Origin of the sequence: Pseudarthrobacter sp. NPDC092202, assembly GCF_044755505.1 — a bacterium.
Lineage (GTDB): Bacteria > Actinomycetota > Actinomycetes > Actinomycetales > Micrococcaceae > Arthrobacter.
The window spans coordinates 1-57,671 of the sequence record NZ_JBIVRG010000006.1; the positions used below are offsets into that span (position 1 = coordinate 1).

At 64.9% G+C, this 57,671-nt stretch carries 44 protein-coding genes and 2 pseudogenes (1 of these 46 running past the window's edge); 24 read left to right on the forward strand and 22 right to left on the reverse strand.

From position 1 onward, the window contains the following. Positions 1-128 precede the first annotated feature (128 nt). From ACIQF4_RS11075 to ACIQF4_RS11130, 12 genes and pseudogenes are all read right to left on the reverse strand, one after another. Positions 129-893: pseudogene (locus ACIQF4_RS11075) on the reverse strand (DNA-processing protein DprA); the annotation flags it as partial. Further along, positions 890-1,759: pseudogene (locus tag ACIQF4_RS11080) on the reverse strand (YifB family Mg chelatase-like AAA ATPase); the annotation flags it as partial. The pseudogenes ACIQF4_RS11080 and ACIQF4_RS11075, both read right to left, overlap by 4 nt. 80 nt (positions 1,760-1,839) lie before the next feature. Then, entirely contained in the window at positions 1,840-2,010 is a 171-nt protein-coding gene (locus ACIQF4_RS11085) for a hypothetical protein (RefSeq protein WP_400514637.1), read from the reverse strand. A 10-nt stretch (positions 2,011-2,020) separates the two neighbouring features. After that, complete coding sequence (locus tag ACIQF4_RS11090; protein ID WP_400514639.1) at positions 2,021-2,872, reverse strand: hypothetical protein; 852 nt, start codon at positions 2,870-2,872, stop codon at positions 2,021-2,023. A gap of 227 nt (positions 2,873-3,099) precedes the next feature. Continuing rightward, the gene (gene brxL / locus ACIQF4_RS11095) at positions 3,100-5,244 is read right to left on the reverse strand and encodes a BREX system Lon protease-like protein BrxL (protein WP_400514641.1); all 2,145 of its coding nucleotides are present in this window, start codon (positions 5,242-5,244) and stop codon (positions 3,100-3,102) included. A gap of 13 nt (positions 5,245-5,257) precedes the next feature. Further along, positions 5,258-7,750, reverse strand: a complete 2,493-nt coding sequence (gene pglZ, locus ACIQF4_RS11100; protein ID WP_400514643.1) for a BREX-1 system phosphatase PglZ type A — start codon at positions 7,748-7,750, stop codon at positions 5,258-5,260. Continuing rightward, complete coding sequence (locus tag ACIQF4_RS11105; RefSeq protein ID WP_400514644.1) at positions 7,747-9,024, reverse strand: Shedu immune nuclease family protein; 1,278 nt, start codon at positions 9,022-9,024, stop codon at positions 7,747-7,749. The genes pglZ and ACIQF4_RS11105 overlap by 4 nt, the downstream gene beginning before the upstream one ends. Beyond that, a complete protein-coding gene (pglX, locus tag ACIQF4_RS11110) occupies positions 9,021-12,422 on the reverse strand; it encodes a BREX-1 system adenine-specific DNA-methyltransferase PglX (RefSeq protein WP_400514646.1) in 3,402 nt (1,133 codons plus the stop codon). Before pglX ends, ACIQF4_RS11105 begins: the two co-directional genes overlap by 4 nt. Then, positions 12,422-15,907 carry a BREX system P-loop protein BrxC gene (gene brxC / locus ACIQF4_RS11115; RefSeq protein ID WP_400514648.1) on the reverse strand — a complete coding sequence of 1,162 codons (3,486 nt, stop codon included), beginning with the start codon at positions 15,905-15,907 and terminating at the stop codon, positions 12,422-12,424. The genes pglX and brxC overlap by 1 nt, the downstream gene beginning before the upstream one ends. A gap of 4 nt (positions 15,908-15,911) precedes the next feature. Then, a complete protein-coding gene (locus ACIQF4_RS11120) occupies positions 15,912-16,511 on the reverse strand; it encodes a DUF1788 domain-containing protein (protein ID WP_366177326.1) in 600 nt (199 codons plus the stop codon). Further along, positions 16,508-17,140, reverse strand: a complete 633-nt coding sequence (locus ACIQF4_RS11125) for a DUF1819 family protein (RefSeq protein ID WP_400514650.1) — start codon at positions 17,138-17,140, stop codon at positions 16,508-16,510. The genes ACIQF4_RS11120 and ACIQF4_RS11125 overlap by 4 nt, the downstream gene beginning before the upstream one ends. Positions 17,141-17,213: 73 nt before the next feature. Beyond that, complete coding sequence (locus ACIQF4_RS11130) at positions 17,214-17,414, reverse strand: helix-turn-helix domain-containing protein (RefSeq protein WP_347783594.1); 201 nt, start codon at positions 17,412-17,414, stop codon at positions 17,214-17,216. A 162-nt stretch (positions 17,415-17,576) separates the two neighbouring features. On the opposite strand from ACIQF4_RS11130, the gene ACIQF4_RS11135 reads away from it, so the two are divergent. Beyond that, positions 17,577-18,893, forward strand: a complete 1,317-nt coding sequence (locus ACIQF4_RS11135) for a hypothetical protein (RefSeq protein ID WP_400514651.1) — start codon at positions 17,577-17,579, stop codon at positions 18,891-18,893. Positions 18,894-19,099: 206 nt separating this feature from the next. Here the strand turns inward: ACIQF4_RS11135 and ACIQF4_RS11140 are convergent, their stop codons facing one another. Continuing rightward, entirely contained in the window at positions 19,100-19,936 is an 837-nt protein-coding gene (locus ACIQF4_RS11140; RefSeq protein ID WP_400514652.1) for a hypothetical protein, read from the reverse strand. Between the two features lie 259 nt (positions 19,937-20,195). Between ACIQF4_RS11140 and ACIQF4_RS11145 the strand changes: the two genes are divergently transcribed. Continuing rightward, on the forward strand, positions 20,196-21,368 hold the full coding sequence (locus tag ACIQF4_RS11145; RefSeq protein WP_257371054.1) for a hypothetical protein: 1,173 nt from the start codon (positions 20,196-20,198) through the stop codon (positions 21,366-21,368). Here ACIQF4_RS11145 and ACIQF4_RS11150 read toward each other — a convergent pair. Continuing rightward, positions 21,349-21,840, reverse strand: a complete 492-nt coding sequence (locus tag ACIQF4_RS11150; protein ID WP_142938930.1) for a helix-turn-helix domain-containing protein — start codon at positions 21,838-21,840, stop codon at positions 21,349-21,351. The genes ACIQF4_RS11145 and ACIQF4_RS11150 overlap by 20 nt on opposite strands. Positions 21,841-22,282: 442 nt before the next feature. Here ACIQF4_RS11150 and ACIQF4_RS11155 point away from each other — a divergent pair, with 442 nt between their 5' ends. From ACIQF4_RS11155 to ACIQF4_RS11250, 20 genes are all read left to right on the forward strand, one after another. After that, the gene (locus ACIQF4_RS11155) at positions 22,283-22,666 is read left to right on the forward strand and encodes a hypothetical protein (protein ID WP_071416501.1); all 384 of its coding nucleotides are present in this window, start codon (positions 22,283-22,285) and stop codon (positions 22,664-22,666) included. A gap of 172 nt (positions 22,667-22,838) precedes the next feature. Further along, positions 22,839-24,140, forward strand: a complete 1,302-nt coding sequence (locus ACIQF4_RS11160; protein ID WP_400514653.1) for a hypothetical protein — start codon at positions 22,839-22,841, stop codon at positions 24,138-24,140. A 58-nt stretch (positions 24,141-24,198) separates the two neighbouring features. Continuing rightward, positions 24,199-26,490, forward strand: a complete 2,292-nt coding sequence (locus ACIQF4_RS11165; protein WP_400514654.1) for a phage tail tip lysozyme — start codon at positions 24,199-24,201, stop codon at positions 26,488-26,490. 164 nt (positions 26,491-26,654) lie between these two features. Beyond that, positions 26,655-27,599, forward strand: coding sequence for a hypothetical protein (locus ACIQF4_RS11170; RefSeq protein WP_400514655.1), 945 nt, complete (start codon positions 26,655-26,657; stop codon positions 27,597-27,599). Then, complete coding sequence (locus ACIQF4_RS11175) at positions 27,599-28,321, forward strand: hypothetical protein (RefSeq protein ID WP_142938926.1); 723 nt, start codon at positions 27,599-27,601, stop codon at positions 28,319-28,321. The genes ACIQF4_RS11170 and ACIQF4_RS11175 overlap by 1 nt, the downstream gene beginning before the upstream one ends. 73 nt (positions 28,322-28,394) lie before the next feature. Continuing rightward, positions 28,395-29,201, forward strand: a complete 807-nt coding sequence (locus ACIQF4_RS11180; RefSeq protein WP_400514657.1) for a hypothetical protein — start codon at positions 28,395-28,397, stop codon at positions 29,199-29,201. Then, entirely contained in the window at positions 29,198-29,929 is a 732-nt protein-coding gene (locus ACIQF4_RS11185) for a hypothetical protein (RefSeq protein WP_400514659.1), read from the forward strand. The genes ACIQF4_RS11180 and ACIQF4_RS11185 overlap by 4 nt, the downstream gene beginning before the upstream one ends. A 56-nt stretch (positions 29,930-29,985) precedes the next feature. Beyond that, on the forward strand, positions 29,986-30,522 hold the full coding sequence (locus ACIQF4_RS11190) for a hypothetical protein (RefSeq protein WP_400514660.1): 537 nt from the start codon (positions 29,986-29,988) through the stop codon (positions 30,520-30,522). Then, on the forward strand, positions 30,522-31,538 hold the full coding sequence (locus ACIQF4_RS11195) for a hypothetical protein (protein WP_316963777.1): 1,017 nt from the start codon (positions 30,522-30,524) through the stop codon (positions 31,536-31,538). Before ACIQF4_RS11190 ends, ACIQF4_RS11195 begins: the two co-directional genes overlap by 1 nt. Before the next feature lie 94 nt (positions 31,539-31,632). Further along, positions 31,633-33,909: a relaxase MobL gene (gene mobL, locus ACIQF4_RS11200; protein WP_400514663.1), complete on the forward strand. Its 2,277-nt coding sequence runs from the start codon at positions 31,633-31,635 to the stop codon at positions 33,907-33,909. Between the two features lie 160 nt (positions 33,910-34,069). Further along, positions 34,070-34,609 (forward strand): hypothetical protein, encoded by a 540-nt coding sequence (locus ACIQF4_RS11205; RefSeq protein WP_400514666.1) that lies wholly within the window; start codon positions 34,070-34,072, stop codon positions 34,607-34,609. An 87-nt stretch (positions 34,610-34,696) separates the two neighbouring features. Continuing rightward, positions 34,697-35,491 (forward strand): hypothetical protein, encoded by a 795-nt coding sequence (locus ACIQF4_RS11210; protein ID WP_400514668.1) that lies wholly within the window; start codon positions 34,697-34,699, stop codon positions 35,489-35,491. A 25-nt stretch (positions 35,492-35,516) separates the two neighbouring features. Beyond that, positions 35,517-35,789 (forward strand): hypothetical protein, encoded by a 273-nt coding sequence (locus ACIQF4_RS11215; RefSeq protein ID WP_071416490.1) that lies wholly within the window; start codon positions 35,517-35,519, stop codon positions 35,787-35,789. 276 nt (positions 35,790-36,065) lie between these two features. Further along, positions 36,066-37,709, forward strand: a complete 1,644-nt coding sequence (locus ACIQF4_RS11220; RefSeq protein ID WP_400514670.1) for an AAA family ATPase — start codon at positions 36,066-36,068, stop codon at positions 37,707-37,709. Positions 37,710-37,841: 132 nt separating this feature from the next. After that, positions 37,842-39,911 carry a hypothetical protein gene (locus ACIQF4_RS11225; RefSeq protein WP_142133567.1) on the forward strand — a complete coding sequence of 690 codons (2,070 nt, stop codon included), beginning with the start codon at positions 37,842-37,844 and terminating at the stop codon, positions 39,909-39,911. A gap of 125 nt (positions 39,912-40,036) precedes the next feature. Further along, positions 40,037-44,131 carry a type IV secretory system conjugative DNA transfer family protein gene (locus ACIQF4_RS11230; protein WP_400514672.1) on the forward strand — a complete coding sequence of 1,365 codons (4,095 nt, stop codon included), beginning with the start codon at positions 40,037-40,039 and terminating at the stop codon, positions 44,129-44,131. A 166-nt stretch (positions 44,132-44,297) separates the two neighbouring features. Next, entirely contained in the window at positions 44,298-49,859 is a 5,562-nt protein-coding gene (locus ACIQF4_RS11235; protein ID WP_400514674.1) for a hypothetical protein, read from the forward strand. Continuing rightward, entirely contained in the window at positions 49,831-51,615 is a 1,785-nt protein-coding gene (locus ACIQF4_RS11240; protein WP_400514676.1) for a hypothetical protein, read from the forward strand. Before ACIQF4_RS11235 ends, ACIQF4_RS11240 begins: the two co-directional genes overlap by 29 nt. Positions 51,616-51,645: 30 nt before the next feature. Further along, positions 51,646-52,011: a hypothetical protein gene (locus tag ACIQF4_RS11245; protein WP_166185560.1), complete on the forward strand. Its 366-nt coding sequence runs from the start codon at positions 51,646-51,648 to the stop codon at positions 52,009-52,011. Positions 52,012-52,120: 109 nt separating this feature from the next. After that, a complete protein-coding gene (locus tag ACIQF4_RS11250; RefSeq protein WP_400514679.1) occupies positions 52,121-52,492 on the forward strand; it encodes an HU family DNA-binding protein in 372 nt (123 codons plus the stop codon). Positions 52,493-52,723: 231 nt separating this feature from the next. On the opposite strand, the gene ACIQF4_RS11255 is transcribed toward ACIQF4_RS11250, so the two are convergent. Next, on the reverse strand, positions 52,724-53,098 hold the full coding sequence (locus ACIQF4_RS11255; protein WP_256248819.1) for a hypothetical protein: 375 nt from the start codon (positions 53,096-53,098) through the stop codon (positions 52,724-52,726). A 153-nt stretch (positions 53,099-53,251) separates the two neighbouring features. Between ACIQF4_RS11255 and ACIQF4_RS11260 the strand changes: the two genes are divergently transcribed. Then, positions 53,252-54,271 (forward strand): ATP-dependent DNA ligase, encoded by a 1,020-nt coding sequence (locus ACIQF4_RS11260; RefSeq protein WP_400579974.1) that lies wholly within the window; start codon positions 53,252-53,254, stop codon positions 54,269-54,271. Positions 54,272-54,299: 28 nt separating this feature from the next. Beyond that, positions 54,300-55,079, forward strand: a complete 780-nt coding sequence (locus ACIQF4_RS11265; RefSeq protein WP_056387420.1) for a hypothetical protein — start codon at positions 54,300-54,302, stop codon at positions 55,077-55,079. Positions 55,080-55,149: 70 nt separating this feature from the next. Here ACIQF4_RS11265 and ACIQF4_RS11270 read toward each other — a convergent pair whose 3' ends face one another. The 7 genes from ACIQF4_RS11270 to ACIQF4_RS11300 all read right to left on the reverse strand — a co-directional run. After that, positions 55,150-55,392 (reverse strand): hypothetical protein, encoded by a 243-nt coding sequence (locus ACIQF4_RS11270; RefSeq protein ID WP_142938892.1) that lies wholly within the window; start codon positions 55,390-55,392, stop codon positions 55,150-55,152. An 11-nt stretch (positions 55,393-55,403) separates the two neighbouring features. Continuing rightward, positions 55,404-55,718, reverse strand: a complete 315-nt coding sequence (locus ACIQF4_RS11275) for a hypothetical protein (protein WP_142938891.1) — start codon at positions 55,716-55,718, stop codon at positions 55,404-55,406. A gap of 81 nt (positions 55,719-55,799) precedes the next feature. Continuing rightward, positions 55,800-56,306 carry a hypothetical protein gene (locus ACIQF4_RS11280; protein WP_400514684.1) on the reverse strand — a complete coding sequence of 169 codons (507 nt, stop codon included), beginning with the start codon at positions 56,304-56,306 and terminating at the stop codon, positions 55,800-55,802. After that, positions 56,299-56,670, reverse strand: coding sequence for a hypothetical protein (locus ACIQF4_RS11285; protein ID WP_056387433.1), 372 nt, complete (start codon positions 56,668-56,670; stop codon positions 56,299-56,301). Before ACIQF4_RS11285 ends, ACIQF4_RS11280 begins: the two co-directional genes overlap by 8 nt. A gap of 157 nt (positions 56,671-56,827) precedes the next feature. Continuing rightward, a complete protein-coding gene (locus tag ACIQF4_RS11290) occupies positions 56,828-57,322 on the reverse strand; it encodes a hypothetical protein (protein WP_142938889.1) in 495 nt (164 codons plus the stop codon). Between the two features lie 28 nt (positions 57,323-57,350). After that, positions 57,351-57,635 (reverse strand): hypothetical protein, encoded by a 285-nt coding sequence (locus tag ACIQF4_RS11295; protein WP_400514687.1) that lies wholly within the window; start codon positions 57,633-57,635, stop codon positions 57,351-57,353. Next, positions 57,632-57,671: the 3' end of a hypothetical protein gene (locus ACIQF4_RS11300; protein WP_142938888.1), read on the reverse strand. It continues 224 nt past the right edge of the window; 40 of the gene's 264 nt are visible here — the last part of the coding sequence; its start codon lies off the right edge, out of view; the stop codon is at positions 57,632-57,634. The genes ACIQF4_RS11295 and ACIQF4_RS11300 overlap by 4 nt, the downstream gene beginning before the upstream one ends.

Genomic DNA, 57,671 nt, shown 5'->3' on the forward strand with positions numbered 1-57,671 from the left:
GACGCCCGGAACACACCCCTGCCCGCGGCGCATCATCTCGCACCGGTCACGCCAGGACGGCCAGCCGAAGGCTCATCGGTGGATCGAGGCTTAGGGAGCAGAGGTAGACGATCCCTCGGCGCTGGCCGCGCCAACGCATACATTTGCACTTTCCGGTGCAGGAACCGGTAACGGGTAGGCGCCGACCCCGGCGGAACTTCGGCCAGGACAGCGCCCTGGTTGCACACGGCCCGCAGGAGGTCCTCATTTCCTGAGGGATAGAACCGGTCCACTCCCCCTGCCATGACAGCAATGGTGGGGACCGGACCGGTTGCCCCCGCAAGGGCCGCACGGTGGGCATGCGCGTCGATCCCGTACGCACCACCCGAGACTATGGTGAAGCCGCGCTGGGCCAGCGAGTAGGCGAGATCGCCGGTAACGGCGGCGCCGTAGCTGGTGCTGTCCCGTGAGCCCACAAGGGCTATGGATGTTGCCGCTCCGGGCAGCTGCTGTTCCTGTCCGCGCCACCAGAGGCAGATCGGCTCCTGGATTCCGAGGTCAGCAAGCTGGCTTGGCCACAGTTCATCCGACGGTATGATCAGCCGCCCGCCAAGGCGCGCCATGGTGGCAAGATCCCGCTCGGGAGCGAGGTCCGGTATGCGTGGCTGCCAACGCTTGAGGGAGGCGGCCATTCCGGCCCAGCTCGTGGTGGAACCATCGGCCGAAAGCAGCGCAGTGATCTCCTGCTCCAGCTCCGGACCAGCCGGGAGCTGTCCCGTGGCGATCCGCAGGGCGTCCACGGCCCCGGCTACCTGGACGAGGGCAAGGCCTGCAGCGTCCTGCGGTTCCATGAGGCGTGAGAGGGCGGCGCGTGAACGCCGCTCGGTGTCCAGACGCATGGCTGTCTCCTTCATGCTGCGGCCGCCGCTGCCTGCCGAAGCCCCAGCGCCTGTCCGATGTCGTTCGTGTCCGGCTGTGCCCGATACCCCAAATCGGCGAGGGTCCACGCAAGCCGGAGTACGCGGTCATAGCCGCGTGCCGTCAGGACGCCGCGCTCCAGGGAAAGGTCCAGGATGCGGGTTACTGCCGGTGCGAGCCGAAGCTCGCTCCGGAGGATGCGGCCGGGGACCTGTGCATTGGTTTCCAGCCCGTAAGGCGTCAACCGCTCCAGCTGACGGGCCCGTGCACCGAGCACCCGCCGCGCGACGGTTGCAGTGTCTTCCTCCGCCCCTGCCTGTCCGAAGTCGGCCAGGGAAACCCTTTCCACCTGCAGTTGGATGTCCACCCTGTCGAGGAGCGGACCGGACATCCTGGCCATATACCGCCGCCGCATCATGGGCGTGCAGGTGCAGTCGAGCCCTTTCCCGGAGGCCTTGCCGCAGGGACAGGGATTCGCCGCGAGGACCAGTTGGAACCGTGCGGGATAGGCAGCGGTTCCGGCTGACCGGTGAATCACCAGTTCACCGCTTTCCAGGGGCTGGCGGAGGGCATCCAGCACCCGGCGCTCGTACTCGGGCGCCTCGTCGAGGAACAGGACGCCGCGGTGGGCGCGGGAGGCGGCGCCGGGCCGGGGAAGGCCCGAGCCGCCCCCGATGATGGCCGCGGCCGTCGCGGAATGGTGCGGACTTTCAAACGGTGGCCGCCGGAGCAGCTGCACCGATGACGATGGCAGTCCGCACAGCGAATGGATGGCCGTGACCTCCATTGACTCATGGTCCCCGAGATCCGGCAGGAGCCCGGGCAGTCGTTCGGCCAGCATGGTCTTGCCGGCACCGGGAGGTGTGCACACCTAAGTATGCATGCGCGCTGACCTGATGTTATGTCCTAAAACGGACATCCCGGCGTGGGATTTTTGGAGGCTCAGCTCTCGTCGAACGGCAGGCTGACGACCTCATCGCCCGGGTCTTCCGGACTTGCTGGCGGAGCCGCGCTCGGGTGGTCCTGGTACAGCGCGTCCGAGGCGCTCTTGTCGTAGGTGTCGGAGAGGCCTGCACCCTTGGTCCCGAGGACCTGCTCCCAGTTGAATCCCATACAGACGACTTTATCGGCCGGTATCGAACTCGCGAAGGATTGCCTCGACGCGCGCGGTGAGTTCGTCGGCGCGCTTGAGGATCTGCTCTTCCTCCTCATGTGACATCTGCCGCCGGAGGCTGGCCTGCATCGGAGCTGCGGCAGGCACCGGAGCAGGCGCTGGCTCCGGACCGTCGAGCAGCAGGGTCATGGCACTGATAACCGCCGACAGCGACGAGGGGTGCATGGAGCGGTAGCTGTCGATCCATCCCCAGCGGTCGACGGCGGGCAGCATGCCGATGGAGAGGTGCCAGTCCGGATTGGGATCCGGCCGCAGGTGCCGGTGCGCGGAGCCAACTTCGTCGCGGCGGTGTCCCAGTACCCGGACGGAACCGTGCGACCACCCGCTGTTGGTGCCGATCACATCAAGCCACGACCAGGTGGCGCACGCCGGGCAGGTCTCCGGTTCCGGGGCGACGCCGATCTGCCCGCGCACCCGGTGCATTCCGTCCGGCCGCAGTCCCAGCGCACCTGACCTGTCCAGTCCGAGGCCTCCCTGGGAGCGAGGTGCCAGCAGCACCGCCGCGAACAGCATACGTCGCAGCCGCAGCCGGAAGACCCAGTGGGTGTCCGGGTGCTGGATGATCGCCGTTGCGCGCCGGATCAACCGCTGCAGGGAATCAGGGTCGTCCCGGTGCCCGCGCGGCCAGGCCGGGGCGACGGGATCTTTGGGAGCCAGCCGCCGGCGCAGCGCCGCGAGCACAGCCTGGGACGGCTGTACCTGCTGCACAAAGCGAGAGACTGTGGCCTCGTCGATTCTTCCGGCAGGCACGCCCGTGACCGAGCACCAGTCGGTCCAGAGGTCGGGAAGCGCCGTCGTCATCCTCACGATTCTCCCACCGCGGTCTGGTTCGACACGAGCGTCACCTCAGGTCAGGGTCAGGCCTGCTATTCGCGACCGCTCGCCCTTCGTGCATCTGCTCGGCATGGCAGATCAGTTGACGGAGACGCTTATTGACATCCTGGATCGCGTTACACAATTGGGAACCGCGCAAAACTCAGCCACCGGGCCTGAGTAAGTCTGCCGGACACATTAGTAACGAGATGCGCTCACGCGTCGTCACGGATGTAAGTTATGCCAAAAGCCTTGACTTGGCGGTATTCCTGAAGCTTGGTGGCAAGTTCGAAGGCGTCGCCCGTAATGTACTGAAAGATGTCCAACCCGCGGCCGAGCAGGATCCTCCATCCGGTGTCGGTGAGTATGGACCGATCATGGATAGCTCCGTCGAAGACGATGTCGACGTTGATGCCGGCGACAGAGGCTCCCTGCTTGACCTTCAGCAATAGTTCGTACTGCTTGCGGAGCTTGTCTTGTCCCTCGGTGTTCTCAGAGGTAACGAGCCGGACATTCACTTCGTCGGCCGCGTCTTTGGTGGCCGCGATGCCCTCGATGAGTTCCATGAGATTACGGGCCTGGTGGAACTGCCGGATGTAAGGGTCAGTTATGGTGATCTGCGTGGCTCCGCGCAGGTACGGGACCAAGAGAGTCTCGAAGGAGACTCCACGCTGGTTCTCCTGGAACTCCTGGTGGCCCTCAAACAGCGGTTTTACGGTGACAGGCTCGGGCGCAATTGGTTGACCGTCTTCCGCAGAAGTAGTGGCGTGCCCGGTTGGATCGCCTGTTGCGTCGTCCGCGTCAGTGCTTACGCGGCGCTCACGGTAGTAGTACGTCGGGTACTCGTCCTCTTCAAGAGTAGAGACTGAATGCCATGTACCGGCCTTGTCGAGGTAGCCGAACCTTACGTTTGCCATCGTTGAGTCGATGCGGAGGATCTGGTCCTTGACGCGCTTGCGGCCCTCGATGGCGAACTGCAGGATCTCTTCGATCTCTTCGGGTGTGGCTTCCCCGTGTGGGTAAAGGATTTTCATCAACCCGGAGAAGGTCTTGTGGATGCCGTCGCGATCTCGTGTCGAGATGTCCGATGACAGTGTGAAGTGCTGCTGGTAGCGGTCGGAGTAGTCCGCCGAACGCATCGACTTGAGCACCTCGGCGATGTAGTCGACGACGAACCCGTACCCGTTGGAGAACATCTCACCTCGGATGGTGTCGACTTCCCACCCTGGGATGTAGTGGTGCAGGCGGTCGAGGTACGCCGAGTCATGGTAGCTTTCGGGAAGCTCGTCGAACAGGTCGGAGTGTTTGAGCATGTAGGGCACGGTGTGCGAGGTGTTGCCGACGAACACCATTGAGGCCTCCGCGCCGAGCGTCTCGACGCCGCGGGAAAACGACTTGTTCGCCATGAAGTTCTTCATGATGTCGACGAGCGCCTTGTCGGTGCGCTTCTTCTTCCCCGCGAACTCGTCGAACGCGACCACATCCCAGTAGCCGACCAGCCCGATGCGGCCGTTGGAGTTGTTGACGAACAGCTTGGGGACGGTGACCTCGCCCCCGGAGATGAGCATGCCGTGGGGCGAGAACTCCGAGAAGATGTGCGACTTACCGGTCCCTTTGGGTCCGAGTTCAACAAGGTTGTAGTTTCGCTCGACGAAAGGGATGAGCCGCACGAGCTGGATGAGCTTGGCGCGGCGTCCGAACAGTTCGGGATTGAACCCGATCGACTGCACGAGCAGGTCAGTCCACTCGCCGGTTGTGAACTCGCTCCGCGCCGCGAGATAGCCCTCGAAGTCGAACTTCGACAACTGGATGGGCTTGATCGACCCCAGTATCCACGGCACCATTCGGGCGTCGTCGCTGTGGAAATACTCGATGTCGCAAATGCACCAAACACCACCGACAAGCAGTTTTGGGTGGGCCTTGATCGTCGCGGATTCGACGAGCACGCCCTTGATGCCGAGGTTGGCGAACTCTGCCTGGTAGACATCATCCTTCTCGTTGAGCGTGACGGTCACTTTGTCAATGATGCGGTGACGCCCACGCTCCTTGATCGTGGATTTCACGAGTTCGGACTGGTTCCGGTTTACGTAGTGTTCGGCGAGGATCTTGCGCACAGTATCGATGCCCGCCTGGATGGTGGCCTCGTCGTCGGATGCAGCATATTGGCCGAGCAGGTACTCCAGCACATAGGAGGGCACAATCGCGTTGCCCTTGACGGCCTTTACCAGGTCCTTGCGGACTACAACGCCGGGGAAGAGCTGGTTGATCTTACGGTCCAGTTCGCTCTGCACCGGAGTGGCGTCTGCCGGCAAGTTGGCCCTATCGGGTGTCTCTTGACTGACCTCGCTTACTTCGCTCATGGCTGCACTCTCCTTAGAAGTCGAAGTCCGAGGCGAACGATCGCTTGAGCGTGTAGATCGCCTTGGCGTAGACGCGCCACTGGTTGGTGCCCGGGATGAGTTCTTCAAGCCGGAACTCGACCGGGCGATTGTTGTAGTCGTTTGCGTCTTGGCTAAGTAGCATGTGCGCGTTCTGATAGCGGTCACGCTGGTCTGTCGAGTCCTGGTCAAAGGTGAGCGAGAGGTGATTTGATATGAGGATCTCGCCGACATACAGCCCCGCGCGAAGCACAAGGGGGCGAATCTTCTCGCTCACCGGCTCAGCCTGAAACAACTTGATGACCAGCTGGCCTGTCGTGATCTTGTCCGACTCGGGCATGATCTTGACGTTGACCGTTCGGACGTCGCTCTTGCGCTTCTTGTTGATCGCCAGCACTGGGACGACGATCTCCTGCAAGGCCGCACCGCCGTGGACGAATCGCGAGCCTGCGCCTGGAAGCCGCAGCCGATGAATCGACTTTGGTATCTGCACATCCAGGTCTCCATCGAGGCCGAGTTGGGCTGACGTGAAAGTCTTGAACGCGGGGACTTCCTTCAAGCCGTGACCGAGGACGTAACGGCGGTTGATCACCTTGATATCGTCGCCTTGCGGCAGTGTCGATAGATAGAAGGCGTCATCGAGTGCCGTGTCCTGGAAAAGGAAGCCGTGGTCCGCCGTGATGAGGATGTTCGTCGCGTTCGCGTTAGTCAATCGCTTGACAAGATCGACCAGTTCGCGAAGCGTGTCCTCGGCGGCCTCAAAGACCTGACGTTCCGTGCCGGCCTTGTCACCCGTCGCGTCGATGCGGTTGTGATAGACGTACAGCACCTGATGTTGCTGGTACAGCTCCCGCAGCTCGTCCCGGGTCAGGGAGAAGACGTTCTCGGCCTGAATCGCTTTCCCGTCAACGGCGTCGAGGAGCTTGCTGCGGTTCACGGTGCCGTCTGTGCGCTGACCATCGGCCAGAACGGGATCCCCGTCCTTGGAGTGTCCGATTGTGCTGTGTGGTAGCAGTGCCGCCATGCCCAGTTGGGTGTAGCTGGGCAGCACGCCGAGCATGGCTTTCAGGTCAGCGTCGTAGCGGTCTTCCTGGCGGATGCGCGAACCAAGTTCGTCAGCGATCTCATAGCGCAGAGCGTCCGAGATGATGACGACGGCCTTGCGCCGGCCGTCTCTCGTGATGGGTGCAACGTGGTCGGTGAAGAACGAGTTTTGGGGCCGGAGCAATGTGGAACGCCACTGTTCGATGCCATCGACCTGCTGTTGCCAGGCGTTACCGAGCTCGTAGAGAAACTTGTTGGCGTAGAACTTCTCCACTTGGATGCGCAGGGTCTCCAGCGGGCCGGGAAACTCTGCTGTGCGGGCGGCATATGTGAACTGTCGGTAGAGCTGATCGATGCGGAACCAGTCACCCCGGTATCGCTCCAATCCCTCATCGAGCGACTGCATTGACAGGTTAAGGGTGCCAAGCGCGGTCAGGAGTTCCGAGGCGCAGCCGATCGCTGTGTATAGCTTCCGGTACCCGTCGACCCAGATGCTGCTCTGACGGCTGCGGATCACCTCTGTAACCTCGCGGCCTGTGACCGTTCGCTCAGCGACCGCGCGTGCCAGATCGCTGATTATCTTGCGGTCAGTCTCCTCGAAAAGGTCGTTGCCCAACAGATCGCGGAAGCTTGCGTCCTCGATGGTGCCGGCATAGTCCAGATCTCGCGCTGCGCGCTTTGCGAGCGTCGTCAATGCGTCCTGGCTGCGGCGGTCGTACCGAAGGCTCCCGAAGTCGAGCTGGATGTTGCGCAAGCCGCCGGGTCGTTCGGACTTGAATCCGGCGTTGGCCTGCCGGAATACCCACAGAACGAAATCGGCGATGCTCTGGCTCGGCGACATGTAGCCGTAGATCGACGCCACGCCCTGCCAGTAGAACTCGTCGAGGCCGTGCTCGGCAAGGGCACCGTACTTGGCGTCCGCACCGCCGGCGTTCTCGATCAGCAGAGTGCGTGTGATCTCCAGAAGGCTGTGCTCGCTTTGACCGAGCAGAATCGCTGACATCTTGGCTTGCAGCAGCAATGCGTCATCGTCAGCGTCCAGCAGCTTCTTCAGGTCTTGGATGCGCTTGGCCGCGCGAAAGAAGCTCTCATGCGCCAGCACGACTTCGCCAATATCGTCGGCGGTGAGCCCGAGTTCCTGCTGCACTAGGGAGGTCCGGTCTGCTGTGAACACTCCGTAGGCCAGCTCCAGGTCCAGCAGCCAATTGCCGATCCCTGTCGGCACAGCACCCGAACGATAGACGAGGAACTTCGACTTGGGCTCCTGGTGGAGCAGCCGGTTCTTTACCGCATATTCGTCGTTATTGACGCGCAAAATCTGCACGTCCTCCAGGCCGAGCGTGTCGAGGTCAGCGGCGTATTCGCCCTCGGGGTCGTGCCAGAACACCACACGCTGAGTCTCAAAGCGACGATCCAGGTGGGGCCTGATGGCGGCGACACTCATGCTGATACTCCGATCTCGTCGACTGGCCCAAGATTATCCTCAGTGACAACGCGCTTCGTGAGAGTAGCGATGACGTTCTCCAAGCGGCGCAGCAAGTCGTCGTAGGAGATGATGTCGACAACATTCGAGTACTTCCGTCGGACGAATTCGAAGTCGAACCTCTCCTCTGTAGAGAGGTTGCTGTCTCGTCCGGTCAGAATAATCGCCTTTGGGTTGGCGATCTTGATCTCAAGGCCAGGGGGAAGATTCACTGCGTGCTTCTCGGTGATGACTTTCTCGCCGTCCCTGCCTAACTTGCTCAGGTAGAAGAGGTACTTCTCCGCCTGCATGATCGAGCCCGACAGCTCGCGCATAGGGACATGGTTATCGCGATACTGAGTCTTCGACATCAGACCGCGCTCGAACGGCTTCTTGAGCTCGATGATGTCCACACATCCATTGGACCCGACGAGCATGAGGTCGATGTAGCGGTCTGTCGACTTGGATTCGTTTGAGTACCGTTCCTTGACGTGGACATGGTGCAGAACCGCGATGTATTGGGGGAATACCAGCAGAAACAGGTCAGCCACTGCCCTCTGCCATTCAGCCTCGGAGTAGCCCTCCGCGTCCTTCAACATCTCAACCAGGCGCTCACGAACGTAAGTGAACTTCTCGAGCTCCAACTCGTTCGCCACCATAATCCGACCATGGGCTTCTACACCCTCTTCGGTCTCGGCACGTTCGCGGCGCTTGATATAGTTTTCCAGCCGCAGCTCGGCGTCGGACATGGTTTCCAGATATTCTCGCAGGATGCGGGTGACCCGGGTTGCTGCGTAGTAGTTGACCTCGGTCGAGGTCGGGAATCTTCGAAGCAGCCGGGCGAACTCTTCCACGGGGATTGCGCCTGCCCGATTTCCTCCGACGACGATCTGCTCCGTGAGTAAGTCGTCGATTCTTCCGAAGATGGAGATGTTGCGTTCTGCGATGAACGTTGATCTCGTCAGCAGCATCGTTGTTACGATCAGCAAGTCGTGCTTGAGGCCAAGGACGTCTGATCGTATGGTTCGATACTCACCTTCGTGGCTACCGATCACAAAGCGACGGATGTCCTCGTTACCCTCATCATCTTCGCCGTCAGCGTCTTGGCTTAGTAGATCCGTCTTCTGGACTGTGAAGACTTGCGAGAGGGTGGCATGGCCATCGGAGTCGAGCTTGTCATCCAACCATTTCACCGGCCCATAAGCCGGGAAATATACTAGGACAACCTTCGATCCGTGATCCTCGAAAGTGATCACGAGTCGGCCTCCAGCCCCGGGATCTTTTTGAGGGCGGCAGCGAACTTCGGGTAGTTGACCTTCACGCCGTCGTCGAGATCGATCTGCAGCTGCTGGGACGCCAGTGGGTATAGTACGTCGTGCTCATACTCGTCGAGTTCCAGTATTACCTTACGCAGGCGATCGACCTCTTTCTGGGCGGCGGCCTGCTCCCGCAGTGCACCTGTGCCTGCAGCGAGGCGCTCATGATGCTGGCGGCTGGCGTCCAGCTTGGCTTTGAACTCGCGCAGGTATTCGTTCAGTACGGTCGAAACGGTCGACGGCGTGTAGCGGTGCATGTAGACAAGAGCGTTGAACGACCCCTTCGAGCTGGAGAACAACCAGTAGATCGGACGCTTCTTGTACCGCTGCACATGATCCCTGTAGAACGATTTCACGAAGTAGTCGCGCAAGTCCTTCACACCAAGTGCCTCAGTGACGAACCGTAGGTTCTCCTCGAAGTGCTCCTCCCCAAACGCAACCCGTAGGAACTGGCGGAACCGCGCAAGGATGTCGTCCTCGAACCAGTCCCCATCGACGACAGGGATCACGTTGTCCTTATCCGGCATGAATGTCGGGTTCGGAACCGTGGCGAGGTAATCCTGGAGCGTGCCTCCCTGGCCCGCGAGAATCAGGCCAGGCTCATCAACGCTGTAGCGCCCGAACATGCAGCCAACGGCGTAGGAAATCAGTTCAGACACCAACTCTGTCACCGGCCGGAGCTCGAACGCCAGTTCCCTGTTCGAAGCATTCCCGAGCCCTGTGTGCAGAAGTTGGCTCACGCGGTCATCAATCACACGTCCGAGTTCCTCTTGCTGGTTGCGCCGCGTTTTTACGCCGTCCAGGTAAGAAGTGATTGCCACACGCAAAGGTGTGGAAAGGTCGCCAGAATTCCAAGGCAAACGACAGAAGCCATCGGAAGTTTCCCGCTCCTGCCAGTCGAGCCTCGCAAAATCGGTTAAAGCCTTACCGAGCCTCGAAAGTTCAGCCTTGGACTCCATATCCCACCGGGGGGCGGGGAGGTCGAGAACATTGGAAACCTGGGTGTTGATCGTCGGATTGAGCACACCGAGCAGCGATCGCACCTCGTTCGAGTTCAAGTAGGCCAGCATCGGGAACACATCGTCGATGTCGTCAGGGAACAGCGTCGGTGAAGCAGAGTCGAATTCCTCGTCTGCGTTCTTCAGCCGGAAGCTTAGGCGACCCGTGATCTTGGTCCAACAGACACCGACCCGGCTCCGGTTCTCCTCAGGATAGAGGCCCCCTCGCTCGCGGTAGAACGAAACCGAAGCATCCGCCCAGTCGACAACGAAGTCACGATTACCGAAGAAGGGGCGGAAGTCACCGCCCTTGACGAGCGGGAGCCATCTTGAAGAGGCCCCCGATACCTCCCACCAGAATCGGATGAACCGAGCACCGTCGTGAGTTTTCAGACGCCCGCCCGAGCGCCATCCGTCTGACAACCTGGGGCCATCGAAGATATCGAAGTTCTGAATCGCGTGTGCAAACGGTACGCCGGGGACCTTCAGGAAGCGCTCTGCGGCTACTTCCCGACGTGAAGACATGGTGGTGTCACAGACAGCCGAGCCGAGTTCCTTCTGCTTTGCTGCTTCGTCACGCTTATTGGACAGATCCACGAAGACTCCACGACGCTGACCTCCGCGTGCATCCTGCAGGATGAAGGCGGCGGTTGAAACCACCGCGCCACCGATGGAGTCAAAGGCTCCGGTACCAAGCTGGACGACTTGCACGACCCTCCGGGTCGTAAGCACCGAAACTCTGAACGCCCCATACGTGGACAGAAACAGCCAAGACTGCATGGTGATCATGCCTACTAGCCCGCCTCGTGTGGCAAGCGCGACGCACCGCTCGATGAACATGGCGAAGAGGTCGGACTTCGTATCGGTGTAGTTTGCCCCAGCGAACTCAGCGAGTAGAGGGTTCATACTCGCACTTCCCATGTAGGGCGGATTTGCAACTATGGCGTGATAACGCGACTTCAAGAACTCCGCTTGCACGATCACTCGACGAGCGCGTTCGTGCAGGTCGTTCTCGAAGATGCCTCCTTCAGAGGCCAGGAACTCATCGAGCTGACGGCCGAGCGGCTCAATCAATTCTTCGTTCGGTTGGATTAAAGCTCCGAAAGTGTCGGCGTGCTCGAACTGGTTCCAAAAGGTCTTCTCCGCGCGGCGGTCGTCGTCATGAGAGACGAGTATGTCCAGCTCGGTGGGTGTGAATGAGATGGGTTCAAGTACACAAATGTTTGGCTGCACCTGCTTGTTGAAGAACGTGCGCTGGCGGGCGCGCGCCTTCATCGTCAGGGCGAAGGCGGCCAACGCCCCGGAACGGGGATCGATCTCGGTACCGTAGAGGTTGTTGACGAGGATCAGGCCGGGGATGTCGGATGGAGCGTAGCCCTCCTCCTCGTAGATTGCGTACAGCAGATCGAAAGCGTAGGTCAGCATGTGGCCTGAGCCGCACGCTGGATCAATGACCTTCAGCTCTTCGGGGCTGGAGACGTTCGGATATTCCGTCTCCTCGTCGACAGGGGCAATGTAATAGTCCATCTGGTCGGCCAGCCGCGAAGTGGGCCGGTTAAGAAGCCAGAGTCGCCCGAGGGAGTTCTCAACGAGGTAGCGGACGATCCAGTGCGGTGTGAAAAGTTGGGTGGCTGCAGGGATCTCCGCGGCCCCGGCCTTCGTGTTCTTCCTGAATCCGGCGAAGACTTCGTTCTTCCGCTCCGAGATGTAGAACTGGTACAGCCAGCCGATGACCTCGACGTCATGGCAAACCTCCTCGCTAAGTACGCTCACAGCGCGGGCCAGCACGGAGTCGTCGGCGAGCAGGTTCGCGGGGATGAGCAGTTCGGTGTAGTCGCCCTCCCGTTCAAACATGAACGGCATAGAGCGGTTCCAATGCCGGCAGTACTCCGCAAGCAGTAGCGCGTACGCCTCGCCTTGCGGGTCGTCACTGCGGCGCGTGGCGTTGAGCAGGCCCGTGACGGTCTCCGCAGTGCGCTTGTTCGTGATGACCGCACTGTCGATGTTCCCGCGCTTGGCCTCGGCGAGTATCTCGGGTTGCCCTCCTTTGAGGCCCCGTTCGGGCGAGACGACACCGATGCCGGTGTAGCCGTTGGCGTCCATGAATCGCAGCGCGATGATGCGGTTGAACCACGTGTAGGCAACTTTGTCTGCTACGGCGTCGCGGCCCTTGTCCCCGCCGCCCGCCGCGTTGACTGCCTTGTCTAGCGCGGCGATGGCGTTGGGCTGTTCCTGGCGCAGCTCTTGCGATGCCAGAACGACGGAGATGCGGGCTGACACCTCGCGGATGAGTGCAGTGCGAGCCCATGTGGCGAACGATTTCAGAGGTGCGGTTTCCATCAGAGCGCGATTCTCTTTCCATCGTTGAGAGTGTTCAGCAGCGCACTGCGGAGCGCATCTAGATACCGGTCGACGTCATCCACGTTCTCGAGCACACCGTGGGCTCCGGGGACGATGATCCTCTTGACCGAGACGGTCTGCTTTGGTGTTGGCTCCGGGCTGTCCGTGCCGCCCGTAGTCCGGGCAGCGGATGCGAGCTGGTCGAGCAGCTCGGGATACGTCCGCTCCTCAAAGCCATTACCCTGTTCGCGGATGAGCGCGATCTGCCTCTCACTACCTAAGCGTGCGATGATCTGGTCGATTGTACGGGTGACCCGCTGCTGTGCTTCCTCCGTGGCATTGCCGTAGTAGGCGCTGCCGAGTACCTCGGACTTGCGTCCCTCGATGTCCTGGATGACCGTGCTGCGATAGGTGGCGAGCGTATCCTCGACTTTCGCGGAAAGGGCGTCTTCTGCCTGCTTGAGTTGGTTCATGCGGTTGCCCCGGAAGGCGTTCGGGTCGTCCAGGAGTCGCCTGACGTCGGCGTCGCTTCCTGGGGGCAGGTATCCGAGGTTGTTCGTGTTCGAGGTGAGCAGTACTACGGCCTCGTCGTAGATGACCTTCTGGCCTCCGCCCAGGAACGACTGAATAGGGTCGATCACGTTTTCCTTGGCGTCGAGCAATTCGTCGCCAAGACTGAATTCAGTCAGGTACCACTCGTCAGATTTGCCCACAGCCTGTTCGAGCAGGGCGATGGGGGCAGCCAGTTGCTCCACGAATGGGTATTTCGATCCGCTCACCAGCGCTCTTAACTCGTCGAGCTTTGCCCCGAGCTTTTCGCTGCCGTGCCGAGCCAGCTCCAGCGGGTCTTTCGGTGGGGTGGCCTCGTCGAAGAAGTCGGTGCAGAATTTGCGGAACGTCGCGACCTTGCGCTCGTCAAAGAGCTTCTGCGGGGCAAGCACGGAATGCGAGTGCTTCTGGGTATTGCGCAGAAGGGCTGCTACCTCGGTCCGCTTCAGCACGTTTCCATCGACGGTAACCGTGATCTTCGAGTTTCCAACGAGCCAGGCGATGACGACCTCTATCGAGGCGAGATCCCATCCGTAGGGCTTGGCCTGGAATGCATCCACGATCGTCTTGACCGTTACCTGCTCGCCAAGCCTGTCTCGTTGCAGCAGGAACGAAAGCATCTCGTCACCTGGTACAGCAAGCATCGACAGCGACGAATCGTCGATCATGCCTGACTGGTTGGGGTTGGCGAACACAGCAACCTGCTGCTCACTGTACGCAACACCGCCAAGCAGGCTGAGCTGGGTGTAAGTGCGGCTGATGAGGTCCTGGAAGCCATCGGTGACGCGCGCGATGGCGTCCTGTGAGGAGGAGGTTACGCCAGCGGCGTTGATCACGAGGTCCGCCTTGCCGACTGCGCGGCGGATGCGCTCGATGAGTTCCTTCTCGCGCTCGACGTTCTGCGTCGCCTTCGAGCGCAGGATTTGGTCCTCGATTGCGGACAGCGAGGTCGTCTGCTTGCGCTTGGTGTACTTCTCCGTCTTGATCAGCAGGCGCAGGTCCGAAAGTGCGCGCTCATCGGGCTCCAGGATGACGCGCAGCTCGTCCTTGCCCGCACTGTGCATCCGGGTTTCTTCGGGGCCGAATGGGTACTCCGGCGTAATGAAGTGCATGGTCAGTTCGCGCTGCTGCCCGTACACCTGATCGTCAAGCTTGTACCCGAAGGCGAAATCCTGTCCGTTCTTGGCGTAGCGTAACTTGCTCGTGCGAACCACGTCGCCGGAGATGATCTTGAAGAGCCGGCCGCTGACATCCGAGGCATCGATATCGACGTTCTTGATCTCCTCCTCGATGACCTGCTCTTCGTTGGTCAGGTACTCGTATAGGTTGCCGTTGCGCTGCACGTACGTCTGCGTCTCCAGCAGTGTAAGTGCCTCCTGCACCTGCTTGGCCAGGGCGGGCAGGTCAAGTCCGAAACGGTCGTAAACCAGCACGGTCAGGTTTCGTGGGGTGGCGTGGAAGCCCTCGACGTACTTCACCAGGAACAGAGCCTTGAGCAGCCGCACAGCCAGTTCGTTATCCAGGTTGCGCTCGGCAACGTCGATCGAACGCTGCGCGGCTGACTTCAACGAAGCGCGGATGCCAGCGAACATGTGATCGAACGTCGCCAGCCTGCCCACTTCGACATCGCCGATGCCCTTAGCGACCTGCTGCACGACGCCGAGCATCGACCGCTCACCAACTGAGCTGTTGCGCCCCTCGAACACATTGTGGTCGGAGATGCCCTCGATCGCCGCTTGGAACAGCGGGAACTGGTAACTCACAAACGGGTAGGTGCCGACGAAGTGCGCCTCGTCGGTGTAATTGCGATACGTCTTCGCGCCGTCTACGAAGTCGAACAGGGTCTTGAAGTTGGCGTGCTGCTCTGCATAGATCGAATTCAGCGTGGCCTCGCCCGCCTCGTTCTTCTCCAGCAGTCGCTTGCGGATGACCTCTTCCACATCGGCGCTGGTGAGCTTCACACGGGTGGCGAACCGGGCCTGGATCTTGGAGAAGTCGTTGCCCTGCTGCCTGGTACGGTCACCCACGACCTTGTCCATGTCTTCCTGGGAGGTCACGAACACCCACGCCCGGCCCTTGCACTTGGTGTTCAACGACTCGGCGATGGTCTGGAGGTTGAGCATCAGGTGCGTGTTCGATCCGATGAACTGGCCGACCTCATCGACGTAGAAGTTCAGCCGGTAGCCGTCTTCCTGCTTGTCGAGCCACGTCTTCACCTCGTCGGCGAAGTCCTCGATCGAGACCGAATACTCGTTGCGGTACTTGGTGAGGATGTTGGCCGGCGTGCCCTCGGCTTGGCCGCTGATCTCGGCATACGCCTTGGCGACGTTGACCTCTTCGAGCACGCCCTCTTCACGTCCCTGCGCCCAGTCGCGCCCGGAGATGCGGGCATATGCGGCTTTGAACGCCTCGTACTGGCCTCGGTTGTCCAGGTCCCTCTCGAACCTGGCAACGTGCCCCTGATTACCGAAGTAGCCGCGGCTCTCATCGAAGACCTTGACGAACACCTTCAGCAAGGCATCGGTCTGGTCCTTCGTAATAAGGGTGGCCTTCTGGTCGATGTTGAACAGGAGGCTCTTCGCCGGGATCCGCTCAGCCTTGGTCAAAAGCGCCGGCAGAAACGCATCCTGCGCCTTGGACCGGAAACTCTCGGAGACACGTGCCCGAGGGAAGTCCTGGCCTTCCACGTCGCCAAGGAGGTGCGCAAGCAACTTCAACAAGTGCGACTTACCGGAACCAAAGAAGCCCGAGATCCACACGCCGTTGGCGTTGGTGTAGTCCGTGTATGCCTCAAGCAACAGCTCCATGCCCTTGGCCGCCTCGTTGGTCAAGACGTACTCATCAACTTCGGTGCCCAGGTGCGCGGCATCGTCAGCCTTGATGACGCCCTCTATCGGGCGCTGGACGTCCTTGGCGAAGATCTGGTTCAGATTCATCGAGTCAAGCCTCCTGTTCCAAGATGTTCTTGGCTCGGTAGTACTGGTCGTCTTTGAGTCGACCGAACAGCACCAGGGATGACCCCAGCGTGTCGGACTGCTCATAGCGGCCTGGGAAAAACATAAGCATCGGCTTGTCAGTCACGACGCTCTGCAAGTTGTGCAGCACATTGTGGGAGCGGATGTATGGGAACACCTCACCAATGCCTGTGAGGAAGACGACGTCGAAGTCAGCCTCGCCGAGCTTGGCCCGGATGGCGGCCGCGATGTGTAGCTGCGGATCGAGCATCCCTTGGAGCAACTCACGGAAATCGGCCTTGTCCTGCTCGGGTTCAAGCGCGATCAGCCGATCCCAGACTCCGCGCTCCTTAAGAATCTCCACGGACAGATCGTAGAGGTTGACCTCGCGCACGCCGATGCCCTTGTTCGCCAGGCGATTCTTGATGCGCTTCTTCGACCCCGCAACCGCGAGTGCATCCTCAGGGTCGTAGGGGTAAATGAAGAACGGTACCTCGTTGCTCAGGCCCTCCATCTGGAGAAATCGTCTGCCACTGAGAACTGCGAACAGGTGCTCTTCCTGTTTGGATAGGTCGGTCTGAGTCACGGTTGGGCCCTCCCAGAAGTAACAGCATCGGTGGTTGGGAAGAATCGCAGGTCATTCGGACCACGCGCGGCCAAGGCGGTGGCCACCCTTTGAGACATCATGGCCTGCTGTATGTGCCCGCTGCTGGAAAGCAACCCTGCCTCATGAAGCATCCGGAACAAGTTTGAACGCAGCTTGCGCCGCGTGGAGTCCTTGAGTTCAGACAGCTCGGAGTGCCACAAAGACTTGCTTCGCACGAAGCTGTCGAAATCGTTGAGATCGAGCGACGGCGTAAGCAAGAGGAACCGCTCGCGTACGATCTCCTCAGCGAACTCACCAATCAGGTCATATCGACGGCAGGCCGCCGCCCACAGCAAGTGTCCGCGCTCAGTAGAGGTCGCCTCGATGAGTAGTTTGATTTCGTCGTCGGTCAGCACGGTGAGCCGTTGGATAACCTCACGCGCAAGCCTGAGCCCAGAGGCAACTGTCCGAGCCTGAAGCAAGTTCTCCCCCGCAACCACCGTTCGAACTCTTGCCCAGTCGCGTTCACGCAAGTAAATGGGCGCAATGATCGCCGCCTCACGCATGAGGAGGGCACCACTGGTAAATGAGAGTGCATAGCGCTGCGCCTCGGCATGCGGCTCGATCACGTGCAACCCCCTTCAGTTTTTTCAGGCAAGTAGCTTCGGCATTGTCCGAGAGGTATTCCTTCAGGTGCGGCCGTCAGCTCGGCGTCTCGTCGTCGCTCGATGCTGCAGAGCCTCCGCTGCGGACCCACTCGTCTACCTCGCTTGCCTGAAACTTCCAGAGCCTGCCGACCTTGTGGGCTGGCATGCGTTTATCACTGATCCACGTGTATACCGTGTCTTTCGTGATCCCCAGGTGCGCGGCAATGCCATCGGCGGACAGCCATGGTTCGGCCACGGTGGAGCCTCCAGTCGGGATTGGCAACGTCGGATAAAAGCCATCCTAGCTTCAACTGCATGTCTTCTCAGGGTTTGACTGGGTTTGACCGGGTTGAGCCTGCATGAGTTACGAGGCTTGATCCGCAGGACATCGTCCGGAAGATCACGTTAAGCTGTCGCAATGACGGAACTCTGGATCGCGTTGGTAGTCGCAGTTGTCGTGGCCGCCGGCGGCCTCCTTACTCTCACTCTTCGCAGGCACGGAAGTGCTCGCGGAGACAACGCGGCAAGAACCCCACTGGCGGCTGAGCCTTCGCCGAGCGAGACCTTGGCACCCGTCCAGGTTCTCCCCGCTTCGGGGATTCTGGTTCCAGAGGCCGTCTTGTCTGCAACCGGTGCATCCGTCTCGGTCGAGGAGGCACTGGAGGCCGCTTCGATTCCTATGGCGTTCGAGTACCACCCGATCACCGGCATTGAGCTTACAAAGTACAAGTCCGTTCCAGTGAATGCTGCCTTTCAGCAAGCACTCACCAACATCGTCCGCGCAGTGGATCCGAAGAGTGCAACGCTTTTCAAGGTGGTACTGCCGAAGGGTGCCGAGCTTGTTCGCGCCGTCGGCACCAGCGGGTTCCGCGGATTCGCGCGCGGACCCGCAAGTATCTCCACTCAAGCCGTCCTGTACCCGGTGGGCGTCGGAGGTGCAGCGATTGCTGGCTGGCCGGTCTTGGCCGTGGGTGCGTCGGTGATGGCTATCGACATGCTGGCTCAGCGGGAACAGCGAGTCCACCAGCGGCGGGTCGAGACGATCCTGGGACGTCAGGAGAAGCGATACGTAGACACGCGTATTGCGGCCCAGCGGACGACGGACAAGCGACTGTCCGCAGCAATCAGTTCCATACTCGACGGCAAGCTTCCCGATCTGGACGTTGTACAGCAAAAAGCCGGAGAGGAGTTCCACAAGGCGGACGTATTCTTCGAGGAAACCCGGTCCACCATCCAGTCCCTCCTAAAGTCTGACAGCGCCAGCGGTGCTGTCGACTATCGCAAGCTCGAAGAAGCCCTAGGTGGCAAAACGAAAGATCTCGACCACTTCGTTCGCGAACTTCACTTCGCTCGCGCCGCTGTCGCTCTCGGGCGAAAAGCTGTTCTCGCAGACGCCGCGAAAGCAGCGCTTGCCGATCCTGATAACCAGTACCTTTCGTTCCGAAAGTCTCTTGAGCGACACGCAGCGGATGTGAAACAGGTTGAGAGTCTCGAGGCTCAAGTCACGGAGGCGCTCACCACGCTGGAGCTCACTGGTCGCTGGCGTGAAACCAAGAAGTCGATCGCTGGCCGGCAGTCAGCCTTTCGTGAACGGGTGTCGCCTCCACGGATCGATCCGCCCGATACGGTGCAGTACCTCGCGCTTCCTTCGGGTGAGATCCATCAGCTCGTGCCAGTTGATGCCCCGTTCGACGAGGAGATAGAGGCTCAACACTCGAATGACGTATCACCATGATGAATGCGCCGCGATGGGGCACGGGTTGATCTTCTTCTTGCCTGATCGCGCGGTCGGGCAACAGTTCATGGCAGCGCACAAGAAGGCCCCTCGGCCTGGCGGGCGAATCTAGCTGCGTGTAGGCCTTTCGGAGCCTGATTCGCTTCCTGAATCGGTCCAAGAGTTCTACGCAGCCCGGCGGGCTCGGGCAGCTGTTGCTTCCAGCGTCAGCCGTATTCGCGGAGGATCTTGGCGACACGGGCGGTTAGCTCGTCGGCCCTGGCGAGGATCCGCTCTTCTTCCTGCGGCGAGATCGCGCGCGCGGCGGTACGAGGTTCGGGATCCGGCACAGGGGCTGGGACAGGCGCGGGGCCCTCGACCAGGGCGTTCATGGCGCGGATGACCGCCGAGAGTGACGAGGGGTGCATTGAGGAATAAGGGTCGATGTAGCCCCACCGATCAATCGCCGGCAGCATCCCGACGCAGAGGAGCCAGTCGGGACTCGCGTCGCGAAGCAGATGACGGTGCTCGTCGTCCTTCTGGTCGCGGCGGCGGCCCAGTGCCCTGACGGATTGGTGTGACCACCCGTTGTTGGTGCCGATGACGTCGAGCCACGACCACACGGCGCATGCGGGGCAGGACTGCGGATCGGGGGCGACGCCGATGCGCGGGCGCAGCCGCTGCATCTCGATGGGTCCAAGTCCCAGAGCGCCTTCCCGGTCCAGGCCCAATCCCCCGCGCCCGGGTGGCGCGATCAGCACCGCGGCGAAGAGCATCCGCCGCAGCCGCAGGCGGAAGACCCACTGGGTCGCCGGGTCCTGTATCAGGATGGTGGCGCGCTTCATGAGCCGGTGAAGTGACCCGGGGTCGCCTTTGTGGGCGTGCGGCCAGGCCGGGGCGACGGTCGGCTCAGGATCGATCATTCGGCGCAGCGAGGCCAGCACGGCACGCGAGGGTCCTGCTTGCCTGGAGAACAGAGCGAGGACTGTCTCATCAACCCGTTCGGCGGGCCTTCCCGTGACGGAACACCAGTCGGTCCAAAGGTCGGGCAAGGCAATCGTCATTCTCGATTGTCCCACCGGGCGCTGGGCGAGCTCTGTCTTCTACTCCTCTGGTCCACCTGGTCCGAGCGCATGATGATGTGATCAATGTGACCGATTCGACAGTCATCGCGTCACGCGAAGGCAGTTCTTCTCCATCGCCTGATAAGCGCACTTACCAGAGACCCGGTTCGAAGCCGCCCGTCGATCGCGGGTATGGGGAATCGCCACTGACAGACCATTGCGACTTGGATTCTCCGGCCAGTGAGTCGAGACTGGAGTCATGGCAGTACAGGTGAGGCTCGCAGCCCTCAGCGCTCCCACCGTCCCACCTGAACCGGAGGTGGACGACGAGCTGCGCGAGCTCGAAGAAATTTCGCGGTCTTTGGAAGGACACACGCTGTCTGCTGCCACCCGGCGCGCCTATGCCACGGCGTGGCGTGCCTTTGATGACTTCTGTACCGGCCACGGACTGGACGCGCTGCCTGCGCATCCGGAGACCGTGCGCTGGTACGTCGCCTGGATGTCCACGCAGCTCGATGACGACGGGCTCCCCCGGTTCTCCGTCGCGACGATCCGCCAGCGCCTGGCCGGTATCGGCGAGAGGCACCTGCGCGGCGGGCTTCTGGATCCCACGGCCCACCGCGGCGTGGTGGATCTCGTGCGCGGGCTGGCCAAGCTGCGGGCCACCAGGCCCCGGCGCAAGCGCCCTCTGCTTCTGGACGACGTGGTCCGGATCATCGCGGTGATGGAGCACGACACATATCCGGCAGGCGTGTCAGCCACCAGGGACGCCCTGGCGGTGTGGCTCGGGTTCGCAGGGGCCCTGCGCAGGAGCGAGGCGGCGGCCCTGACGCTGAACCGGCTCGAGCTGCACCCGGTCGATGGTGTCCACGTTCATGTGGGGGCCTCGAAGGCCGACCCGGAGAACGCGCTGCCGGACGTGGTCGTGCTGCCGTTCGGGAGCTCGCCGGCATCCTGTCCCCCGTGTGCGGTGCACCGTTGGGTCGTGCTGCTCGGGCTCGCCCGGCAGGACGACGCGCGCACACGGCGTCGCGGGATCATGCAGCAGCTGTTCTCGTACGGTCTCGAGGAGCACGTCTGCGGGGCCGCCGGCTCAACGGCGCTCATCAGCAGCGCCGACCTGGCCTCGGGCGCGCCCCTGCTCCGGGCAACGTACCGCAACAGGAAGGACGCCCGGATCCATGCACGGGCGGTGAGCGGCGACGCGCTGCACACGATGCTGCTCTCGCGCATGGTCGAGGCCGGGATGAACCCTGCTGCCTACGGCTTCCACTCACTGCGGGCCGGGCACGTAACCCAGGCGCGGCGCAACGGTGCGAGCACGGAGGAGATCATGCGCGCTGGCCGGTGGAGCCGGGCAGCGACGGTAGACGTCTACGACCGCGAGTTCAATCCTGCGGCACGCAACAGCGTCATGCGTCTGGGGTTGTAGACCCCTCGATGCCGGGGGCAACCCGGTGCCCGTGCTGGTCGTCCTCCTCGACCGGGACGCGGGCGTCGATGCTTTCCAGGAGGCGGAAGTCGACGACACCTTTGAGTTGAGCGCCGCCGCCGAGCACTTGAATGGCCTTGGAGAGCCGCAGCACCTCCAGCCTGTTCTTCTCCCACTCGCGCTGGGCCGCTGCGAGGTCGGCGAGGTACTGCTGCAGCTGGGCCTCGCTCTCTGCCTCCGGATCCTCGGCGACCAGGATCGCCAGGGGGACGTCCAGGGCCTTGGAGGCGGCGACCGCCTCGTCCAGGCGGACGGCGCGGATTTGCTGCTCTATCCGGGTCACCGCCGAAGGGTCGACGTTCGTTCCGAGGATCTCGGCAATCCTGCGGGCCAGCTCAGCCTGGCTGATGCCCAGGCGTTCCCTCTCCTGTCGCAGTCGGCGGGCGAAGAGGTCTCCGGGCAAGGCGTTCATCTGGTTTGGGCTCCTGGTCGGGTACATGGGCGCGAAGGGCTCAGCAAGAAGCGTATGCCGAGCCGTGCCGGAGCCGCACACCGCGCGCCCCGTCATGTGAAATCTACACGTTTTTGAGCAGAACGTCAGTCCTACCGCCGACACCTCGTTTGCGCTGGTCTTCGAGCACATTCCGGTCTCGTATCCGACTCGTCACTGATACGACTATGACTGATGACTCGAATGATGTACATTGGTCACTGAAGATGTGCACGTATACGAGTCCCTAGAGAGGGGTCGGCCGCATGATTGCAGGCATTTCGTCCCGCTCAACGGGGAGTCACGTCGCATCGGGAGAGACCATTGATAGGGCGCTGTGCTCTGTCTAGGCGAATCGGTTATGCCAGTCGCCTCGTGACACATGTCATGCAAGCGACCATTCGATAGGCGAGAGGAAAGAACCATGACGAAGATTTACGAGGCGGCATTCGAGCGGGTCGCCCTGCCCACCGCGGCGTGGGACCTGACGAGCTTCCTGGAGAACGCGAAGTCCCAGATCCAGCTCTGGGGCGGGCTGCTGCTCATGCTCCTGGGTGCGGTCGGACTGGTCTGGGGCGGCGTGCTCCTGATCAAGAAGCTGATGGCTACCCCGCAGTCCGCGGGCCAGCAGCAGGGCTGGGGCACCATCGCCCTGCTCATCCTGGTCGGCGGCGCGCTCGGCACCGGCGGGTGGTCGCTGATCAACACCATCGGCTCCGGCGGCCAGAAGACCCTCGAGGACCTCGGCGGCGGCTCGGTCCTCGTGCAGACGGTCAGCCACGTACTGACCAGCGGCGTCCTGGGCTAAGCCCGGCGCGGCAGGAATCAACGGCCGGGCACACAAAGCGTCGACGGACCGCACCGGGCCGGTTGAGGTCACCAGGCCTCAACCGGCCCGGTGCGTCGTTTCCGGGGTCGGACGACGGCGCTGACGACGAGCAGGACAGGCAGAGCAAGGAACAGGACGAACGGGAACGGACATGGGGATCAAGGACAAGGCGCTGGCCTTCGGCAAGCGGTTCAAGCTCGACTCGCACCACGCAATCGAGCGCTTCGGGGTGTTCTTCGGCACCTTCGCTGTGATGGGGCTGGTCGTGGTGGCCGGCTCGGGTGCCGCCGCCTTCAAGGCGGGCAGCGACGCGGTGTCGCACACCGCGCTCTACAACACCGAGTTCACCTCCTCGAAGACCCAGCTCAAGGGCACGGTCGACGGGGTCTACACCAATCACACCGGCAACAGGGCACTGGTCATGATGCACTTCCCCGCCAGCGCGGCGATCTCGTACAACGCGGCGGACTACCAGGCCTTCCTGCTGGGCACCAACGACAAGCTGCAGACCGAAAAGGTCAGCACCAGCGGAATCAGGGGCACCTTCCACGTCTTCGGCTCGACCGGTTACGTCGGGGTCCTCCTGGACGCGGACCGGCCCTTCGACCGGCAGGTGCTCAACCTGACCGTCCGCGCGAACGCCGAGCTGACCTACGACGAGCGGCAGCAGAGCAGGGATGACCAGGTCGTGGGCGACTCGAGCTTCAAGAAGTACGACCAGTGGCGCGTGATCATCAACCCGGGTGCGTCGGGCACCACCGACATCCCGGCCCTGGACGCGGCCAGCTTCGACCCGGCCCGGGCCTATTACGACGTCGTGCTGAAGACCCAGGAGCAGCAGACGCGGGACAAGCTCGACCAGAAGCTGCTCGCGATGCGCACGAGCCTGAAGCAGGTCGAGTCGTACACCTCCGACCTGGCGATCACCAAGGTCGATGGGCTTTTCCTCCGTCCGCCGGCCGTTCCGACCTCCATCGCAGGTGATCAGGTGGCTGGTGCCTCGGCGGCCGAGGCCAAGGACGGGAAGGCGATACTCGAGCTGAAGACGGGCCATGTCGTGCCCGGCGGATTCGACTTCAACTGGCGCGCGGGCAACGTCTATGACGGCTACCTCGACACGCTCGTGCCCGCCGGGAAGGGCTATGTGCAGTTCCTCGCCGACAAGCGCGCCGAGGGCAGCGACAGCACGAGCCAGCAGGTCTCCGACATGAAGTGGGTCCTCTCCGACGGCACCGACCTGAAGAAGGACTACCGGTCCTCCGATGTGACGATGCGCCCGCTCACGAACGTGATGAACAACCTCTCCCAGGCCTACCAGGACTACGGCAAGGCCAAGTCGGAGTACCAGTCCGGGCTTCTGCTCGAGCTGCTCGGCCTGGACGTGAAGCTGCGCGATGTGCAGTCCAACAGCACTGCGAACTCGGCCGGGGACTTCCTGACCGTCTATCACTGAGCGCGCTCCACGGAGCGGGCAGTCACCACCCAGGCATCGAGCCGGAAAGGACAAGCTTATGGCCATCGACAAGCCGACGCGGCGGGATGACCCGGCCCGGCGCGCTGCATCGCCCCGCGGGGACCGCAGGTCCGCCGACGGGGGTGCGAAGGAGGAGTCGCAGCCCCCTCGTCGTGAGGGGTCCGGCGAACGCCGCGCCGGGCCCCGTACCGGAGCGGCCTCCGCTCCTTCCCCGTCCGGGGATGCAGCCAAGGGCCTGCCGAAAACCCCGGGGGCCTCCCCCGCGCCGCAGCCCGTGGACCCGACGCCTGCGGGCCGCGGGTCGAAGCACCTGGGAACCGCACCGGCCCCGGACGCAGGGGCTGCCGCTGGCAAGGCCGCAGGTGCGGCCGACACAGCCAGCAAGACCAGCAAGGCTGCCAAGGCTGCCAAGAGCCTTGACGGTGTCGCCGCCGGGGCGGCCGGGGGAGCTGCCCGCAAGGCGGTCGAGGGCGACGGCAGCAGCGCGGTCCGCCGCGGTGCCGGCCGGTACGCGGGAGCGGCTGCCTCGGGAGCTGTCGCCGGGGCCCAGGCCGGAGCCGCCGCCGGCGGTGTCGGCGCGCTGCCCGGGGCAGCGGTCGGCGCTGCCAAGAATGTGGGCCTGGAGACCGGCAAGGATGTTGTCGACGGTGCGTCCAAGGTCACCGGCGGAGGTCCGGACGCCGAGCCTGCCGACAAGCGGCTTGGTGCCGGGGGCACCGGCTACGAGCGGACCTCGCAGAAGGAGAAGGACGGCCAGCTGCTGTCCAAGACCGCTAAGGGTGTCGCCGTCGGCGGCACCGCGGCGGCCGCTCCCCCGGCTGCGGGGCTTCTCATGGTCATGGCCTTCCTGAAGTGGCTCAAGACCATGTTCTTCGCGATGCTCGCGATGGCCGCCAACGCGGCCAGCATGATCTGGGGTTTCATCCTCGGGATTGCCAAGGCGGTCGGGCACACGATCGCAGCGCCGTTCATCGCACTGGGCGGGCTGGTCGGCAAGGCGGCAGGAGCCGTGTTCGGGGTCACCGTGACGGCCACCGTCGCCCCGGTGGCCACGGCCGTATCCGGGGTGGCTGCGACCGTTGCCGCGGTGGCTGTGCTCAGCACGGTCCTCACGGGTGTGCTCGACCAGGCCGGCCTCGATGGCGGCCGCGGCTCGACCATGACTAACTGCATTGTCAACGTCAGCCGCAACGGCCCCGGCGCTGACGTCCCGGCGAACACCGAGGCGAACGCCCGGGCGGTCTACTCCGTGCTGAAGACCTGGGGCATGCCCGAGGAGAACATCGCGGGCATCCTGGGCAACTGGTCGCAGGAGTCGGGCGTGGACCCCACCAGCGTGGAGGGCATCTACAACGAGCCCTACCAGATCGGCCCGCGCAAGCAGACCGCGTGGGACGGGAACTTCACACACATTCCCGGCCAGTCGCACGGCGGCATCGGTCTGGGCCAGTGGTCGAACGGGCGAACCACGATGCTCATGGACTATGCCAAGTCCAAGAACCTGGACTGGTACACCATCAAGGCCCAGCTGGCATTCATGGCGGAGGGCGACAGCCCGGGGGACGTGGCCGTGTTCAAGGACATGATCAAGACCTCGCAGGGCTCTCCCTCTGCTGCTGCACTGCACTTCCACGACAAGTGGGAGCGCTCGGCCGACAACGCCTCACAGCTGCAGGAGCGTAAGGCCGACGCCGAGATGTGGTTCGGCAAGATGAGCGGCTGGACCGTCGACACCTCGGTCGTGGGCGGGGTCCAGGACATCGTGGGCGGCATTGTCGACACGGTCGGCAGCGGGCTCCGCTCCATCTTCGGCAACTGCGACAGCGACACCAAGGTGCGCCCGGGCAGCCTCGTCGACGGCGGCATGAACGAGGAGCAGGCCCGGCAGCTGATCGACCTGTACAACCAGGAGGGCGACAAGTTCCTGGACGACAAGTACGGCGCTGGCGGACCGGGCTCCTGCGGCGACAACCACGCCATGAACTGCGTGTCGTTCTCGGTCTACTTCATGAACAAGTACACCTCGTTCCAGCAGTACCCGCCGGGCGACGGCATCCAGACAGCCCACGCGATCGCGTCCATGACGGGCAAGCAGGTCTCGAGTACGCCGACGGCGTACTCGGTCGGTTCCGGGCCGGGTACGGGGTCCGCGGGCCACACCCTCGTGGTGCTGGGCGTGCAGGGCGACAAGGTCATCCTCGGTGAGGCCGGCTACTGCGCGTTCATGGGCCGCGTTCGCGTTGACAGTGCGGAGCGGATGAAGTCCGAGGGGTGGGTGTTCGTCGACGTCACGGACCTCATCACCACGGGCGGCAACCTGCCGGCGTAGCCGGCGGAAGCAGGGCCGGTGTCCGGACGATCCGGGCACCGGCCCTTTCTGCGTCCCGATCCGTGCGCAGTAACCTGTCGAATGGGGCAGACTCGTTATTGAATGACCATTGCAGATAGACTTGGGAGTCATATATGAGGACAACGCGAGAAAGGGCGGGCATCGTGACGAGTGCGGACGATGATGCGCGTGGCAGGGCCGGGGACACGGTCGAGGACGAGGACGGCGCGCCGAAGAAGCTGAAGGCCCCCGCCACCCGCAGGCGGGTCAGCGGGGTCGAACTCGAGGCCCGCTTCGAGGGCTGGCGCTCCGACCGGCGAGGAGAGCGGCAGGCAGGCACTCCGGAGGACTCGGCGCGGCGGACGCGCCTGGTCTTGAGCGCCGCGATGGGCGTGGCGATCCTCGGGCTCGCGGCGGCCGCGGGAGTGAGCGGCAAGGGATTCGAGGCGGAGCACGCGGCCAACGCCGACCGGATCTCCGCGCTCCAGGTCCAGATCGAGGATGCCAGGAGCACTCCGGTCGACCCGGATCTGACCGGAAAGATGACGCGGCTGATGGAGGCAGCCGCAAAGGACGCCCAGAAGGTCGCGGAGGCCCAGCAGCGCTTCGCGCAGCTGCACCACGAGGCGGCGACACAGCCCAATGCGGGCAACGGTACGCCGAACGCGGCGACACTGCAGATCGCCGAGCACCGCCGGACGCTGGCACCCCTGTTCAGCCCGCGCTCGTTCCTGGCCGACGAGAAGGGGGCCTACTCCTGGACCTCTGTGACGCCGTTCGACCCGAGCACGCAGATCGACCCGCGGTTCCCCTGGTATGTGCGCTACGAGGGTTTGAAGGCTTCCTCGCCCGGAGCATACGCCTGGTCGGTCGAGTCGGTGATGCCGGACCTCGCCACCCAGGACGCCACGGGCACCACGCGCACGGCGCGGGTGATCTGGCTGTGCCGGGACACCGCGGGTGGACAGGTGCTGGCGTGGGCGAACGCGGCCTACTCCTACGACGGGAAGGCCGGGACTTTCGCCGATCTCAAGGTCGTGGTGACCGCCGCCGGCGCGGAGCACCAGCAGGGCGCATCGACGACGGGCAACGGAAGCGGAGAGGGCTGATGGTGCAGGAGCAGCAGGTTGACGGCACGGACGAAACGGCAGCGCCGGGACAGGGCTTCATGCGGCGCAACGCTCTGGTGGTCGGGGTCGCGGTACTGCTGGTTACCGCCGTGACGGTGACCGGCCTGACATGGGGGTCCCAGCGCAGCGCACTGGATCAGCAGCAGCAGACGATCACGGGCCTTCAGGGTCAGCTTGCCTCGGTCGGGACCGCGAAGTCCGAGCAGGTCGAGCAGGATGTCATGCAGTCGCTCGGCGTGAGCCAGAGCCGGATCCACGACGACACGCAGATCGTGGACCGCCTGGTGAAGACGGCATTCACCTGGGACTCCGGCCAGGCCTACGAGGCCGCTCGCCGGGACCTGAAAGAGCGCTACCACCTGTCCGAGGACGAGCAGTTCCTGAAGCAGTTCATGCCGCCGGCGCGCTTCAACGAAGACGCCTCGGGCAAGCGCTACTACTACATCGACACCCAAGGGCTGAACTCGGCGGTCAATGCCGACGCGGACCTTGAGGTCGTGAAGGTCACCGCGGACGAGTACACGTATGCCGTGCAGGTCGAGGTGGCGGCTACCTCCGATGCGGTGTCCCAGAACAAGGTGGCACCGGATCGGGTCAAGTCGTACCGGACCGTGCTGGTGTACCTCACCGTCGACGCGCAAGGGAAGGTCTCTGGTCTGTCCGCCATTCCCGCTGGCGGTTCGACTCGTCATTCCAGATGATCCGACTCCCTTTCGACTCATCTTCTTGATAGAGTTGTACTGGTATTCGAGACGAAGAGTGAGTTGAGGGGCAATGGCATCGACAAAGATCGGCGAGTCGGGTGTGCAGGCTGACAAGCCTGTCCGCAAGACCCGCTTCGTGGCCGCGCCGGACGCCGGTGCGGCACCGGGCGACGCCGACCCCACTGGGGACGGAAATGTCCCGGGTGCACTGATGAGCCGCCGGGCGGCCATCGGCGGGGTGTGCATGGGGGCAGCTGCGCTGCTCTGCTTCCTGGCCGGCGCAGGTCTCTCTGGTGGCGAGGCCACCGTCAGCCACGACAAGGCTCAGCAGATCGTCTCCCTTCGCGAGCAGATCCGCACCGCCGAGGTGCGCACCGACGCCCTCCCGGAGGCCAAGGACGCTGACCGCGCCCTGGTCACCGCACAGGGAGCTGCGGAACAGATCGCCCGGTTGCAGAACGAGTACCGCCACCTGACACCCTCGGTGGCGGACTCGGGCGGGACGCTGGACCAGGCTGCCGCCGAGCCGACGCGCCGGAACCTCACCCCGCACTTCGCCCCCGACGTCGGGCAGGCCACGCTCCAACCCTGGTACCTGCTGGCCTCCGACAAGGACGTCGCCGCGGGCAACGCGATTCCGATGAGCTTCGACTCCGGCTTCAAGTGGGTCGCCCAGCGCCCTTACTCGGTCGAGGTGGACGGCACGATCCGGGTCACCTGGTTGGCGGTGCAGACCCGCCCGGCGGCCGGGCAGGCCCCGGCGGTACTGGCCTGGGCCCGGGCTGACTACGACATGACCCGCAAGAGCTTCTCCGGGGTCCAGACCGGAACGACGACCACGGGCGAGGCCCTGCGGCAGGAGGTGAAGGCACCGTGATCGAGGACGTGAAGGACTGGGTGCGCGCGAGGGCCGGGAAGGTCCTGGCCTGCAGCACCGGAACGCTGCTGGCGCTGTCGCTGCTCTCTCTGGCCCTGGCACTGCTGGCCGACGGTTCGGCGGACGCCGACGCCAAGGCCGACCAGCTCATCGTCCAGCTCCAGGGCAAGCAGGAGGACGCGCAGGCGGCACTTGAGACCAAGCACGCCCGGTTGCTGGCTGCCCTGCCGGGGATGGATGCCGAGCGGGCCGACCGGGACCGGGCCGCAGCGCGCTCGGTGCTGCTGAGCCTGACGGATTCCTCGGCTGCCTCGCGGACCGTTAAGGAGACGCAGGCCGCCCTCGATGCCCGGTACGCGTTTCTCGGGACCTCGTCCCGGATCCTCACCGAGTTCATCCCGGAATGGATGGCAGCGACCGGTGCCGGAAAGGGCGCGGGGACGGCGTACCAGCTGGCCGACTTCGACGTCGAAGTTGCCGCGGTGAAGGGCCTGGACTACTCCTACATCGGAGTGGCGCGCCTGGACCCGGTCTCCGTCGACGGCAAGTCCACGGCCAAAAGTGAGTACGTGGTCTTCACCTTCGCCACCGGACAGGACGGCACGGTCGCCTCGTTCGAAGCGTACCGGGCCTCGGGCCGGACGCGGGACCAGCTTGTCGCGCAGAGGCCGCCTGCCTCTGCTTCACCGGCCGAGACCGCCAGCCCCGGACCCAGCCACAGCGGCTGACCGGCGGGACACCCGCACAGACACGACACGACACGACAACAACAAGGACGAGACGAATGACGATCCAGACTCTGGACAAGACCGGCAGCGCGACCGAGCACGAAGCCCGGGTGGAGGCTGCCACTGCAGTCCCCGTCGAGAAGGCCGCGGCCAAGCCGAAGCCCGGGCGTGGCCCTTCGAAGCTGGCCGGCGCGCTGCGCCGCCTGGCCCCCGGGAAGGGCTCCGGCGGATCGCCGGTGCTGATCTGGGCGGTGTTCTTCCGCTCGGTCGTGCTCATCGCCGACTACGTGCTGGCCTCAATGACTGCGATGGTCGTGATCCCGATGCTCGGCGCGTGGCTGCACCGGCAGTCGGGCACAGCAAGCGGCGACCTGACCATGGCCGGGACCGTCGCGATGTGGATCGCCCCGCTGCTGTTTGTGGTCCTGTTGCTGGCCGCCGCGGAGATCGCCGCGATGCGCGGGATGTGGCGCTGGTCCACCCGCCGGATCCGGGCTGTACGCGACGCCCGCACCCCGGCGCTGGCCCCGGCCACCTCCGCCCCCAGGACCACCCACCCGATCAAGAAGACCAACCGGAAGAGGAGCAACTGATGCGCACTGCTGGACTGATGATGAATGACGTGTGGGCCGACCGGGCCCTGCGGGAGCGTGGCGTGCAGGCGCACCGCTACGACGGCCTCGATGCCCAGATCGGGGTGCTGGTCGACTCTGTCGAGCTCAAGCACCGCGGCAAGGAGGAGAACTACCGGCCCTACCTGCACGTCGTGGGCGAGCTGCGCTCGATCACTCCCGCCGAGCCGCTTCCGTACGGGATCACCCAGGTGACCTACTCGCACGGCCAGGGCGAGAAGGTCGACGCCTTCTACGAGTTCGACGACGAGCAGCTGGTCGCACTGGCGGCCAAGGGCTACTTCAGCCCTTCGTTCACTGTGCCCGACCAGCTCACGGGGATCGAGTGGGAGCTGCCCGCCAGGGCGGATGCCCTCGTGCTCACCCCGTCCGGGGACCAGGCCGATGCCCCCGTGGTCTTCATGAACGTGCACCGCATCGCCGATCTCGAGATCGACCTGGCCTCCACCGAGTACGACCTGGCGGCCTACTTCGCTGATCGCTCCAAGGATGGTCATGGTCCGGTTGAGTCCGTCGTCGACCAGCGGGGCCTGCGGGCCCGCTCCGACGCGATCAACTCGCTGTTCAGCGAGGACGAGCTCGACTTGGTCGCGCAGGCGGAGAACCTCCAGCGGCCGGAGGCGCAGCGGCCGGCTGCCGAGGGCGTCACCGCGCAGTTGCTGGCGGTCGAGGCCGAGATCACCGCGGAGCGCGAGCAGTATCAGGCTGAGCTGGAGCGCACTGAGGGCACGCCCGAGCACCTGTACCACCAGCGTGTGGCCCCGGCCCTGCACCTGGACGGACCGGAGGATGCTGCCGCCCCTGCGGACGCGGAGCCGGATGCCGGCGCGACCCACGATCTGGACTTTGGTCTGGATGAGGAGGCCACCGGGCAGGAGGTGCCCGCGCCGACGCTCGAGGAGCGCAAGCGCGAGGCCTCCCGCCGCGCCGCCGACCTCGACTTCGGCGAGGAAGACGGGCACGGTCTGGGCCACTGAGGCCGAGGCGGGCAGAGCAGTCAGGACGGGCCCCGGTCGCTGGAGGACAGCGGCCGGGGTTCTGTGCATTCACACGACGGAGGGATGAGGCGGGATGGGCCTGAAGCAGTCAGTGGTCATCGTCAACGAGTTCAGTGTGCCGCTGCCCGGCGGCAAGGGGTCCCGGGGCGGCACCCCCGGCGACTACGTCACCCGGTACATGGCGCGCGAGCAGGCGACTGAGTCGCTCGCGCCGATCCAGCGGCTGCGCACGGACGACTTCATCCTGCGCTACATGGCCCGCGAGAGCGCGGTCGAGCGCGCAGGGACGAGCAGGGTCGAGGCCAAGACGACAATGCGCCAGGCCCAGGGCGATGGCGGCGTGGCCTTCGGCTACGGCTCAGTGTCGCTCTCCGACGAGCAGCTGCGGGCTGCGTCCCGGGACATCCAGAAACACTTCGAGAGCGGCAAGACGGTGCTGAAGACCGTGCTCTCCTTCGATGAGGAATACCTGAAACGGCACCGCATCGTCGGCGAGGACTTTCACTGCGAAGGCCGCGGGGACTACCGCGGCCACATCGACCAGATGAAGCTGCGGATGGCGATCATGCACGGGCTGGAGCGGATGAGCTCGGGCACGAGCGGTTTCGACGACCTGCGCTACGTCGGCGTGATCCAGGTCGACACCGAGCACGTCCACTGCCACCTGGCGATGGTCGACGCCGGACACGGCCACCTGGCCAAGGACGGCACCCAGCGGGGCAAGCTTCTGGACCGGCACAAGTCCCGGTTGCGGCGCGGCGTGGACGCCTGGCTGGACGAGAAGCAGGCCGTCGCGCACCTGTCCAGCGCCGTCGGTTACGAACGCAGGAACGTGACGACCTTCATCAAGCGCTGGGCACACGAGCGCATGCGCTCAGAGGCCCTCCCCCAGTTCCTGCTGGCCTGCCTGCCCGCCGACCGCTCGCTGTGGCGCGCCGGAACCAACGATCTGCGGATGCGCAAAGCCAACCGTCTGGTCTCCGAGCTGGTGGCCGAGCAGCTGGAGCGGCCGGGCTCTCCGCTGCCGGCGGCAATGGAGAGGGTCGTGGAGTACGCCAATCAGCGCCGCGAGGCCGAGGGCCTGCGCACCGACGCGTGGCAGCGCCTGGTCGACGCGGGCCGCAACCAGATTACCGAGCGGGCGGTCAACGGGGTCTACCAGATGCTGCGCGCCCTGCCCGAGGAGGAGCTGCGGGTGCGTACACCGATGCTTGAGGTGATGGGTATGGACTACGCCGAGATGGCCGCCCTGGCCGCAGAGCGCCAGCAGCAGCACGGCAGCTCGGAGGACGATGTCGTCTCCTTCGGCTTCCGGCTGCGCAGCTATGCCTCCCGCCTGCAGCATCACAAGTCCAAGGCCAGCGCCTACCGCGACCTGGCCCGGCAATGGGAGCGTGCCGAGAAGGCCGAAGTGGCCGTAGAGGACTCCCGGCCGCTCTACGACTTCTACCGCTACGAAGAGGACTGGCACCGGCGGGTGATGAGCAAGTACCAGCACTTCCTGCCGTTTGTCGGCGACGCCAGCCAGTGGTACGCCCAGCAGCAGGAGGTCGCCGCGTACGGCCAGCGCCTGCTCTCGCTGATGGCGCTGCGCCAGGACGCCTCGCTGCAGCGGATGAAGGACGCCGACCAGGCCGAGGAGATGGGCCGCGAGATCTACGGCCAGCCCGGCGGACGGCACCTGACCGCGGGCAAGGCCGGACGGGCGGTGCTGGACGCGCGCATCGAGACGATGAAGCAGGTCGACGACGAACGGCTCCAGGAGCTGCGCACCGACCTGGCCGACTCGGGGCTGGTGCTCGTCGCCGGTCCTGCTGACCAGCGCAGCGCCGTCGCCGGCGGGGATCCGGAGGTCTCCACCCAGCTGTCGATCGAGACCGGGACGGTGCACCCCTTCGACGAGGTCAAGGCACTGGACCTGCATCACCTGGGCTACGACTTCGTGGCCGATGTCGAGATCGGCGAGCGGGCCCGGCGGGAGTTCACCGCAGCCGCGGCCGAACGCCGCCGGCTGCTGCTGGCGGCCATGGAGTACCTCGACCAGTCAGGCCAGTCCGAGGCGATCGCCGACCTCCCTGTCGACGACATCGCCGCGATGACCCGGGTCTCGCGGGAACTGGTTCCGGTGGAGGACGGTTCCACGCGGCCGGTTCTGCGTTCGAGGATCGCGGCGCTGCGCGAAGAGCAGGAACAGGCGGCCCGGATGCGCCGTTCGAAGGCCTCCTCGCTCGACGCCGGCCTGGTGGTGCGTGTCCAGCAGCGGGTCGACGCCGCGGTGGCTGGTGCCGGGGTCCTCCCCGGCCCCGAGCAGGAGCCGGCAGGCCGGTCCGACGGCATCCAGAACGAGTAGGGACACGAGTCGAAAGATCATTCGAATGGTTGCGGAATGCTCTATAGGAGTATTAGTGTATAGAGCAGTTCGGCACTGCACTTCGGGGCTTTGCTCGGACGACGTGAATGATCAAGGCCGTTCTGCCGAGTGGCGGACGGAACGACGAAAGGACGAGATCATGGCACTTCTCAAGGGCAAGGGCGCAATGACCGGGGTCAACCTCATCGCCAAGGTCTATGACAACGGCGCGACCAAGGACGGCAAGTCGCACTACGCCGACATCCAGGTCGACGCCCGCGACTCGCGCGGACCGGAGCAGAGCAACCTGCACCTGAAGTCCGAGCGCGTGAAGGGCCCGGACGGCAAGGAGCGCTTCGCCAACACCGCCCCCTACTCGGTGGGCCAGCTGGAGGAGATCGTCAAGGCCGCGGGCCCGAATACGGAGCCGCTGCTCAACAAGGACGGCGAGAAGGTCGGCACCGTCTACGGCTTCAAGGGCAACGTGATGCCGGCCTCGCGCGGCACCGGTCTGGTGGTCAACACCAAGTCCGTGGAGGCCAGCGACTTCAAGGTCGACGCCAACACCCTGGACAACCAGTTCGCCTCCATGAAGGCGGCCAAGGAGGCCCAGGCGGCTGCCAAGCAGAGCCAGGCCGGTCCGGAGCAGACCGCCCAGGCCGAACAGGTCGTCGAGGCCGAGGCCCCCGCGGTCGGCTGACACCGATCCACGGCTCAGCAGAACTCATTGAAAGGCCCCCGGAGAGACCTCTCCGGGGGCCTTTCGCATAGAGAGGAACGAATCATCATGGCAGATCTCAGTAAAGGTTCCCAGGGCCGACCGGAGCACGGCCAGCGCCCGACGTCGTACACGCCCGAGCAGCTGGTGGCGATCCGCGGGGCCACCCCCGATACCGGAGAGCAGCGGGGCCCGAGCTCGCAGGCGGGCCTCGGCTCGGTGCGGGGTCCCCGATACAGCGTGCCCTCCTCCCCCGCTCCCGGCCAGCCGGGCTCGAGGTTCAACCCCAACGTGGTCGAGCGGCGGCCGCGCCCGCAGGCTGAGCCGGCACCGGGGATGATCACTTCAGCGGATGCGCCGACGCCGGAATCGTCCCGGCAGGAGCAGCCCCAGGCGAAGCAGGCCCATGCCGGCGGCACGGTTCAGGGTCCGGTGAAGGTCCCGCTCACCCAGCGGGCCGCCGGGTCGAAGGTCGGACAGGCCGTGCAGTCCGCGGGCCTCCGCGAGGGAGCCAGGCGGCTCGGCACCGAGGCCATGCAGGATGCCGCGGCCCACGCCCAACGTGCCCAGCAGTCCGGTGCATCGACCAGGGGCGTCGCCGCCAGCGCCGTCAGGGGAGCTGCCGTGGGTGCAGCCCGCGGGCTGCACACGGAGCTGGACGGACATGGCGGACAGAAGGCCCCCCAGGGCTCCGCTGCCGGGGCGGACCTGGTCGGGCGGATGGGTTCGGTTGTCGGCCGTGGTGCTCAGGAGCAGCTGCCGGGCACCTCGCCGCAGGGACGGAAGCCGGTCAGCGAGAGGTACGACTATCAGTTCGAGGGCCAGGGCGGGCCCGAGGGCACCGAGCAGCAGCGCGGGGCCTGAGACAGGCACGGAGGAGGAGAAGGCTATGGCGACGAACGATCCCAGCCCACTGAGCGGAACGAGCCTGCTGGAGCTGGGCCTGGACGAGATCACGGCCCCGGACGAGGGCAAGGACATGTGGGCCGAGGCCGGGCGCGCACTGGTCGACCGCGTGGGTGCCTCGATGCGTCAGCAGCGGGAGGCGAACGAGCGGGCACGGCGCGACCGGGAGTCCAGCAGGCCGCTGAGCGAGCGGTACGACTACCAGTTCGAGCAGGATGGGGCTTCGTCCCAGGAGGACCGCCAGCAGGGGCTGTGACAGCACCCCTACGGAGTGAATGGCCAAGAGGCCCCCGGATATGAGTCCGGGGGCCTTTCACTGTCCTATCGCGGTCGAGCCGAATGGTGCCATGATAGACTTTCGACTGATCTATCAGATGAATTCAAGTCTTGGCGAGAGGTCTTCCACGGCATGTTCCATGAAGTGCACCTGAATGAGGGCTATCCGCTCCTGTCGAAGCTATCGGACCCGCTGAAGAGGGCCGAGCGCGAGATCGTCGGCCGCGAGCACGAGAAGCTCCAGCTGCTGGCCTCGATGAGCAGGCCGGAGCTGTGCAACGCCCTGCTCCTGGCCGAGGCAGGTACGGGTAAGACCGCTCTCGTCCAGGCCACGATGGCCGCTGATGCCGAGCGGCTCTATCTCGAGGTCGATCCGTCCCGGATGATCTCCGAGGCCGGCGACTCGGACCGCATGGCCGCCATGCTCAAGGGCTTCTTCGATGAGGCCGAGCACTTCGTGGCGGACGAGAAGCAGGAGCTGGTCCTGTTCATCGACGAGTTCCACCAGATCATCCAGCTTTCCGACGCTGCGGTTGAGGCGATCAAGCCGGTGCTGGCGGCCTCCGGGGAACGCGGCATCCGAATCATCGCCGCGACGACCTATGACGAGTTCCACAGGCACATTGCGCCGAATCAGCCGCTGGTTGAACGGCTGCAGCGCATCAACCTGACGCCGCCGGACCAGGAGACGACGATCCGGATTCTGCAGGGCATGGCCGAGCACTACGACGTCGCCGACCAGTTCTACGACGATCACATCTACCGGCAGATCTATGAGTACACCGAGCGCTACATGCCGGCGAGCTCGCAGCCGCGCAAGTCGATCCTGGTGCTGGACAGCATGGTTGGCTGGCACCGCCTCACCAAGCGGGCGCTGGACCGCGATCTGCTCTCGGACGTGCTCCAGGAGTCCCTGGGCGTCAACGTTGCCTTCAAGGTCGACGGCGCGAAGATCAAGGAGCAGCTGGACTCGAAGGTGTTCAGCCAGGACCTGGCCACGCGTGCGGTCGCGCGGCGGCTGCAGCTGTCGGTCGCGGACCTGAACGACAAGGGCCGGCCGGAGGCCTCGCTGCTGTTCACGGGGTCGACCGGCGTGGGTAAGACCGAGCTTGCCAAGCAGCTGGCACGGCTGCTCTTCGGTGACGACCAGCGCCACCTGATCCGCTTCGACATGTCCGAGTACGCCCAGGACTCCTCGATGGACCTGTTCCGCTCCGAGCTGACGAAGCGGGTCTGGGACCTCTCGCACGCCGTACTGCTGTTCGACGAGGTCGAAAAGGCCTCGGCGATGGTCACCCGCCTGCTGCTGCAGGTGCTCGACGACGGCCGGCTCTCCGACGACAACAACCGCGAGGTCAGCTTCCTGAACACCTACATCGTCATGACGACGAACGCAGGCTCGGAGATTTACAAGACCATCGCGCAGTACGCGGCCGACGACACGGGCTCGGGCGAGCAGCTGCTGAAGTACGACAAGCTCATCCGCCGCTCGATCACCGAGACCTCGGCGGATAACCGCTTCCCGCCCGAGCTGTTGGGCCGTATCGACGCCATCGTCCCGTTCCAGCCGCTCTCTGAGGACACGCAGCGCAAGATCGTGCGCAACAAGCTGCGCCACATGGTGCAGGAGGTCCTCATCAAGCACAACGTGCGGGTGGACATCGACCAGAGGGTCCTGCAGTACCTCATTGACGACAAGGGCGACACCGACTCCAATGCCGGCGGTGCCCGTGGCGCGGTGGCGAAGATGACCGACGAGGTCACCACCGGAGTGGCGACGTTCATCAACGAGCATCCCTCTGAGCGGCGGATCCGGATCGACGTCGTCGGCGAGCTGGCGAGCGACCACAAGGACATGCTCACCTCCGATGCGTGCATCGAGGTGAGCGCCGTGCGCTGATCTGAGCCAGCGGCCATTGTGGGCCATTCGGCGTCGTGTCGAATTGTCTATCGTTGCACCTATCGACTAATGAGCGATAGGATACTCATATACCAGGCGAACTGCGTTTCATCATCGAAGGGATCGACACCAATGGGCATTCTGGGCACGGCTGCGGGAAGCCGGAACAAGGATCGGAAGAAGAAGCCTGACGAGCTGCTGTCGTCCGTGGTCAGGGAGACGGCGATCCCCGCAGCAGTCGAACTGCTGCGGTCGAACGCGAAGTTCGTCTTCCCCAGCGGCACGGCGTGGGTCATGCTCGTGCTGGCCGCCGAGTCCATCGGCGGGCTGAGCAAGCGGCACGGCCGCGACGAGGCGAAGGGCTCGCTCATCGAGCTCATTGACTCCGACCAGATCAAGACCGTCGCCACGGCAGAGATGTTGGGCGAAGAGGTCTTCGGCATCATCCCCAACACGGAGACGCTTGCGCGCATGGAGGAGTACTCGCTCCTGGCTGGCGCGGAGTACTCCTGGGCCGTCGTCTGGCAGAAGCCCAGCGGCGAGCTGCTGGTGGACCTGGTCGCCGAGGCCACGTTCAAGCAGGCCCAGGAGGTCGCTTCCGGCACGCTGAGCCTCGAGGAGGCTGTCGGAGCGCAGGCCTGGCGCGAGCACAGCGGCGTCACCACCGACGAGCCCGGGACCCGTCCCGCGGCGGACGCGGACGCTGTTGCTGCCGTGGATACCGCCGACGAGGGTGACCCGATCTTCGACTCGATCTCCGGCGGGGACGAGGGTGCCGGTGACGAGCCGGTTTTCGACGCTGCGGGCGATGAGCCCGTGTTCGACGACGAAGCCGTCGACTTCGGAGACGAGGACGCGGCCCCGGTTGCGGTGGAGCCGGAGCCCGGCTTCGACGGAACGGCTGGCTTCGAGGAGTTCGACGAGGAGTCCGGTCCCGTGACCGCCGACGATACGGCGTACGCCCCGGCCGAGGAGGAAGCCGTCCTGCTGGAGAACCAGGAGCAGGTGCGCGAGGTCATCGCCCGCCGCTTCCTCTCCGAGGACCTGGACCTCGACGTGCGCCTGGACGAGTTCAATGCGACCTTCGCCATCGGCGCGCCGGTCGTGCAGATCGAGGTGCCGCAGGGTGCGACCGAATGGCTCGGCGACCAGGTCGCCCAGCTCAACCGGCAGGCGAACGCCGACCTTGCCCAGCTGCGGTGGGCGCACGAGGACGAACTGCGCACGCTGTACGTGAACCTCATGTCGGCCCACGTCGAGCAGGTCATCCGTGACGTGGCCACCGACCGCGAGGGCTCGCGCTACAAGGCACTCAAGGACGGCACCGAGGCGGCGCACCGCGAGCGGGAGTCCGAGAAGGAACAGCGGATCCGCACCCGCAAGGCCGAGATCGTCCAGGACTACGAGGCCCAGGCGAAGAAGCTCGCCGAGCAGGCCGCCCTCCAGGCGGAGATCCAGTACAAGGAGCGCAACCGCTCCCGCATGGAGCGCGAGCAGGCCGACGCCGTCGCCGAGATCGAGCGGGTGCTCGAGAACTCCTACTCGCACGACCGCCAGGAGATCCTGCGCGTGCGCCGCTCCGACGCCGCCCTGAAGATGCAGGTCGGCACTACGCGGATCTTCGAGGTCCTGGCCGAGAAGCAGAAGGCCTACCTCGAGGCCGAGGAGCAGCGTCTGGGGCAGTGGAAGGCCGAGATCCAGCGGATCGTCGACGACAACCGCAAGGCGGACATCGCCCAGGCCGAGGCTCTGGCAGAGCACCAGCGCACCACCGACGAGATCGGCGTCCTGCGCCGCGAGCAGGAGGCGCTGCTGGAGTCGATCCGCAACGAGCACGCCGACCGCATCCGCCGGATGGAGGACGAGCTCGACCGCAACCGCAAGGACGCGATCACCCAGATGCAGGCCCGCGAGACGGAATGGCAGCACAGCCTGTCCCTCGAGAAGGAGAAGACCGACTCGGCCACGCAGCGCAACACGGACCTGCTGCAGCAGATGGAGGTTGTCGAGGACTCGGTCAAGCGCCGTTACGAGGCGCGGCTGGAGGAAATGGCTGCGGACAAGGAGTCCTACGCCAGCGAGCTGGCAAGGGCTTCGGAGATCCAGAGCCGCTACAACAAGATGCTCATCGCCCTGATCGTCGCGCTGCCCGTGCTCGGCGGCCTCGCCGGCTTCATCGGCGGGGCGGCCATGGGCGGCTGATCCGACTCGGAGATCGACGGGGGTCTGACGGCGCATGGGGCTCGCACCCCGTGCGCCGTCGGCGTCTTCCGGATCACAACAGGCGCAGGACACACAGACACACGCGGAAACAGGCAGGGAGAATCATGGCAGGCAGCAAGCGCAGGGCGGCACGGCCCAAGGCCAGCGGCTGGGAGAAGATCTCGGCGCGTCGGCCGGAGGAGACGCTGACGAACCGGGACGTCTATGAAGACCAGCAGCTGGACCGCGGCGAGCGGCTGAGCAAGAAGTCGAACACGTCGGGCCTCGTGCTCGCCGGCGTCGCTGGCCTGCTGGTCGCGATCGTGGTGTGGGTGCTGTACTCGGTCATTGCTACGGCAGTGCTCACGCTCGGGGCGACGATGGGCGGTGGCCTGGGCGGAAACAGCAGCGGAAAGCCGGACTCGTACTACGTGGAGGACACTACGACAGGCCAGGGCGGGGCCCCGATGACGTGCTACCGCGCCGTCAACGAGAAGGGTAACCCCGAGATCGGCTCGAAGTGCTACCCGGATCTCAGGGACGTCCCGGTGCCAGCGTGGTGGCCCCACGCAGGCAGCGCCGCCCAGGACGCCCCGAAGGCTGACCAGGGGGCCACGCCCACGGCGACGAACGTCGGCGGGCAGCTGGGGTCCGTCACCGGGTTCAAGCTCTTCCTGACGCTGGGATCGGGCGCGCTGGTCATGATCGTGATCTCCACCTGGACCAGACGCCAGGTCGCCAAGCACAACGCGACGGTCGACCACACGGACATCAACGACCACCGCAACGACCAGCACATCGCGCTGCCGGAGGAGGTCCAGCAGAACTACGACTGGTTCCCGGACGCCGGTGCGCACTCGGAGGTGCAGGTCAGCTCCATGATCAGTCACATGATGCTCAGCAAGAAGGGGCTGGGCACGGTCAAGGTCTCCCGGCGCGCAGATTCCGACGTGATTGACCAGGACGGCAACATCGTCTACTACAAGGGTGAGGTCATGGACGGCGACGACGGCGAGCCGCTGGTCGAGACCCTGCCGCTGATCGACGAGGAGTTCGGCGAGGCGCTCTTTGACGCCTCGGGCCTGCCCCGGGACAAGCGGCTGCGCCGGAAGTATGACGCAACGGTCATCCCGTACAACCCGCCCACCGAGGAGAGCCAGCGCAAGGCCAAAGAGGCGAAGGACCCTGGGAAGCTCCAGGGCGCGAACCGTGACAAGCTCGGGCCCTACCGTACGGTGTCGGACCTGATCACCGATGACTGGGAGTTCCCGGCGTACGAAGTCCAGCGCCCTGCCGGTGCCTACATCGTCGACACTGCTCCCGTGAACACGATGGTGCTGGCCATCACCAGGGCGGGCAAGGGTCAGACCTACATCGAGCCGATGATCGACATGTGGTCGCGGGAGAAGAAGCCCTCGAACATGGTCATCAACGACCCCAAGGGCGAGCTGCTCGTCAAGAATTACATCCCGCTGGTCACGCGCGGCTTCGAGCCGGTGCAGTTCAACCTGATCAACGCGATGAAGACCGACATCTACAACCCGCTGGGCATGGCCGCCGACGCCGCCCGCGAGGGCGACTCGACCAAGTGCGCGCTGTACATCGAGAACATCGGCGAGGTTTTCTTCCCGCTGGACGGCGGTGAGGACCCGGTCTGGCCGAATGCGGCGAACAACGCCTTCAAACGGGCCGCCTACGGTCTCATCGACTACTACCTCGAGGAGGAGCGTGAGCTGCGCGAGTACGCAGCAGCCACCGGCATGGACCCGGGCACGCTGGAGCAGCGGCTGGACGACATGTGGGGAAAGGTCACGCTGTACAACTGCTACCAGCTCTTCGTGCAGCTGACCTCGAAGAAGTGGAAGAACCCCGCTGCCGAGCTGGAGAAGCGCATCAAGAACGGCGAGTTCGAAGAGGACGAGGACGCCCTGGCCGAGGAGCAGGCCAAGGTCGCCGAGAAGGACTTCCTATGGGAGGGCAAGGCCGAGCAGGACCTGCTCACGCTCTACTTCAACGCCACCCAGGCCCTGCCGCGCAACTCGATGCGCACGCTCGTCGGCAACGCCCACAACGCCTTGGTCGCCATGGCCGGTGCGGAGAAGATGATGTCCTCGGTCTACGGCATCGCGATCACGGGCATGAGCTTCTTCACCGACCCGACGATCTCGACCCTGACCTCGGGCAAGCCGAGCCAGAACACTGACCTGGCGGGCCTGTCCTTCCCGCGGCGGCTGGGCGTGCGGTTCTCGCCGAATTTCATGAAGCGCGACCACCTGCTCGGGCAGATGGCGAGCTGGTCGGCGTACGCGGACCCGATGTTCACCCAGAACCTTGGCAAGGACTTCGAGCACTCGGAGATCGTCGGCCGCGTGGGCTGGGCGCGCTATAACTTCAAGGGAATCTTCCCCGGCGACGAGGCCTGGCTGAAGCTGGAGCTGAAGAACCCGCAGAGCGGCATGCTCGTGCGCACTTTCTACTTCCACTTCCGCAAGAGCTACCAGCTCTCCCTCAACGGCCGGCACTTCGTGGTCGAGCCGGTCACCGGCAAGAAGATCGTGAAGAACGGCGTGCTGCGCGAGCTGCGACCAGTGCGGGAGGGTGGCACCCGCGACGGGAAGATACTCTCGTTCCAGCCCGGCGACACGACCTTTCCGAGCCGCAAGCTGGACTTCTCCGGCGGAGGGCACCCTGAGGAGGTCGAGGTCCGGGCGCGCGCGATCACGCAGACGATGGCGCGGTACTCGGAGTCGCCCAAGGCGGTCTTTCTCGTCACTCCCCCGCACCTGATGAAGTACGCCAAGCTGATCCTGATCCTGGTCAAGCAGCTGGTGGACGTCTCGTTTGACCAGTCGTACATGACCAAGTCGAACCAGAAGCCGCTCTACCGCACCCGGTTCATGCTCGACGAGCTCGGCAACCTGCAGTCCGACGGTAATGGCATCGCCGGCTTCGAGACCATGCTCTCCATCGGCCTCGGCCAGGAGCAGCAGTTCACGCTTATCCTGCAGACGCTGCAGCAGCTGCGCGACGTCTACGGCGAGTCGGTCGACAAGATTGTGCAGGGAAACACGAGCAACATCGTCTTCCTCAAGTCGACCGACGACTCGATGATTGAGACGCTGGAGAAGATGAGCGGCAAGACTCACCGTACCCACGCCAGCTCGAAGCAGATCACGCAGAACCTGGACAAGGTGGTCGGCGGGAAGACGGACGGAGCGATTTCGCGCACCTGGTCGACGGAGGAGGAGCCGCTGATCAAGTACAACGATTTTGCCTTCCTCTCGCCGCGCAACTCGATCGTGCTGCGCGCCGGCGACGCGCCGGTCTGGAACCGCAACGAGACGATCCTGCCGATGTCATTCAAGCTGCTCGGCAACACGATCACCCACCCGGGGCACGAGTACTCGCTGCAGACGATCCCCACGCTCAGCTCCGCGATGGAGTTCGACGTGCGCATGAACCAGCCGGACTTCGTCAAGATGCTCGACAAGCGCATGGCCCAGGCGGTCAGGGCGTCCGACGCCAAGACGCTCTACCAGGAGACGTACGACTACAAGGACATCGACATCGAGCGCCTCGACCCGGACGTCTACTCGGACGAGGTCATGGAGGTCATCACGCGGATGGTTTTCACCGACGAGAGTGGCGATCCCAACGCCCCGGTGGTCGTGGACCCGGACGACTACGAGGCCATGATGCTGGGCAACGACGAGGAGTTCCTGGAGGACGTGGAGGTGGCCGCGACCGTGGCTGCCCACCAGGCGACGCAGAAGGACCACAAGCGCCTGGTCTACGCCGAGGGCACGGTCAGCAAGGAGATGCTGACCAATCTCGACGGCTCGGCGAAGGTCAAGGCCCTGGACCTTGAGATTGGTGAGGCGTACAAGACCGCGCTGGTGGAGATGCAGCGGGACCGCGAGCACTTCTCAGTCGGCGGGGACGGCGAGCTGCGCAGCGCCGACGGGTCAAAGACCTACATCAGCCAGGTCCGTTCCGATGCCTACACCGACGCCGCCCGCAGGATCAACGGCCAGATCAGCGACGAGGGCTCGCGCGTGTTCGCCGAGCAGGACGTGACCGAGGAGGATCTGCGGTCGCTGGCCACGGTCAAGGTGCACGCCGCCTTTTACACGTACCTGGCCTCGCTGCCCAGCTGGGAGGTCCTGGCCGACGGGGCTTTCGACCGGGCCATGGCCGTAGAGATGAAGTCCCGGGGGTAGTGCCGGCGGGTCTATTCGCTCCGTGCCGGGACAGTCGATGCAATTCGACTGTCCCGGCATTCGTCTTTTGGCTCGTCTCCGACTCGTCTATCGCCTCCATTCGAATTATCAGGGTATGATCTATACATAGTTATGTCCCCGAGCGTCCACAGGAGGCTGAGTAGCAATGAAGAAGGCACACGGACTGAGGCGGTACTTCTACGAGTACGTCCTCTACAAGGCAGTCGAGCAGGCCCGGGAGCAGAGCGGGGAGATCATTCCGATCTCCCAGGCGAAGGCCATCCGTGCACGGGTCGACCAGATCCTCAGCCAGCGCGGAACCGCCCTGGCTGATCCCGGACTCGGCGTCACCGCGTGTCTGACTGCGATCGACACGGCCTTCTCCGAACGCGTCCCGGACTACGAGGCGCAGTTCGGCGACCACTCCCCCGCCAACGAGCGCTACCAGACGCTGCAGCGCGAGTTCACCCGTGCCACGGGCGTCGGAGCGGAGATCGACCCGCGTTCGGCGCGACTGCCGATCAGCCCTTACGACCCGGCCTGGTCCGAGCGCGCGACGGTGAAGCGCGCAGGTACCGAGCTGCTGTACATTCCCGACGAGACGATCGTGAAGAACGCCGGCGGTGAGGTGAAGTCCTTGTCTGAGCCGCGCCGCGGGAACATGACGCTCTGGCGGCTCGACGAGGACGGTAAGCCGTACGAGGCCGGCCGTGCCATGACCAACGACGACGCCGCAGGCCTCACGGCGCTCATGGACAAGATGAGCCGCCAGGAGTACGACCAGGTCCGCGAGTGGGTCATCGACGGCGGACGCGACCCGCAGACCGGCCGCGTTGACCGCAACCGTTTCATGTCCCAGCGGGCGGTGGCGCGCTCGGCGGCGCTGCTCGAGGAGCTGAAGTCCCAGGGCGTGGCCTACGAGGTCCTGCGCGACCGTGAGCCCGGGCAGATCAAGGCCCGGATCTCCGGGACCGGCATGGAGATCCGTCTCACTGACACGCGCCAGGAGGAGTACGCCGGGGCGCGCATCTACGACAACGGAACGGTGCTGCGCTACAGCACCAATCACCGGGTGCCCGGCGGCATGGCCGTGCCCGCCCCGACTTCCGAGGACGCCGTGCGGCTGTTGCGTTTTGCCCAAGGCCTGCCCATCGAACGCGAGGATCTTCCCGGCACGGTGGTCGGCGTCGTCGGCTCCAGCCACCCCGAGCATGGCCGCGGCCGCTCCCTCATCGACGTGCCGGACAGCTATCACGTCGACCGCGAGAGCATGTTCGTCGTCGCGGACTATGTCGTCCCCGGTGAGAGCGCCCCGCGCCCCGGGTCCAAGGTCATGCTGCGCCGGGATGCCAAGAACCGCTCCCTGCCGACCTTCTTCGTGGATGCAGAGCCGGCCGAGGCCTACGGTCGCGAGGCCGTGGACACCGCGCGGGAGAACCTGCGCGCCGCCCTGGGCGTCGAGGAGCTGATCCTGCGCGCGGAGTCTGAGCTGCAGCGCACCGAGGGCGCGCTCGACGAGATCGAGCCCCCGGAGTATGCCTCTGACCCCGAGGTCGCGGCGATCCAGCGCTCTTACTGGGACGTGCTCACCGGAGCGCGCAGCGAGCTGCTGCGTCCGGGCGCGACCGAGGAGATGTACCAGGAGCGCCTGGAGGAGATCGGCGAGCTGCAGGCCGGTGAGCTTCCGGACCTGGGCAACCTCGTCTATGGTGGCACGGCCGCCGACAAGGTCCGTGCGCACGCTGATGACGTTCCGTTCGAGCTGGTCGGCACCTGGGATGCCGAGCCGCACCTGATCGACGGTGAGTGGCTCGACCAGCGCTTCGACCCCGCCCGCGTCGCCAAGTACATGACCAGCCCGACCGGCCAGTGGTCTAACCTGGACAACCTTGCCTCGGCGCTGCGCCGCTGCGGGGTGCCACCCACCGAGCTCATGGGTACCAGCTTCCAGGCGACCCGCTTCAAGGACCGGATCGTCTCCTTCCATGCGGCCACCGCCGCCCCCATCGCCGAGCATCCCTCGGAGTTCATGCGCCGGATCGGTCAGACCGTCAGGGAGAGCATCGAGCGCAACGCCGCGACGCCGGGTGAGATCCTGGTCGACGCGCAGGGCGTCATCAGCTGGACCGCCGAAAAGCTGCGTCGTGACGGCAAGGCCACGCCGGTCTCCGGTGAGATCGGCCAGGTCTTCGATGTCGGCAGCCATGGGGAGATTGTCACGCGCTTCGCCAGTGGCGAGAACGCGCTGATCGTCCCCGGCTACGAGGCGCGGATCAAGGCCCAGACCCCGGGCGAGGCCCCCAAGTCGGTCGAGGAGCGCACGGTGCTGCGCGGCTACGAACAGCTGATGCACGAGCGCATCCAGTACCAGCTTGCCGGTGACCTCGTCTCCGGCCGCAGCCGGACCGGCGAGCCGGCCTCGCTGAACGCGGTGTACTCGCAGCTCTACGGCACCAAGCACCCGGTTGACTTCCTCGAACGGGCCACGACGTATGAGGTCGACCCTGCCACCGGCAAGGCCACCGCACGGCTGGACGAGTGGACGGCCTCGATCCTCGAGACCGAGGCCAAGCGCGTGCGCTACTCCAACGAGATCAAGCAGGGCTCGACGATCTACGCTGAGTACCGCGCCGAACGCGATCGCACCGACCCGGCCGACGACAACGTCTTCGACGCCTGGCGGCTCACCGGTGGACGGAACATGACGGTGCTCACGGGAACCGACCGTAACCATGTGACGGCTCCCGGCGGCTTCTTCGATCCGGTGATGACCGGCGGCGCGACCAACCAGGGCATCGTGCGCTACCTCACCGAGGACGCCGCCGTGCGCCCCGACGGCACGATTGAGCCGGGTGACCCGGAGACCGTGACCGGCTCCCGCGCCCCGCTGATGAGCCGGCCGGAGCTGGAGACGCTGCGCTATGACCCGTTCGACCGCCAGCAGATGACGGCCTCGACGATCATGCAGTCTTCCGAGGTGACGAAGCCGACCGGCACCGCTCTGATGACCTTCGGCGGCTGGACGGCCGACGACCCGATCGTGGTGTCGACGGAGTTCTCCGAGCGGCATCGCATCCGCGGGGCCGGTGGCCAGCTGCGCGACCTCGTCGTGGGCGACAAGATCAGCGATCTGCACGGCAACAAGGGTGTCGTCTCTCTGGTGGTCGACCGCCACATGGACCCGGACGAGGCGCGTGTCCAGGGCCTGGAGCAGGAGGTGGCCTGGTTCAGGGAGAACCCGGGCATCGACGTGGTGATGAGCCCGTTCTCGCTGATCTCCCGCCGCAACGCCGGATCGGCGCGCGAGCTGATGGGTGGTGCCGTGGGCGACATCCGCCGCCCGGCCGTCCAGGGCCCCGATGCCGGGCCGGTCGACGGAGGGTTGGGCGAGATGCGGTTCGTGGTCACCCACATGGCTGTCGACGAGAAGACCAAGATCTACGACGACGAACAGGTGCGCGCCGGCAAGGGGCGCAAGGCCTCCTCGCAGCTGGCCTGGGCGCTGCAGTCCCAGGACTGCCCGGCGATCATGCGCGAGTTCTACGGCCACAACTCCGGTGCCGAGTCGAACCTGCGCGAGTATCTGCTGGTGGCGGGACTGGACATGGAGGCCGACGGCACCCTGCGTGTCGTGGGCCAGGCCGAGAGTGTCGACGAGCGGCCCGAGCGCCGTCTGATCCCGATGCCGGAGCTGATGCGCACGCAGCCGCGCAGCGAAGGCGCGACGCCGGGGCTGAACACCACGGCCATGCGCAAGTCCTTCGGCGACCTGATCGGCGATCGTGGCGGCGACATGGAAATCCCCTTTCCGCTGACCTACCCGACGAGTCAGCTGACCGAGACGGTCAGCGCGACTTCGTGGAAGCTGCCGGTGCTCTCTTCGCACCTGCGCAGCGGCCAGGAGTTCGACGACGGCACGTCCGTCACGCACGACTACACGCGCAGCTACCAGGACGTCTTCGTCGAAGCCTGCCGCTACCGGTACATGGCCGAGCAGCTGGACGACCACGGCCTGTCGCCGGACAAGCGCGCCGAGGTGCGCCGGGGCATGAGCGAGTCTGTCTCGCGGGCACAGCGTGCCTTCGAGGCGATCACCACGGACGTGCAGAACCGCGTGCTGACCGGCAAGAACAACATCTTCAAGACCGGGCTGATGAGCTCGCGCCTGTCGGACTCGGCCACGATGGTCTGGACCGCCGACCCTCGGCTGGACATCGATCAGATCGCTCTGAGTTCGGTCAAGGCCGAGCAGCTGGGCCTGGCCGAAGGCGATCACGCGCTGGTCTGGCGCGACCCGGTCCTGCGCGACGCCGGCGTGCGCTACATGCGCGTGGCGATCGACGACCGGCTCACCGGCGCGGCGATCAACCCGGTGATGGACCAGTGCTTCGACGGCGACTTCGACGGTGATGCGGTCGCCGTGGTGAGGCTGCACAGCGAGGCCGCCAAGGCCGAGGCGATGGCCAGGCTCTCGGTCGGAGCGAACCTCCTGGACACCGGCGTGGTGAAGGCCGACGGCTCGCACCCGCTGGCCATGCAGGTCTCGCTGGACACCCAGGTGGCGCTGTCCAAGAACCCGGAGCTGGCGGAGAGTCTTGAGAGTGCCGTCAAGGAGGCGAACCGCCTGCGGTTCGTCAGCGATCCGCACGAGGTTGCCGCCGGCCACGAGGTCCTCGTCGAGGAGCTCAGCGATCTCTATCGCTCGGCACAGCGCGGCGAGTTCGGCTCGGCGCTGACCTTCAGCAGCCGCGAGGCGCACTTGCAGAGCGTGCGCGAAGTCTGCGTCGAGACCGGAGCCAAGGGCAGCGAGAAGAAGCTCGGGGACTACGCCCGCAACCTCGGCGACGAGCAGGGTACGCCGGGCATCACGCAGGAGGACCAGGAGGCCTCGATGTTCGCCACGGCGATCAAGGCCCACGGCACGGGACTGGGTGGCTCGTTCTCCCAGCGTGCGGTGCGCGCCCTGCGCGGCGCTGACCTGAAGGCGGTGCTTGAGGTGACCTATCCGGTGACCCAGTCGATCCTGCAGGCCAAGCACGACGCTGCGGAGGCCCGGCACAAGTACGAGATGTTGCAGGGTCCCGGGCGCGATCTGTGGCGCGGCCGCAAGCTTGAGCACACCGGCCCCGGCCAGTGGCGTCCCGAGTTCGCCGACGGCGAGGCTGTCCAGGCCACGGCCGAGGAGTGGGAGGCCCAGTTCGTTGAGTTCTACGAGGCCAAGGACGGGTTCAACGTTTCGGTCAACCCGGACTGCGTCGCCCGTGTCGCCCGCGCGCTGGAGGACCCGAAGTCGGGCCTGGTGCGCAACCTCGAGGAGGACCCGTCCCTGGCGGGCACGGTGATGGACCGTATGGCCTACGGCGGCGACTTCGAGGCGCTGGTGCAGGCTGCGAAGAATCGCGAGAGCGTCTTCGACGGCGAGAAGAACGAGCAGTTCGCCTCAGCGGGCACCCGCCGTGCCCGGGCCGCGGCGGCGCGCGAGCTCGACGCGTTCGCGGCGCACGGCCTCGACGGGCTGGACGGCCTGGACTCCGCGGAGGCCGCGGTGGATGCCTCGGTCCTCAAGCGTGACGTGCTCGCGCAGACCGGGGACGGGGCCGCCAGGGCGCGCGGTGCCAGCCGGCGCTCGGCACACGCCGTCGGCGTGGGCGGCCGTCGCCCGGCCTGGACGCCGAGCTACGAGACCGGGCAGCAGCAGAGTGACGACGACTATGGACTGGGAGGCTGACATGACACAGGACACGGAGCAGGAAATGGGTCCGGGCGGCAGGGGTCGGGGGCGCAAGGCACTGCCTGTCGACCCGTTGGGCGACGTCCATGCCGTGTACGGGATGGACGGCGGGGAGGAGGACATCATCGACGCGGAGATTGTCGACGAGCCGGAGACGCAGGCCGGACACGACACCTCACGCGGGCAGCGCGAGCGGCTGCGCGACCGTGCCCGCGGCTTCTTCGGGGCCACGACGCGGGAGTGGACCGAGGAGCGGGAGCGCCAGCGTGCACGCGACCAGGAGCGCGCTGCGGCCGACGATGACGGCCTCGACGACCGGGAGCGGCTGCTGAAGCTCCGGGCGGAGACGCGGCTGGCGGGCGAGGCGTACATGCAGACGCTGCGCGATTCGAAGCTGCTCGTGCCCGGCTTCAACGACGGGGAGCGCACGAAGGAGTTCGACGCGATGCACGCGGTCTACATGCAGATGATGATGCAGGGCTGCCTGCGTCCGCTCACCCGCGGCGTGAACCCGAACTCGGTCATCCAGGCCGCCGGCATGATGATGGCAATGCGGATGCTCGCTCCTGACTTCAGGAAGGAGATGGACTCCTACCTGCAGCCGTTTAAGGACAAGGTCCAGGACCGGATCGACGCGAAGACCCGGCACATCGGCGAGAGGGCCGAGCGCCAGGCGGCACTGGTCGGAGATCTGTTCGGGGGCGCGCCGGAGGCGCAGGAGGCCGCCGGCGACGACGGCGGGAAGCAGTCCGGGAAGTCGGGCGGGCGGTGGGGCACCAGCAGGGACGACTTCCTTTCCCGGCGCTGGCGTACCCGCCTGGAGGACCTGGAGCGCCGCGAGCGGGGCAACCGTGAGTTGTTTACTCCCGAGTCGGCGGCCATGACCGAGGTCGCACTCATGGAGAACGCCTTCTGGAAGATGCGTGACCCCGAGCAGGACGCGAAGCAGATCAACGCCAGCTACAAGGCCCTGCGCAAGCGCCTGCGCCAGCAGATGGGGGACGACGGGCTCGACCGTGCCGAGGTGGTCAAGCGCGCCCGGACGATCATCGGCGAGCGGATGGAGTCCGAGCCGGAGCTGCGCCTGATGTTCAACGGCGTCGCGCACGGCCGCATCGTCAAGGCCCCGCCGCACGAGGCCCGCCTCGCGGGCACCGACAGGGTACGCGAGGTCTGGACCGGGGAGTTCGACGACCACCTGGGCCGGCGGATCCCCGACGAGGGCATGTTCACGCTGCGCCTGCCGATGGAGCCGGACGAGCACCAGGTGCAGCTGGCGGAAACCATGAAGGCGGCGATGCTGGACGGCGTCCAGCGTGGCGACGGACAGGCCCTCGGCGGCAGTGTCATGGGCTACATGATCGGTTTCGCGGCCAAGAAGCAGGGCCTGGACACCCGCGGGCTGCCCGAGGACCTCCAGCAGCGCCTCGACCAGTCCGAGAGCATGCTCGCAAGCATGGAGATCGATGGTCTCTCGGACGAGGAGCAGCAGCGTGTCTACTCGAACGCCTACGTGGACGCCATCGAGGAGCTGAACAAGCAGGACCCGGATTTTGAGCACGAGCTCAAGCTGGCCCTCGGCGAGGACTGGCAGGACACGATGCGGGCCGCGGTCGACGATCCCGCTACTTTCCTGGCGGCGCAGCGCACGCGGCCCCAGCCCTTCCGACAGGGGCCCGGCCCCTCGGCCCGGCCGGGGCCGGAGGGCCAGTGGAGCCGCGACCGCGGAGCCGAGGACTACCAGCCGGCATAGTCCGGAAACGAACGAGAAGGAGACAGGACTATGAGCGACGACCAGCAGGTAGAGCAGCAGGAGCGGTACGGTTCCCGGCTCGCCCAGATGTTCGGGTACGTCACGCCCGAGGACCGCGGTCGCTGGGAGCAGCAGCGTGCGCAGAACAAGAAGAACGTCAACGCAACCAAGCAGGGTGCGAAGTCCTCCGTGAGCTCGATGATGGAGTTCGGCGACAAGAACATCAACGCCAAGCTCAACGCGGCCCACCGGATCGCCGACCAGCAGCGGTTCGACGAGTCCCACGACAAGATCGTCAGCACACGGCGCGATCCGAAGACTCGGTCGATTATTGAGTCAGTTGACTACGAGTACAAGGACGACCGCCAGTCCATTGATCCGGATTTCGAGCTTTAGTTGAATGAATACCGACAGGTCTGTGGATCGCTTTTCGACAGGCCTGTCGGATAAACTGGTTTTCAAGCAGGAAGCGGACGACGAGGGATGATAGGACAAAGGTGTGGGCATGAAGACGACGGTTCATCCGCGGATCTGCAAGCGTGGATTCATCTCGAAGGTGGCCGGCCGCAGCGGACAGCCGATCAGGGTGGTGAGTGAGGTGTATGAGTCGCTCATCGCGGAGCTCACCGACGCCGTGCGCCGTGGAGACACCGTCGTGCTCACTGGCTTTGGCCGCTTCGCCCGGCAGACGCACAAAGGCCACAAGGTCCGGTTCGGCAAGAAGGACGTGGATGACTACTCGGTGCTGAAGTTCTCCGCGTCACGCAGCATCAATCGACGGCTCGATCCGGACGCTGACCTTGGTAATCCGGAGGCGTTGCGATTGATTGACGAGTTTGACGAGGCTGAGGAGGGCTTGGTCCGGGCGGCGGGATAGACGAGGAAAAGTTGCTCACGGAAAAATAAGAACCCCGGCGATGCGGAAGCATCACCGGGGTTCTTATTTGTGCACGGGGCTGCAGGTGCTTTTGTTGCTTGGCAGCTTTGTGATCGGGCTGGGGCCGATTCTTTGGTATGTCGGTTGGTTCTGGCAAAGAATCGGCACTGACAAAGCACGAGCTACGTTTAAGGAGTCCCCGGCAGCTGCGCCCCGGTAAATACCGGCAGGTCACAGGACCTTGATGGCGGCCTTTTGCCGTCGTTTGGCACTTGCGGTCCGGGCCGCTTCGGCAATGCTCCAGGCAGCCGATTCAGCAGTTCCGTTGGCCGGATGCACGAGGACACCGCGTGCGCCAGTAATGCTGTCACCTGTACGGGTGCTGGCATGAACGCAGTACCTGCGCTGGTTGTGCACGGTGTAGGTGACTTCCAGCTCGAGCTTGACGTCCCAGATGTGTTGCTGGTCCCGCAGAGCTTTCTTTGTCGCTTCCAGGAACATCAGGGCTGCGGCATCTTCAATCTGCTGTGAGGTGGGTTCCTTGTAGCGCCGGCCACCGGCAGTCCCGGCAGACCCAGCGGGGTTTGTAACAGCTTCAGTGGACATGACGACTCCTGTTTCGAATGTGGTTGGTTTCCCTGATCGAAGAAGGACCCGGTCACAGCTTTGCTGTGACGCTTCCCGGTGCTTGGTGCTGTATCCAGCCGGGAGGAAGCCTTGTTTCCACCCCTGCTTCGCTGGGCTTACGCTGTGCCCACGATGTTCGAAGGTTTGCCGGCCGCCCTGCATCCTCCTGTTGCCCTTGCTTTGGCCAAGGCCGTGGAGTCGATACCACGCGGTGACGCACTGTCCGGCGGCTCAGTCTTTGAGATGAAGTTCGACGGTTTCCGGGCAGTGTGCCTGGTCGGTTCGGATGGGGCGTGGCTCTACAGCAGACAGGGCAAGGATCTGAGCAGGTACTTTCCGGACGTGTTGGCTTCCGTGCGTGAGCAGATCCCTCGGGGCTGTGTTGTCGATGGCGAAGTTGTGGTGTGGTCCGAAGGGCGGCTGGATTTCGATGCGCTGCAGATGCGCCTGGTGAGCTCAAAGGCGGCTCTTGCGGAGCTCGTGATGAAAAGCCCTGCCTCGCTGATAGCCTTCGACGTCCTGGCAGTGGCCGGGCAGGATACCCGCGGGCTTCAATTCCGGGATCGCCGGGCTCTGCTCGAGGAACTGGCGCGCGGGTGGATTCCGCCACTGCATCTGTCACCGGTGACCAGCGACCGGGCCCTGGCGGCCACATGGTTCAGTGACATGACCGCCACGGGCGTGGAAGGAATTGTGATCAAGGGTGAAGGGCAGACGTACGAGCCCCGGCGAATTTGGCTGAAGGTCAAGAGCAGAAGCGCCCTTGATGTGGTTCTTGCGGCGGTCATAGGTCCCATGGCGCACCCGCGGGCAGCGGTGGTGGGTTTGCCGGTACACGGACGGCTGCGGATTGTCGGCCGGTCCACGTCCTTGACGGCTCGTGCGGGAAGGGATCTGGCCACATATCTTCGTCCTCCCCGGGGAAGGCATCCATGGCCGGAGGAAATCAGCGAACGGGTGCTGGACCGCTTCACCAAGGAGGGCGGCACCACTCGCTTGACTTTGGTGGAGCCGTTGGTGGTTGAAGTCTCGGCCGACATAGCCTGGTCGGGTCAGGCATTCCGGCATTCAGTCCGCCTCATGCGGGTCAGGCCTGAGTTGTCGCCGACGGAAGTATCCCTCCCGGAAGGCTTCCAGCGTGCCTGGCGATAAAGAATGTAGCCATGTGAAGAATGGAGTCATGCGACGAGAAGATGAACCTGAAGAGTTCGAGATTGCCGACTCGTATTTTCAGGAGCTGAGGACCTGGCTGGGCTTCCGGGATTCCCACGAGGCGTGGATCCCGGAAGCCGGAAGCCGTCTGGCGCAGGACGATGGGCTCATCAAACCCCACCAGGCGTCGCACAACATCGCCAATGCGGTAGTCAGCGCGATCGATCATTTGCACGCGCTGGACAGCATCATGCTTGGTGCCGGAGCATCACATACTCTTGCCCCGTTCTCGCTGGTCAGGGCAGCCATTGAGTGCGCCGCACAGGCCGCCTGGATTTCAGCGCCAGAAGAACAGGCGACCAGGATAGTTCGTTCGCTGTCTCTGTCGCTGAAGGTAGCCAAAGACCGCGAGACTGCGTACAGCGAACTGGCACGTCGCCATCCGAATCTTCAGGGAACGCTTCCGGACTTCGACAGCGACAAGGCGCAACTGCAGGCTATTCTCGATGCCTCCGGGGCCGCTGGAAAGTTGATTCTCCCCAGCAGCACGCACATACTCACGCAGGTCCGCGACCTGGTGCCCAGGACGTCCGCCTTGTCCGTATGGCAGCTGTGCTCGGGTTTTGCCCACGGCAGGCGCTGGGCCGCGGATGCCGTGCTGAAGCCGGCGCAGTCAACTTCTCTGCCGGATGATGTCATCGCCAAGGAAAACCGGCCGACCATGAGGCTGCTTGTCTGGGCCCTTACCCCGGCTATGGATTTGATCCGGTACAGCCTCGAGCGGCATTCCGAGCTGTCGCGGGCCTAAGCAGCCAATTTGTACCCGCTGAAGCAAGAATCGGCGGCCGGAGCGGGTTCTGCAAAAGATGTCGCGCGACTCAGTTATCCGCGATGGCGAAGATCACGACGATGATGATGATCGGGATGAGCAGCACGCCCGCGCCGGCGGCGAGGTGCTCCCAGCTGAACGGCGAGTTGAGGAAGGCGATGAAGCCATCCCACAGGCTACGGACGGAGCCCACGGCCCAGGCGAAGAAGCCGGTAGCCCAGCCGATGACGGCGGTGACCGAGACTCCGCTGAGCGCGCACAGCCCCACGATCGTTCTGGTGTTCCTGAGCATGGCCAGTCCCCTCATTTCCGGTCCTCGAACAGCAGGTAGTACAGCCCGATGTGCGGGATGACGAGCACGGCGAAGGCCAGCCAGGCCCGCTTCGGGTCCTCGATCACCCATGTGATCCCGTCTTTGACGGGTTCGGCGTACGCGAGCACCGGCGCAAGAACATCGGTGCGGAAGACCACATGGAAGATGCCGTAGGCCATTCCCAGGGCGATCGCCAGGGCAAGGCTCCGGCGGATTGTCAGCTGCGCCCGCGGGCTCATCCCCCGGCGTGGTTCCGCGACTGCCGGATCCCAAGTCTGGTGGTCCGTGTCGTAGTCGTGCATCACTTCATCCCGTCTCCTTCGAATCATCATTCATGTCCATTCTATGAGAAAGGCTGAATGACGAACAGAAACGATGCCCAATGGTCAGTCGAACTCGACGTCTGCACCGACTGGTGCGGGTGTGGCGAGCCCCCTGCCCGCCTGCGGGGCATGGTTCTTCGCCGCGGATGCGCGGCGCTGGGCGGCGAGCTGGTCGAGGGTGACCCCGACGGGCCGCCCGAGGCGCTGGCCGGCTGTCCGGTAGACCTCACTGTCGCGGCGTGCGCCGATGGCGACGATCTCGCGCCGGGTGATGCCGCCGGGCGGCTCGGGCCTGACGTCGCGTGAGACGATGCGCAGCGGCGGCTTCTCATGGGGGTCCGCACCGACGTAGGTTGTGTCGCAGTCGGAGAGGTCGGCAAAGCGGGAGTCGTAGTCCAGCGGCTTAGTCGGGTGACGGCGGCCGTTGAGCCGGTGGAGCATGACGATGGTGGCCTCAAGGAGCGCCTCGTCCCGGCTGTGCGGATTCTTCAGGGCGCGCTGGTTGAGCCGTTCGATGTCCTGGCGGGCCCCGGGGCTGAGATGGACCTTGATCCGCAGCCCCTCAGTCATCGTCGAGCACCTTGCGGATCATTGACCGGGCCGGCTCGCCCAGCTCATCGCCGAGCTCATCGAGGGTCAGGCCGGGCTCCTCGGAGGCGTCGGAGGCACGGATGCGGCGGGAAAGCTCGGCCTGGAAGGCAGTCTCGTCGGCGTGGACCCGCCGGAGCAGGTCGACAAAGTCCGCGAACGGGATTACGGCGGCCTCGGGGACGTTCCCGTCACCGAAGATCAGGGGCTCGGCATCCCCGGCGCGGAAGCGCTCGAGCAGGGTGCCCAGGTCGGCGGCGGTAATCTTCTGGGTCGGGGCGACGTTCACGGAGAACTTCGGCAGGGAGCCCTCGCGCGGGGCCTGGGGGGTCTTGTCGTCAGTCATGGTTCCAGTCTATTCGTGGTCGAATGGGATGCCAGTGCCTCATATCCCACCATCTCTGATGGACACTGAGTCGCTGGGGAATGGCGTAGCGGGGCAGTTGAAGAGAAGCAGGCCCGCGCCCTGCGGCCCACTGCGGGTCGAGGGCGCGGGCCATGCATCAGAACTCGCCCGAGCCGGGCTGGACGTCGAACACCGGCACGCCGAGGGCCTGCCAGGCGCGGATAACCCTGGGCCGGTCATCCAGCGCGAGCAGGACGTCCCACCGCCCGCGGATAAAGGTCTCGTAGATCTCGGGCTTGACGATGTCGTCCGGCCGGCGGTCGCCCTGTCCGCGCATGAACAGAGGGCAGCTGGCAGCCCACTCCCCCACATGTTCGATGAGCCAGGCGTAGGTCGCGCGGCCGACGTCCCAGCCGTTGTCGTCCAGGACCGGCCTGCCGGAGCAGAACACGATCTTAAGTCCGGCAGCGTGCAGGGCGCGCACGGTTTCGATCACCGGCGGGTTGGGCAGGTCCCAGGGGACGAGCCGGTACTCGTGGTGTCCCCTGATGAAGCGTCCGTCGGGAAGGGTGTGCGTGGCGACCGTCCCGTCGATGTCGACGATCACGGCCGGCGAGAGGACCGCGGCCGTGGCAGTGCTGATTTCTGTCATGGTGGGTCCCTCCTTCCGGGCGGTGAGGCTATTCAGTAGACGGACGCTCGGCCTCGACGTCGAGCGGGACGATCGCCCCGAAAAGTCCTGCAGCATGCTGTGACCCGTGCGGGACTGCCAGCAGGTCGGGACCATCGGGCATGACGCCGGACTCTCCGCATGTGGGACACGTCCATGTCCAAGTGACAGGCGCGTGCACGACGCGCCTGTCGATGATCACCCAGTCGAAGCGGTCAACCCAGTCCTCGCGGCCGAGAGGCTGGCAGAGATCGGCGTCGAAGAGGGCATCGGGCACTGGCGTCCGGCTGCTCATCGCACTCCTTCTTCGGCCGGTGCTGGACCGGGCTGG

Excerpts from the sequence above, each read along its gene's own strand:
- ACIQF4_RS11085 (WP_400514637.1), bottom strand. The coding sequence starts at position 2,010 with ATGGGATTCAACTGGGAGCAGGTCCTCGGGACCAAGGGTGCAGGCCTC.
- ACIQF4_RS11090 (WP_400514639.1), bottom strand. The coding sequence starts at position 2,872 with ATGACGACGGCGCTTCCCGACCTCTGGACCGACTGGTGCTCGGTCACG.
- brxL (WP_400514641.1), bottom strand. The coding sequence starts at position 5,244 with ATGAGCGAAGTAAGCGAGGTCAGTCAAGAGACACCCGATAGGGCCAAC.
- pglZ (WP_400514643.1), bottom strand. The coding sequence starts at position 7,750 with ATGAGTGTCGCCGCCATCAGGCCCCACCTGGATCGTCGCTTTGAGACT.
- pglX (WP_400514646.1), bottom strand. The coding sequence starts at position 12,422 with ATGGAAACCGCACCTCTGAAATCGTTCGCCACATGGGCTCGCACTGCA.
- brxC (WP_400514648.1), bottom strand. The coding sequence starts at position 15,907 with ATGAATCTGAACCAGATCTTCGCCAAGGACGTCCAGCGCCCGATAGAG.
- ACIQF4_RS11135 (WP_400514651.1), top strand. The coding sequence starts at position 17,577 with ATGACGGAACTCTGGATCGCGTTGGTAGTCGCAGTTGTCGTGGCCGCC.
- ACIQF4_RS11140 (WP_400514652.1), bottom strand. The coding sequence starts at position 19,936 with ATGACGATTGCCTTGCCCGACCTTTGGACCGACTGGTGTTCCGTCACG.
- ACIQF4_RS11145 (WP_257371054.1), top strand. The coding sequence starts at position 20,196 with ATGGCAGTACAGGTGAGGCTCGCAGCCCTCAGCGCTCCCACCGTCCCA.
- ACIQF4_RS11150 (WP_142938930.1), bottom strand. The coding sequence starts at position 21,840 with ATGAACGCCTTGCCCGGAGACCTCTTCGCCCGCCGACTGCGACAGGAG.
- ACIQF4_RS11155 (WP_071416501.1), top strand. The coding sequence starts at position 22,283 with ATGACGAAGATTTACGAGGCGGCATTCGAGCGGGTCGCCCTGCCCACC.
- ACIQF4_RS11160 (WP_400514653.1), top strand. The coding sequence starts at position 22,839 with ATGGGGATCAAGGACAAGGCGCTGGCCTTCGGCAAGCGGTTCAAGCTC.
- ACIQF4_RS11165 (WP_400514654.1), top strand. The coding sequence starts at position 24,199 with ATGGCCATCGACAAGCCGACGCGGCGGGATGACCCGGCCCGGCGCGCT.
- ACIQF4_RS11175 (WP_142938926.1), top strand. The coding sequence starts at position 27,599 with ATGGTGCAGGAGCAGCAGGTTGACGGCACGGACGAAACGGCAGCGCCG.
- ACIQF4_RS11180 (WP_400514657.1), top strand. The coding sequence starts at position 28,395 with ATGGCATCGACAAAGATCGGCGAGTCGGGTGTGCAGGCTGACAAGCCT.
- ACIQF4_RS11190 (WP_400514660.1), top strand. The coding sequence starts at position 29,986 with ATGACGATCCAGACTCTGGACAAGACCGGCAGCGCGACCGAGCACGAA.
- ACIQF4_RS11195 (WP_316963777.1), top strand. The coding sequence starts at position 30,522 with ATGCGCACTGCTGGACTGATGATGAATGACGTGTGGGCCGACCGGGCC.
- mobL (WP_400514663.1), top strand. The coding sequence starts at position 31,633 with ATGGGCCTGAAGCAGTCAGTGGTCATCGTCAACGAGTTCAGTGTGCCG.
- ACIQF4_RS11205 (WP_400514666.1), top strand. The coding sequence starts at position 34,070 with ATGGCACTTCTCAAGGGCAAGGGCGCAATGACCGGGGTCAACCTCATC.
- ACIQF4_RS11210 (WP_400514668.1), top strand. The coding sequence starts at position 34,697 with ATGGCAGATCTCAGTAAAGGTTCCCAGGGCCGACCGGAGCACGGCCAG.
- ACIQF4_RS11215 (WP_071416490.1), top strand. The coding sequence starts at position 35,517 with ATGGCGACGAACGATCCCAGCCCACTGAGCGGAACGAGCCTGCTGGAG.
- ACIQF4_RS11220 (WP_400514670.1), top strand. The coding sequence starts at position 36,066 with ATGAGCAGGCCGGAGCTGTGCAACGCCCTGCTCCTGGCCGAGGCAGGT.
- ACIQF4_RS11225 (WP_142133567.1), top strand. The coding sequence starts at position 37,842 with ATGGGCATTCTGGGCACGGCTGCGGGAAGCCGGAACAAGGATCGGAAG.
- ACIQF4_RS11230 (WP_400514672.1), top strand. The coding sequence starts at position 40,037 with ATGGCAGGCAGCAAGCGCAGGGCGGCACGGCCCAAGGCCAGCGGCTGG.
- ACIQF4_RS11235 (WP_400514674.1), top strand. The coding sequence starts at position 44,298 with ATGAAGAAGGCACACGGACTGAGGCGGTACTTCTACGAGTACGTCCTC.
- ACIQF4_RS11245 (WP_166185560.1), top strand. The coding sequence starts at position 51,646 with ATGAGCGACGACCAGCAGGTAGAGCAGCAGGAGCGGTACGGTTCCCGG.
- ACIQF4_RS11250 (WP_400514679.1), top strand. The coding sequence starts at position 52,121 with ATGAAGACGACGGTTCATCCGCGGATCTGCAAGCGTGGATTCATCTCG.
- ACIQF4_RS11255 (WP_256248819.1), bottom strand. The coding sequence starts at position 53,098 with ATGTCCACTGAAGCTGTTACAAACCCCGCTGGGTCTGCCGGGACTGCC.
- ACIQF4_RS11260 (WP_400579974.1), top strand. The coding sequence starts at position 53,252 with ATGTTCGAAGGTTTGCCGGCCGCCCTGCATCCTCCTGTTGCCCTTGCT.
- ACIQF4_RS11265 (WP_056387420.1), top strand. The coding sequence starts at position 54,300 with ATGCGACGAGAAGATGAACCTGAAGAGTTCGAGATTGCCGACTCGTAT.
- ACIQF4_RS11270 (WP_142938892.1), bottom strand. The coding sequence starts at position 55,392 with ATGCTCAGGAACACCAGAACGATCGTGGGGCTGTGCGCGCTCAGCGGA.
- ACIQF4_RS11280 (WP_400514684.1), bottom strand. The coding sequence starts at position 56,306 with ATGACTGAGGGGCTGCGGATCAAGGTCCATCTCAGCCCCGGGGCCCGC.
- ACIQF4_RS11285 (WP_056387433.1), bottom strand. The coding sequence starts at position 56,670 with ATGACTGACGACAAGACCCCCCAGGCCCCGCGCGAGGGCTCCCTGCCG.
- ACIQF4_RS11290 (WP_142938889.1), bottom strand. The coding sequence starts at position 57,322 with ATGACAGAAATCAGCACTGCCACGGCCGCGGTCCTCTCGCCGGCCGTG.
- ACIQF4_RS11295 (WP_400514687.1), bottom strand. The coding sequence starts at position 57,635 with ATGAGCAGCCGGACGCCAGTGCCCGATGCCCTCTTCGACGCCGATCTC.